Annotated in this window: 58 protein-coding genes and 1 other RNA gene (2 of these 59 running past the window's edge); 29 read left to right on the plus strand and 30 right to left on the minus strand. The window is 52.9% G+C overall.

Going from position 1 to position 56,316, the window contains the following annotated elements; genetic code table 11:
- The 3 genes from BCF53_RS00290 to BCF53_RS00300 all read right to left on the minus strand — a co-directional run.
- Positions 1-952, minus strand: the 5' portion of a protein-coding gene (locus tag BCF53_RS00290) for a hypothetical protein (RefSeq protein WP_132698696.1). 1,190 nt of this gene lie to the left of the window's left edge; 952 of the gene's 2,142 nt are visible here — the first part of the coding sequence; it begins with the start codon at positions 950-952; the stop codon falls past the left edge of the window.
- Between the two features lie 120 nt (positions 953-1,072).
- On the minus strand, positions 1,073-1,942 hold the full coding sequence (locus BCF53_RS00295; RefSeq protein WP_132698698.1) for a DMT family transporter: 870 nt from the start codon (positions 1,940-1,942) through the stop codon (positions 1,073-1,075).
- 36 nt (positions 1,943-1,978) lie between these two features.
- On the minus strand, positions 1,979-3,481 hold the full coding sequence (locus BCF53_RS00300; RefSeq protein ID WP_132698700.1) for a carboxypeptidase M32: 1,503 nt from the start codon (positions 3,479-3,481) through the stop codon (positions 1,979-1,981).
- A gap of 71 nt (positions 3,482-3,552) precedes the next feature.
- Between BCF53_RS00300 and modF the strand changes: the two genes are divergently transcribed.
- From modF to BCF53_RS00350, 9 genes are all read left to right on the plus strand, one after another.
- On the plus strand, positions 3,553-5,013 hold the full coding sequence (gene modF, locus BCF53_RS00305) for a molybdate ABC transporter ATP-binding protein ModF (RefSeq protein WP_165901764.1): 1,461 nt from the start codon (positions 3,553-3,555) through the stop codon (positions 5,011-5,013).
- Positions 5,014-5,405: 392 nt separating this feature from the next.
- On the plus strand, positions 5,406-5,597 hold the full coding sequence (locus tag BCF53_RS00315; RefSeq protein ID WP_132698704.1) for a hypothetical protein: 192 nt from the start codon (positions 5,406-5,408) through the stop codon (positions 5,595-5,597).
- 323 nt (positions 5,598-5,920) lie between these two features.
- Positions 5,921-6,565: a bactofilin family protein gene (locus BCF53_RS00320; protein WP_132698706.1), complete on the plus strand. Its 645-nt coding sequence runs from the start codon at positions 5,921-5,923 to the stop codon at positions 6,563-6,565.
- A 331-nt stretch (positions 6,566-6,896) separates the two neighbouring features.
- Entirely contained in the window at positions 6,897-7,859 is a 963-nt protein-coding gene (locus BCF53_RS00325; protein WP_132698708.1) for a TRAP transporter substrate-binding protein, read from the plus strand.
- A gap of 163 nt (positions 7,860-8,022) precedes the next feature.
- Positions 8,023-8,415 carry a TRAP transporter small permease gene (locus tag BCF53_RS00330; RefSeq protein ID WP_207902605.1) on the plus strand — a complete coding sequence of 131 codons (393 nt, stop codon included), beginning with the start codon at positions 8,023-8,025 and terminating at the stop codon, positions 8,413-8,415.
- A 34-nt stretch (positions 8,416-8,449) separates the two neighbouring features.
- Positions 8,450-9,757 carry a TRAP transporter large permease gene (locus BCF53_RS00335; protein WP_132698712.1) on the plus strand — a complete coding sequence of 436 codons (1,308 nt, stop codon included), beginning with the start codon at positions 8,450-8,452 and terminating at the stop codon, positions 9,755-9,757.
- Positions 9,758-9,865: 108 nt separating this feature from the next.
- A complete protein-coding gene (locus BCF53_RS00340) occupies positions 9,866-11,107 on the plus strand; it encodes a class I SAM-dependent methyltransferase (RefSeq protein WP_132698714.1) in 1,242 nt (413 codons plus the stop codon).
- A gap of 294 nt (positions 11,108-11,401) precedes the next feature.
- The gene (locus tag BCF53_RS00345) at positions 11,402-11,902 is read left to right on the plus strand and encodes a DUF4405 domain-containing protein (RefSeq protein WP_132698716.1); all 501 of its coding nucleotides are present in this window, start codon (positions 11,402-11,404) and stop codon (positions 11,900-11,902) included.
- Entirely contained in the window at positions 11,899-12,201 is a 303-nt protein-coding gene (locus tag BCF53_RS00350; protein ID WP_132698718.1) for a hypothetical protein, read from the plus strand. The genes BCF53_RS00345 and BCF53_RS00350 overlap by 4 nt, the downstream gene beginning before the upstream one ends.
- 38 nt (positions 12,202-12,239) lie before the next feature.
- On the opposite strand, the gene BCF53_RS00355 is transcribed toward BCF53_RS00350, so the two are convergent.
- On the minus strand, positions 12,240-13,379 hold the full coding sequence (locus BCF53_RS00355; RefSeq protein WP_132698720.1) for a Gfo/Idh/MocA family protein: 1,140 nt from the start codon (positions 13,377-13,379) through the stop codon (positions 12,240-12,242).
- A 226-nt stretch (positions 13,380-13,605) separates the two neighbouring features.
- Here BCF53_RS00355 and BCF53_RS00360 point away from each other — a divergent pair, with 226 nt between their 5' ends.
- A complete protein-coding gene (locus BCF53_RS00360) occupies positions 13,606-14,079 on the plus strand; it encodes a GNAT family N-acetyltransferase (RefSeq protein ID WP_243645741.1) in 474 nt (157 codons plus the stop codon).
- Positions 14,080-14,103: 24 nt separating this feature from the next.
- Here the strand turns inward: BCF53_RS00360 and BCF53_RS00365 are convergent, their stop codons facing one another.
- Positions 14,104-14,754, minus strand: a complete 651-nt coding sequence (locus BCF53_RS00365; protein ID WP_132698724.1) for an HAD family hydrolase — start codon at positions 14,752-14,754, stop codon at positions 14,104-14,106.
- Between the two features lie 184 nt (positions 14,755-14,938).
- Here BCF53_RS00365 and BCF53_RS00370 point away from each other — a divergent pair, with 184 nt between their 5' ends.
- Positions 14,939-16,315, plus strand: coding sequence for an MATE family efflux transporter (locus BCF53_RS00370; protein ID WP_132698726.1), 1,377 nt, complete (start codon positions 14,939-14,941; stop codon positions 16,313-16,315).
- A 14-nt stretch (positions 16,316-16,329) separates the two neighbouring features.
- Here BCF53_RS00370 and BCF53_RS00375 read toward each other — a convergent pair whose 3' ends face one another.
- From BCF53_RS00375 to BCF53_RS00395, 5 genes are all read right to left on the minus strand, one after another.
- Positions 16,330-17,919, minus strand: coding sequence for an ABC transporter ATP-binding protein (locus BCF53_RS00375; RefSeq protein WP_132698728.1), 1,590 nt, complete (start codon positions 17,917-17,919; stop codon positions 16,330-16,332).
- A 9-nt stretch (positions 17,920-17,928) separates the two neighbouring features.
- Entirely contained in the window at positions 17,929-18,951 is a 1,023-nt protein-coding gene (locus BCF53_RS00380; RefSeq protein ID WP_132698730.1) for an ABC transporter permease, read from the minus strand.
- A 1-nt stretch (position 18,952) separates the two neighbouring features.
- On the minus strand, positions 18,953-20,038 hold the full coding sequence (locus BCF53_RS00385; RefSeq protein WP_132698732.1) for a microcin C ABC transporter permease YejB: 1,086 nt from the start codon (positions 20,036-20,038) through the stop codon (positions 18,953-18,955).
- Positions 20,039-20,061: 23 nt separating this feature from the next.
- Positions 20,062-21,861 carry an extracellular solute-binding protein gene (locus BCF53_RS00390; RefSeq protein ID WP_132698734.1) on the minus strand — a complete coding sequence of 600 codons (1,800 nt, stop codon included), beginning with the start codon at positions 21,859-21,861 and terminating at the stop codon, positions 20,062-20,064.
- Positions 21,862-22,108: 247 nt separating this feature from the next.
- Entirely contained in the window at positions 22,109-22,594 is a 486-nt protein-coding gene (locus tag BCF53_RS00395; RefSeq protein ID WP_132698736.1) for a hypothetical protein, read from the minus strand.
- A 253-nt stretch (positions 22,595-22,847) separates the two neighbouring features.
- Between BCF53_RS00395 and BCF53_RS00400 the strand changes: the two genes are divergently transcribed.
- On the plus strand, positions 22,848-25,256 hold the full coding sequence (locus BCF53_RS00400) for a glycoside hydrolase family 94 protein (RefSeq protein WP_132698738.1): 2,409 nt from the start codon (positions 22,848-22,850) through the stop codon (positions 25,254-25,256).
- 40 nt (positions 25,257-25,296) lie between these two features.
- Here BCF53_RS00400 and pepP read toward each other — a convergent pair whose 3' ends face one another.
- Positions 25,297-26,634 (minus strand): Xaa-Pro aminopeptidase, encoded by a 1,338-nt coding sequence (gene pepP / locus BCF53_RS00405; RefSeq protein ID WP_132698740.1) that lies wholly within the window; start codon positions 26,632-26,634, stop codon positions 25,297-25,299.
- Positions 26,635-26,646: 12 nt separating this feature from the next.
- Entirely contained in the window at positions 26,647-27,237 is a 591-nt protein-coding gene (locus BCF53_RS00410) for a UPF0149 family protein (RefSeq protein WP_132698742.1), read from the minus strand.
- Between the two features lie 315 nt (positions 27,238-27,552).
- Here BCF53_RS00410 and BCF53_RS00415 point away from each other — a divergent pair, with 315 nt between their 5' ends.
- The 4 genes from BCF53_RS00415 (at position 27,553) to BCF53_RS00430 (ending at position 29,322) form a co-directional block, all read left to right on the plus strand.
- Positions 27,553-27,765 (plus strand): TIGR02449 family protein, encoded by a 213-nt coding sequence (locus BCF53_RS00415; RefSeq protein WP_132698744.1) that lies wholly within the window; start codon positions 27,553-27,555, stop codon positions 27,763-27,765.
- Complete coding sequence (locus BCF53_RS00420) at positions 27,758-28,096, plus strand: cell division protein ZapA (protein WP_132698746.1); 339 nt, start codon at positions 27,758-27,760, stop codon at positions 28,094-28,096. Before BCF53_RS00415 ends, BCF53_RS00420 begins: the two co-directional genes overlap by 8 nt.
- 372 nt (positions 28,097-28,468) lie before the next feature.
- Positions 28,469-28,648, plus strand: a non-coding RNA gene (gene ssrS, locus BCF53_RS00425) — 6S RNA.
- Between the two features lie 80 nt (positions 28,649-28,728).
- Positions 28,729-29,322: a 5-formyltetrahydrofolate cyclo-ligase gene (locus BCF53_RS00430; protein ID WP_132698748.1), complete on the plus strand. Its 594-nt coding sequence runs from the start codon at positions 28,729-28,731 to the stop codon at positions 29,320-29,322.
- Positions 29,323-29,376: 54 nt separating this feature from the next.
- Here BCF53_RS00430 and BCF53_RS19165 read toward each other — a convergent pair whose 3' ends face one another.
- Entirely contained in the window at positions 29,377-29,535 is a 159-nt protein-coding gene (locus BCF53_RS19165; protein WP_165901759.1) for a hypothetical protein, read from the minus strand.
- Between the two features lie 187 nt (positions 29,536-29,722).
- On the opposite strand from BCF53_RS19165, the gene BCF53_RS00435 reads away from it, so the two are divergent.
- Together BCF53_RS00435 and BCF53_RS00440 are read left to right on the plus strand one after the other, a co-directional pair.
- Positions 29,723-30,187: an EVE domain-containing protein gene (locus BCF53_RS00435; RefSeq protein ID WP_132698750.1), complete on the plus strand. Its 465-nt coding sequence runs from the start codon at positions 29,723-29,725 to the stop codon at positions 30,185-30,187.
- Between the two features lie 93 nt (positions 30,188-30,280).
- Positions 30,281-30,766 carry a Crp/Fnr family transcriptional regulator gene (locus BCF53_RS00440; protein WP_132698752.1) on the plus strand — a complete coding sequence of 162 codons (486 nt, stop codon included), beginning with the start codon at positions 30,281-30,283 and terminating at the stop codon, positions 30,764-30,766.
- Positions 30,767-30,783: 17 nt separating this feature from the next.
- Here BCF53_RS00440 and BCF53_RS00445 read toward each other — a convergent pair whose 3' ends face one another.
- On the minus strand, positions 30,784-31,245 hold the full coding sequence (locus BCF53_RS00445) for a copper chaperone PCu(A)C (RefSeq protein WP_165901765.1): 462 nt from the start codon (positions 31,243-31,245) through the stop codon (positions 30,784-30,786).
- 137 nt (positions 31,246-31,382) lie between these two features.
- On the opposite strand from BCF53_RS00445, the gene BCF53_RS00450 reads away from it, so the two are divergent.
- A complete protein-coding gene (locus tag BCF53_RS00450) occupies positions 31,383-31,826 on the plus strand; it encodes a YaiI/YqxD family protein (RefSeq protein ID WP_132698756.1) in 444 nt (147 codons plus the stop codon).
- Positions 31,827-31,837: 11 nt separating this feature from the next.
- On the opposite strand, the gene pfkA is transcribed toward BCF53_RS00450, so the two are convergent.
- From pfkA to BCF53_RS00465, 3 genes are all read right to left on the minus strand, one after another.
- On the minus strand, positions 31,838-32,800 hold the full coding sequence (gene pfkA, locus BCF53_RS00455; protein ID WP_132698758.1) for a 6-phosphofructokinase: 963 nt from the start codon (positions 32,798-32,800) through the stop codon (positions 31,838-31,840).
- Between the two features lie 63 nt (positions 32,801-32,863).
- Entirely contained in the window at positions 32,864-33,265 is a 402-nt protein-coding gene (locus BCF53_RS00460) for a GFA family protein (RefSeq protein ID WP_132698760.1), read from the minus strand.
- A 136-nt stretch (positions 33,266-33,401) separates the two neighbouring features.
- The gene (locus BCF53_RS00465; protein ID WP_132698762.1) at positions 33,402-34,226 is read right to left on the minus strand and encodes a 23S rRNA (adenine(2030)-N(6))-methyltransferase RlmJ; all 825 of its coding nucleotides are present in this window, start codon (positions 34,224-34,226) and stop codon (positions 33,402-33,404) included.
- 306 nt (positions 34,227-34,532) lie between these two features.
- Between BCF53_RS00465 and BCF53_RS00470 the strand changes: the two genes are divergently transcribed.
- Both BCF53_RS00470 and BCF53_RS00475 read left to right on the plus strand, forming a co-directional pair.
- Positions 34,533-35,738: a hypothetical protein gene (locus tag BCF53_RS00470; protein WP_132698764.1), complete on the plus strand. Its 1,206-nt coding sequence runs from the start codon at positions 34,533-34,535 to the stop codon at positions 35,736-35,738.
- 18 nt (positions 35,739-35,756) lie between these two features.
- On the plus strand, positions 35,757-36,782 hold the full coding sequence (locus tag BCF53_RS00475; protein ID WP_132698766.1) for a DUF6976 family protein: 1,026 nt from the start codon (positions 35,757-35,759) through the stop codon (positions 36,780-36,782).
- A 50-nt stretch (positions 36,783-36,832) separates the two neighbouring features.
- Here BCF53_RS00475 and BCF53_RS00480 read toward each other — a convergent pair whose 3' ends face one another.
- The 10 genes from BCF53_RS00480 to ubiE all read right to left on the minus strand — a co-directional run bounded on the left by BCF53_RS00480 (position 36,833) and on the right by ubiE (position 43,437).
- Positions 36,833-37,177: a HopJ type III effector protein gene (locus BCF53_RS00480; protein WP_132698768.1), complete on the minus strand. Its 345-nt coding sequence runs from the start codon at positions 37,175-37,177 to the stop codon at positions 36,833-36,835.
- A 25-nt stretch (positions 37,178-37,202) separates the two neighbouring features.
- Positions 37,203-38,015 (minus strand): shikimate dehydrogenase, encoded by an 813-nt coding sequence (gene aroE / locus BCF53_RS00485; RefSeq protein WP_132698770.1) that lies wholly within the window; start codon positions 38,013-38,015, stop codon positions 37,203-37,205.
- Between the two features lie 267 nt (positions 38,016-38,282).
- A complete protein-coding gene (gene tatC, locus BCF53_RS00490; RefSeq protein ID WP_243645742.1) occupies positions 38,283-39,053 on the minus strand; it encodes a twin-arginine translocase subunit TatC in 771 nt (256 codons plus the stop codon).
- Complete coding sequence (gene tatB, locus BCF53_RS00495; RefSeq protein ID WP_132698772.1) at positions 39,040-39,336, minus strand: Sec-independent protein translocase protein TatB; 297 nt, start codon at positions 39,334-39,336, stop codon at positions 39,040-39,042. Before tatB ends, tatC begins: the two co-directional genes overlap by 14 nt.
- A 33-nt stretch (positions 39,337-39,369) precedes the next feature.
- Positions 39,370-39,600: a twin-arginine translocase TatA/TatE family subunit gene (tatA, locus tag BCF53_RS00500; RefSeq protein ID WP_132698774.1), complete on the minus strand. Its 231-nt coding sequence runs from the start codon at positions 39,598-39,600 to the stop codon at positions 39,370-39,372.
- Between the two features lie 21 nt (positions 39,601-39,621).
- Positions 39,622-39,981, minus strand: coding sequence for a histidine triad nucleotide-binding protein (locus tag BCF53_RS00505; RefSeq protein ID WP_243645743.1), 360 nt, complete (start codon positions 39,979-39,981; stop codon positions 39,622-39,624).
- Between the two features lie 15 nt (positions 39,982-39,996).
- On the minus strand, positions 39,997-40,329 hold the full coding sequence (locus BCF53_RS00510; protein WP_132698776.1) for a phosphoribosyl-ATP diphosphatase: 333 nt from the start codon (positions 40,327-40,329) through the stop codon (positions 39,997-39,999).
- A gap of 116 nt (positions 40,330-40,445) precedes the next feature.
- Positions 40,446-42,062 carry a ubiquinone biosynthesis regulatory protein kinase UbiB gene (gene ubiB / locus BCF53_RS00515; RefSeq protein ID WP_132698778.1) on the minus strand — a complete coding sequence of 539 codons (1,617 nt, stop codon included), beginning with the start codon at positions 42,060-42,062 and terminating at the stop codon, positions 40,446-40,448.
- Positions 42,059-42,670 carry a ubiquinone biosynthesis accessory factor UbiJ gene (locus tag BCF53_RS00520; RefSeq protein ID WP_132698780.1) on the minus strand — a complete coding sequence of 204 codons (612 nt, stop codon included), beginning with the start codon at positions 42,668-42,670 and terminating at the stop codon, positions 42,059-42,061. Before BCF53_RS00520 ends, ubiB begins: the two co-directional genes overlap by 4 nt.
- Complete coding sequence (gene ubiE, locus BCF53_RS00525; RefSeq protein WP_132698782.1) at positions 42,667-43,437, minus strand: bifunctional demethylmenaquinone methyltransferase/2-methoxy-6-polyprenyl-1,4-benzoquinol methylase UbiE; 771 nt, start codon at positions 43,435-43,437, stop codon at positions 42,667-42,669. The genes BCF53_RS00520 and ubiE overlap by 4 nt, the downstream gene beginning before the upstream one ends.
- Positions 43,438-43,549: 112 nt before the next feature.
- On the opposite strand from ubiE, the gene hemB reads away from it, so the two are divergent.
- The 4 genes from hemB to BCF53_RS00545 all read left to right on the plus strand — a co-directional run bounded on the left by hemB (position 43,550) and on the right by BCF53_RS00545 (position 47,794).
- Entirely contained in the window at positions 43,550-44,551 is a 1,002-nt protein-coding gene (gene hemB, locus BCF53_RS00530) for a porphobilinogen synthase (protein WP_132698784.1), read from the plus strand.
- A 131-nt stretch (positions 44,552-44,682) separates the two neighbouring features.
- Positions 44,683-45,009, plus strand: a complete 327-nt coding sequence (gene trxA / locus BCF53_RS00535) for a thioredoxin TrxA (RefSeq protein WP_132698786.1) — start codon at positions 44,683-44,685, stop codon at positions 45,007-45,009.
- Between the two features lie 155 nt (positions 45,010-45,164).
- The gene (gene rho / locus BCF53_RS00540) at positions 45,165-46,421 is read left to right on the plus strand and encodes a transcription termination factor Rho (RefSeq protein WP_132698788.1); all 1,257 of its coding nucleotides are present in this window, start codon (positions 45,165-45,167) and stop codon (positions 46,419-46,421) included.
- 761 nt (positions 46,422-47,182) lie between these two features.
- Positions 47,183-47,794, plus strand: a complete 612-nt coding sequence (locus tag BCF53_RS00545) for a hypothetical protein (RefSeq protein WP_132698790.1) — start codon at positions 47,183-47,185, stop codon at positions 47,792-47,794.
- A gap of 306 nt (positions 47,795-48,100) precedes the next feature.
- Here the strand turns inward: BCF53_RS00545 and BCF53_RS00550 are convergent, their stop codons facing one another.
- Entirely contained in the window at positions 48,101-49,006 is a 906-nt protein-coding gene (locus BCF53_RS00550; RefSeq protein ID WP_132698792.1) for a hydrogen peroxide-inducible genes activator, read from the minus strand.
- A 168-nt stretch (positions 49,007-49,174) separates the two neighbouring features.
- On the opposite strand from BCF53_RS00550, the gene ahpC reads away from it, so the two are divergent.
- The 3 genes from ahpC (at position 49,175) to BCF53_RS00565 (ending at position 52,777) form a co-directional block, all read left to right on the plus strand.
- The gene (gene ahpC / locus BCF53_RS00555) at positions 49,175-49,738 is read left to right on the plus strand and encodes an alkyl hydroperoxide reductase subunit C (RefSeq protein ID WP_132698794.1); all 564 of its coding nucleotides are present in this window, start codon (positions 49,175-49,177) and stop codon (positions 49,736-49,738) included.
- A 167-nt stretch (positions 49,739-49,905) separates the two neighbouring features.
- Complete coding sequence (gene ahpF, locus BCF53_RS00560; RefSeq protein ID WP_132698796.1) at positions 49,906-51,462, plus strand: alkyl hydroperoxide reductase subunit F; 1,557 nt, start codon at positions 49,906-49,908, stop codon at positions 51,460-51,462.
- Between the two features lie 211 nt (positions 51,463-51,673).
- On the plus strand, positions 51,674-52,777 hold the full coding sequence (locus tag BCF53_RS00565; protein ID WP_132698798.1) for a phosphoribosylaminoimidazolesuccinocarboxamide synthase: 1,104 nt from the start codon (positions 51,674-51,676) through the stop codon (positions 52,775-52,777).
- A 21-nt stretch (positions 52,778-52,798) separates the two neighbouring features.
- Here BCF53_RS00565 and BCF53_RS00570 read toward each other — a convergent pair whose 3' ends face one another.
- Entirely contained in the window at positions 52,799-53,206 is a 408-nt protein-coding gene (locus tag BCF53_RS00570; RefSeq protein WP_132698800.1) for a hypothetical protein, read from the minus strand.
- A 3-nt stretch (positions 53,207-53,209) separates the two neighbouring features.
- Positions 53,210-54,058: an SDR family oxidoreductase gene (locus tag BCF53_RS00575; protein ID WP_132698802.1), complete on the minus strand. Its 849-nt coding sequence runs from the start codon at positions 54,056-54,058 to the stop codon at positions 53,210-53,212.
- Positions 54,059-54,194: 136 nt separating this feature from the next.
- Between BCF53_RS00575 and BCF53_RS00580 the strand changes: the two genes are divergently transcribed.
- Positions 54,195-56,316 carry the 5' portion of a winged helix-turn-helix domain-containing protein gene (locus BCF53_RS00580; RefSeq protein ID WP_132698804.1) on the plus strand. Its footprint extends 557 nt past the window's final position, so 2,122 of the gene's 2,679 nt are visible here — the first part of the coding sequence; the start codon lies at positions 54,195-54,197; the stop codon falls past the right edge of the window.

Genomic DNA, 56,316 nt, shown 5'->3' on the forward strand with positions numbered 1-56,316 from the left:
TGTTTTCAGCCAGGTTCATGTTTTCTGTACCAAAGACCATACGCGGCACCGAACTCAGCAGCGCTTTGGTTTCCTGGCGGCACTGCTCGGTAAAGGTCTGATCGTAATCACTCATATCCTCTTCACCGAGCAGGTTTTTAAAATCCATTCCGGCGGTGGAGGCCTCCATTTCCAGCAGCGCATTGCCAAACTCAACCATGCTGATAAAGCCGCTGTTGTTTCTGAAGCCGTACACCTCGTTCAGTGTCTTCATGGTCTTGGCGGCGGCCAGTGATGAGGCTTCTGCGCTGATGCCCAGCACACTGGCTTTGCGCTCTGCGCTCAAGGTACTGTTGATAAGTGCCAACGTCGCCAGATTATCGTTCACGGTATAGGCCAGCTGCAGGCTGCCGGCCTGGTCATCCACTTCGGTCAGTGGCCAGATGGTCACCGCCTGACCGGCAATGGTTTCAGTGCTCGGCTCACCGCCCACCTTTTCGCTGGTAGCGTTCACCTCGGCGCTGAGCTTTTCACCACTGTCGGACACTGCCACTTGCAGTACCGGGTAGATGCCATCGAAATAAAACGCCGTGGCCATATCCGCAGCCAGGCCATAGGTTTCAATAGCCGCGTCACTGCCCTGGCCGATGTTCTCGATATGCTGAATCAGCACGGTACGGATGTTTTCCGCCAGCGCTTCATCATCGCTGTCTGCAAAGCCGGATGCCATTATTTCACCCATGGCCAGTTCCAGCTGAATCAGTGTTTCAGTCGAGTTGAAGAATTGCAGCTGCTGGCCTTCAGGCAAGCGGTTTTCCACATACAGAATGGTATCTGCCGGCACCTGAGCCTGAATAAGCTCCAGCATGTTTACCTCTGCCTGTTTTTCCGTACAGGAAGCCATCAATACCGTACCGGCAAGCAAAGCCGGAGCAGCAAACAGACCAAAGGGTTGAGCCTTGAGTTTTAGCATCGAAAATCCTTATACACCGGCCCTTAATGTGAGCTTTCAGCACCGCCGGCTATTGATGTTTAGTAGGGTGAAAAACTGTTAGACGTTTATACCATAGTGCTCATTTCGATTCTGCGACAACTATTGCACTACGCGCAGGATGACAATGCCAGCCAGCGCCGCACTGATGCCGATAATCTCCACTCGGCGGAAGACATCCTTCAGCACCAGCCGGCTGTAAAGCAGCACGACCATGACGTTCATCGCGGCAATGGCCGAAACCAGCCCGGTCGGCCCGCCACTGCTGAAAGCCACCAGCATGGCAGCAACACCGGCGACATTGGTGACACCCACCGCCATACCGCCGAAAAAGGTTTTGCGCTGCGACCAGCACGGGGTTGAATCGCCAAGGTTGGTTTTGCTTCGGTTGCGCAGCCAGCTTAAGGCAAACAGCAGGCTGCCGGAGCCAAACATCAGTGTCAGCGTGCTGAACATTTCCATGTCGAGCCGGGTCGATTGCTTAGCCATCAGGTCGGTGAAGGTAAAGAACGCCGCAGCCAACAACCCCCAGTGCGCGCCCTGCAGGTTGGCAAAGGAGATCTCATTGGAATAACGGATCAGCAGTATGCCAGCAAAGATAATGCAGAAGCCGAACAGCTGCGCCGGGTTCAGGGCTTCCCCCCAGGCGAGAAACGCCACCAGCACCACAAACAGCGGCGGCAGGCCGGAGAGCACACTGACCACCGCCGCCTTGCCGACGGCGAAGCCCTTATACAGCGAGGCATTGGCCGAATACGAACCCACCCCCAGGCTAATGCCCACCAGCACCTGCGCCCACGAGCTCCAGCCCTGACCGAGTACAATCATGCCCGCAATGCCGGCAACAAAGCCGGTGCTGAACACCCCGCACAGCATCAGGTTGCGGTTCATATTGCGCTGCGACATCCACTGGTACAGCACCGCGCGCGTCCCGAACAGCATCGATGCTGTCAGGGCAAAGAGAATCCACATCAGTTAAACGTCTCCGATTCCGGCAAATTAAACCCTTCAGCCCAGATAGCGGCTGCGAATATGATTCAGGAAGAACTGCGAGTTCAGCGACTCGCCAGTCGCTTCCGTCAGCAACTGGTGATAACTCAGTGAACGGCCCTTCTGCCAGATGTTCTCGGAAAGCCAGTTGAAGACCGGCTGAAAGTTCAGCGCCGCAATCTGTTGCTGCACATCCGGTATGGCCTTGTTCATGGCAGCGAACAGCTGTGCCGCCGTCATCGCACCCAGAGTATAGGACGGGAAGTAACCGATCGCGCCCGACGGCCAGTGTACGTCCTGCATCGGGCCGTTTTTGTAATCGCCTTCGGTGTTCAAACCCAGATAGCCCTGCATGGCGGCATTCCAGCGCTCAGGAATATCGCTGACCTTCGCGTTGCCGAGAATCAAATCGCGCTCCAGCTCGTAGCGCAGAATGACATGTAGCGGGTAAGTCACTTCATCGGCGTACACACGGATCAGTCCCGGTTCCACCTTATTCACCAGCTTCAGAATGTTGTCGGCGGCGAATACCGGCTGCGGCGACAGGTGCTGTTCCAACATCGGCACCAGCGCCTCAACAAACGCCTGCGAGTGGCCAAGCTGCATTTCAAAGAACAGGCTCTGGCTTTCGTGCACGGTCATGCCCATGCTGTTGCCCACCGGCTTATAGCGCCATTCTTTGGGCAGGTTCATTTCGTAGCTGGCGTGGCCGGTTTCGTGAATCACCGCCATCAACCCGTTGATGACATTGGCTTCATCGTAGCGGGTGGTGATGCGGGAATCGTCCGGCACGCCACCGCTGAACGGGTGCGCGGCTTCATCCAGGCGACCACCGTTGAAATCGTAACCCAGCACCGCCATCAGCGCCTTTGCCAGTGGCTTCTGCTGTTCAGCGCTGATCGGCTGGCTTTGCATCAGCGCCGGTGTTGCTGTGTTCTGTTTTTCCAGTACCTGTTGCAGCAGGCCGGGCAATTCGCTTTTCAGCTCTCTGAACACCGGGTCGATGGTGCGCATGCGCGAACCCGGATCGAAGGTATCGAGCAGCGCATCGTATGGGTTGTCGTAGCCATTTTCTGCGCCGAGCTTTTCATACAGGGCCTGTGCCTTGGTGCGAGTAATGTCGAATACTTTCTGCAGCATGGGCTCAAAGCTCTGCCAGTCGTTTTCTGCGCGCAGGGTTCGCCAGGCATGTTCGCATTCGTTCAGCGTCATCGCTTCCTGCTCAATCAGCTCGGTCGGCAGAGCACTGGCGCGTTGCCAGGTGGTTTTCATTTCATGGAAGTTAGCCTGCTGCCACGGCTCAAGATTACTCAGCGCCTGCCCGGCTGCCGCGAACGAATCCGCCAGCTGCGGTGCCTGTAAAATTTCTGCTCTCATCACCGCCAGCTCGGCCAGCGCTTTGCCTCGGGCTTCATTGCCCTTGGCCGGCATCATCACCTGCTGATCCCAGCCTAGAATGGCGTTGGCATGTTCCAGTTGGGCAAGGCGATAAAAGGTTTCTTCCAGAGAGGCGTAACTCATGTTCAGGGCTCCCGCTTGAGGTCATGGGTAAAAATGGCGAGTATAAAGGTACAACTGCATCAAGACGAATTATGAAGCTAATCAACCTGAATCTGCGCCTGAACAAACAGACCATCCTCAATAACATCAACTGGCACATTCAGCCCGGCGAATGCTGGGCGCTATTGGGCACCAATGCCAGCGGAAAAACCTCGCTGGCGCAAATCATCAGCGGAGAACTGGCGCCAAGCAGCGGCGAAATAGCCGGGCGGCCGGTGCAGGTGGCCTGGGTTTCGCTGGAGGCTCAGCAGCACATTTACGAGCGCGAACTGTACCGCGACGATACCGACTTCATGGATCAGCTCGATGCCGGTACCACCGTCAAGGAACTCATGTGTGAAACAGCCCCCTGGTCTGACCGGCACCAGCAACTAGCGGCAGCACTGCAGCTAACGCCCCTGCTCGATCGCGGTTATCGCCTGCTGAGCAGTGGTGAAGGCCGCAAGCTGATGCTGGCCAATGCCCTGCTGAGCGAACCGGAGCTATTAATTCTGGATGAACCTTTCGAGGGTTTGGATGCGGCCAGCCGCAATGAACTGCACCAGGTCATCAACCAGCTGATCGCCAATGGCCAATGGCTGCTGTTAATGGTGAACCAGCAGGATGACATCTGCAGCGGCTTCAGCCAGCTGGCCCTGCTCGATAAAGGCGAACTGCGCTTCACCGGCGCCATGCCGAATGATCTCGCCGAGCAATGGCAGCACCTGCTAACGCTGCGCAACAAGCCCATGCCGTTACCCGCGCGCCAGTCTCAGTTTCAACTGGACGACTGGCCGGAAAACAAACCGCTGGTTCATATCGAGAACGGCTTTGTGCAATACGATGACACTTACCAGTTTCAGGGCCTCAACTGGCAGCTGCTGCCCGGCGTACACAGCCAAATTTCCGGGCCAAACGGCTGCGGCAAATCGACCCTGCTCGGGCTAATCACCGGCGACCACCCACAGTGCTATCGCAACCGCATGCAGGTTTTTGGCTATCAGCGCGGCCAGGGCGAAAGCATCTGGCAAATTAAAAAACACCTGGGCTATGTTTCCGGCAACCTGCACCGCGACTACCGCGTTGCCGGTAATGCATTAACCGCGGTGGTCTCCGGGCTAACCGACTCCATTGGCGTGTATAAGGCTATCGGCGAGAGTGAAAAACAACTGGCGCTGAGCTGGCTGGCGTTGATTGGCCTGCGTGAAAAATGGAACACCCCATTCCGGCAGCTATCTATGGGCGAGCAGCGGCTGGTACTGATGGCCCGAGCACTCATCAAGCAACCGCCACTGCTGATACTGGATGAACCCACGCAGGGGCTGGACGACTTTAACCGCTACTACGTACTCAACACGGTTGAGCGCATTATCGCGAACGGCCCTACGACGCTGCTGTTTGTTTCTCACCGGCAGGATGAAAGCCTGAAGATTATTAACCACAAGCTGCTATTCACGGAAAGCAAGGCGCCGGAGGTGTTATTCGATATTCAAACCACGCAGCCAAACGCGTAAAGGAAACGCTTATGAGGCCACCGATGGGTGGCCCCAGACTGCCGACAAAGTCACCACAGTCGTCAAGGCGACGAAAAGGTAGCTCCTAAATAGACGTCGAAAACATGGATGTTTTCGTCGAGCGTATCAGGACGATACTTGCAGCGGTCTATTTAGGAGCTACCTTTTCGTCGACGGGGTTTATCCACAACCTAGGGCCACCAATCGGTGGCCCTACCACAATACTCATGTTTTTATTCCAAACTAGAACACCATTTCACATACAAGCTTCATCCAACCTCAACAAAACTGACACACGCCACCCTTAGCCTGCCTTCGACAGAAGTGCCATTCACCATTCGAAATATTTGTCATACAATTCGCGCGCTGATTGAATTATTAAGGAAAAAATCATGAGCAAACCATCCGTGTTAACAACCTCCAGTGAAGGCTATGAGGTGTTTAATCACCCATTTGAGCTTTTAAACGAGAAAGATAAGCCCGGCTTCAATAAAGCTGAGCTGGCAGACAAAGACGCCAATATCCTTTCCGCCTTTATCGAGCCATTCGCCACCAACTGGAGCTCCATTGTCGCAGACGCCTGATCACAGCGGCGACTGACACGTGAACCAAACCTGAAAGCACTCCCCCGCTTTCTCGTTTCCCCGCAAGGCTTCGGGCAGCTAAGAATCTATAGCCCGAATGTTCGCCTTTCCCCCTTCAGGCCAACAACTTAGATTCAGTTCACAGTTCTCTGATTCCGTTTACAATAGGCGTCGGTTTACGTCGGCTTTTCCGGTTTCTGTCCCTATACTGGCTCGACCCCTGAAAGAAATACTCTGCACATCAGGTTCAGTTTAAACAGGGTTGTTAGCGGTCATGGATGACTCCGATTTTTCGCATAAGCAAAGCTGAAATGAGGTAATTCATGTCTGACAGAAACCACTCCACCGGAGACGCACGCAGTTTTTTAGGCGGCTTTAAACGTGAAGACACTACGATTGAAAGCACCGTTCCACCGGCCCCCAAGCCCAGCGTCACTGTAACTCAGGAAATCAAACCTGCCGCACCCGCCACAGCTGCAGAACCCGCTATCCGCTCGGTCATTGGCCACAACATTCAGTTCCGTGGTGAGCTGGTCGGCACTGAAGATCTGCTGATCGAAGGCAAGATTGAAGGCACCGTGCTAATGCAGGGGCAGAACCTGACCATCGGCTCCACCGGTGAGCTGCAGGCCAACATTCATGCCCAGAACATTGTCATTAACGGCAAGCTGACCGGCGATGTACTGGCCGATGAACTGATCGAAATAAAGAAAACTGCCGTGGTAAAAGGCAACCTGATTGCCCCGCGTATTCAACTGGAAGATGGCGGTAAATTCCGCGGCTCCATGGATATGGTCGATACCGACGCAGAACAGGCCGAACGCCGCGATGCCTTCAAAGAAAAGCTGGTTCACCCGGAGCTCCCGGTGCGTAAGGCAAAAGACAGCGCCGCAGATTCTAAGCCTGGCAAACCGGTAACCAATGACACCAAGCCTGCTGTAAACAAACAGGCAGACAAATCGAATTGAGCCGGGTGCCTGCAACCTGAATCAGTAAAACCGCAACGATCCCCGAGAGTAGCTCGCCGCTACTCTCCGTTTTAACTCACCACCCATCGCACACCCCCGCCATTACCGCAGCCTTCGCCTGCTTCAAGCCTTTGCCCTCGTCACTGACATCACCGGCTCACATCGACAGCTCACACCAACGGCTTACGCACAGGCCTGATTTACCCCTGTTCAATAAATGATCTGGCTCAATTTTGTCATATTATATTATTGTAGTATTCATTTTGACATTGTTATCAATATGGCAACCGTCATTCATAAAGCACTCTAACAAAAATAAAATGGTGAACACATGAAAAAACGTTATCTCGCAACTCTCGTTGCTGCATCTCTATTTGCAAGTGTCGGCGTAAGCGCAAAAACTTTAACACTGGGCCATGCCATGTCCCTGGAAAATGCAGCGCACAAAGGCATGGTGGTTTTTGCCGATAAAGTAAAAGAAAAATCCCACGGCGATTTAAAAATAAAGATTTTCCCAAATGCCCAATTAGGCTCTGAACGTGATCAGGCAGAACAGGTCGTGACCGGCGCGCTGGATATGGCGAAGATCAATGGCTCGTTAGCTGAATCGTTTGAACCAACATTTAAAACAATTTCAATTCCTTATCTGTTTAACAGCACCGATCACATGCGCAGCTTTATGCGCAGCGATGCCGCGCAAGAGCTTTTGGTTTCCAGCGCCGGTAAAGGCTTTATTGGTTTAACCTTTTTTGATTCCGGTTCACGCAGTTTTTACAGCAGCAAACCCTTCACAACACCGGAAGACTTAAAAGGAATGAAAATCCGCGTACCGGAATCACCGACCATGATGGAGATGATCAATCTTCTTGGTGCGAAAGCGACACCGATGCCGTTTACTGAAATCTACACAGGGCTGCAACAGGGCGTCATTGAAGGCGCTGAAAACAATGTATCCAGCCTGGTCGAAATGCGTCACACAGAAGTGGCAAAATACTACTCGATGGACCAGCACACCATGAGCCCGGATTTGATCATTATTTCTGAAGCGGCATGGGCACGCCTTACCGCTGAAGAGCAGAAGATAATCAAAGAAGCGGCGGCTGAAGCACTCGAAGAAGAAATTAAACTTTGGGATCAAATTGAAGGCAGCAACGTTGCGAAAGCGAAAGAACTTGGCGTTCAGTTTGTTGAAGTAGACAAAGAAAAATTCCGCGAAAAAGTTCAGCCCATGGTTAACGCAGCAATGGAAGACCCTAAGCTCGCGTACTTCATAGAAAAAATTAAAGCGCTTTAATACTTAGGCATTCTTCTGTGATTTCTGTAAGGGCTTTGCTTTTGCAGAAATCACTTCTTCAGAGGTTTTTTTAATGAAGAAATTCTGCACGATAACTCGAAAAATTTTAAATAACTCTATCCTTAGCCTTTGTGGTTTCGCGCTCATTCTTTTAGTGGTTACAGTGACATGGCAGGTGTTCAGCCGTTACATTCTCAATGACCCCAGTTCATTTACCGACGAGCTTTCCCGGTACACGATGATCTGGCTTGGCTTACTGGGTGCCAGCTATCTATTCGGTAAAAATGCGCACTTAGCCATTACTCTTTTACCGTCGCACTTACCTGAAAAAGCCAACACTGCGCTGCAAATTTTTATTCAAATACTCATCCTGACATTTGTCGTTTTAGCCATGATCAAAGGCGGTAGTGCCCTGGTCGGCCGAACCATGCAACAGCTATCACCGGCGCTGCAAATACCGATGGCTTACATCTATATGATTCTGCCAATCTCCGGAGTCGTCACGGTGATATACGTTGCGTTAAACATGATCGATACCGTTTGGAAAAAGAAATAACTGCTAAGCGCACGAATTTTTCAAAGGATAATTTATGGATATTTCAGTTGGTTTTTGGCTTTTATGCCTGTTTTTGCTGATGACTGCGATAAGCGTTCCAATCGCAATTGCAATCGCGATGTCATCGCTGGTGATTATGTTCACCATCCTTCCATTTGACGTTGCTGTTATGACTGCAGGACAAAAAATTGTGACCGGTGTGGACAGCTTCAGTCTGTTAGCCATCCCGTTTTTTATTCTGGCAGGTAACATTATGAATCGCGGAGGCATCGCCACACGGTTGGTAAACTTCGCAAAGCTACTTGTTGGCCGCATGCCGGGTTCACTCGCTCAGGTGAATATTCTTTCCAACATGATGTTTGGTGCAGTTTCTGGATCTGCCGTCGCTGCTGCTGCGGCAGTCGGTAAAACCCTGATGCCTCAACAACAGGAAGAAGGATACGATAAATCCTTTTCTACCGCAGTGAATGCGGCATCTTGCCCGGCGGGTCTGTTGATTCCACCCAGCAATTCACTGATTGTATTTTCAGTCGTCAGTGGCGGAACCTCAGTCGCAGCACTTTTTATCGCGGGCTACATTCCCGGCATTTTAATGGGCTTGAGCTGCATGGTTGTTGCCTATGTAATCGCCAAGAAAAAGGGCTACGGGGTTCAGCACACTGCACACACCAGTATGCGGGAAAAACTCATCACGGTTTGGCAGGCCTTACCCAGCCTTGGGCTAATCATTGTGGTCATCGGCGGTATTATCGGTGGTGTATTCACCGCAACCGAGGGTGCCTGTATAGCGGTACTTTATGCGCTGATACTCTCGCTCTGTTATCGTTCAATCAGCCTTGCCGATTGCAAAACCATTTGCATAGAAACGACAGAGATCACCGGCATTATGCTGTTCCTGATCGGGGCCTCTACGATAATGTCCTGGGCCATGGCCTTTACAGGGTTGCCGACAATGATCAGCGACTGGATGCTGTCGATCTCCGATAATCCGATCATTATCTTCATCATGATGAACGTGATTCTGCTGATCGTGGGTATGTTTATGGATTTAACCCCAGCGCTGTTGATATTCACACCCATCTTCATGCCGATCGCGGCCGATTTGGGAATGCATCAAATCCACTTCGCAATGATGATTATCTTCAACCTGTGTATTGGCATTGCCACACCACCGGTGGGTACCGCACTGTTCGTTGGTTGCAGTGTCAGTGAGGCTAAAATTGAGGATGTGATTAAATCAATACTGCCTTTCTGTGCGGTGTTGATGATTACCCTCATGCTGATCACCTTCATCCCGGCAATCAGTCTGTTCTTACCAAGGCTGTTTGGGCTTATCCAATAAACACTCATTTTACGCTGTCTGTGAACGGCAGCGTTTTTAAAGCCTCAGCTTAGTGTTAACCTGCAGCCCTTCCTCTTAAGCTATCGGAATCGCAACAGGCCAATCAATATGAAGACTCACGGCATGGCTAAGCCAAGCTACCACCGCGCAACCGGCCTGGAAAACCTGATGGAGAGTTTGGATTCCTCCGGCGGTACGGTTTTAGACCTCGGCCCTCTCACCAGTGGCACCACCCAGACCTTTCTCAACAGCGGCTATAAGTGTTTTGTTGAAGACATCGCTGAGGTTTTTCCTGCGTTAAATGCCGATCAAAGTAATTTTCAGTCGCTGATCGAAGATCATCTGATGCTGACCAACCGCAATCAGACATTCGATGTTGTGCTGTGTTGGGATGTATTGAACTACCTGACGCTGGAATCCATTGAAATTCTGTTCAACCTGCTCAGCCCCAACTTCAACGAGCATACCCGCCTGCATATGATGCAGTACACCGGTGCGAATATTCCGGCCACACCCATTCACTTCCGGTTACAGGAAAATTTCAGTTTCGAATTCAGTTACGATTCCGGCCGGCTGATTCCATCGCCGCGCCATACGCTGATTAAACTGCTAAAAAAAATGGGCGGCTTCAGTTTGCAGCATTCGCATATTAATCAGCAGGGTATGCACCAAAGCATAAAAGAGATGGTACTGGCATTTGGTAGCCACTTCAGCCAGCAGGAATACAAAGGCCAAACCCACGTTGAAAAGGTGGCCTACTTTTCTTCCGAGAACACAACCATCTCACTGCCAATTCTTTCAGAGGTACTGAGCCGCAAAGGCCAAATGCAGGAAATGACACTGCTTGACCTGGGTAAAAAAACCGGTCGCGAAACTCACTTCTTGAACCGCCATTCCGGTCAACTGTTTATTGAAGACCTTTTCTCAACGATGGCCTGGAAGAAAAAGCTGGCCGATGCAGAGAGCGAACGGATTAACCTGCATATTCTAAGAGCGCAGGAACCGGACGAGATTCATCTGGTACTGAGCTGGGATATTTTTAATTTCTGCAGCGAAGAACAGATTCGGACCCTGGGTGCGGCACTCAGCAAAAAAATGCCAGCCGGCTCACTGTTGCACGTGATTGGCTATGCCGAGCATCAGGTTCCGAAGCGGCCTGCGGTTTTCAGTGTGCAGGAGAACGGCACGCTCACGGTTTCCAACCGTTTAGCAGGCGAAAGCGACCGGCCGTTTGCTTCCACCGCGTCACTGATGAAACTGCTGCCGGATTTCACCGTCAGTGCCTTTCATTATGGCAATGATACCGGGCATGGTTTTCAGGAATATCTGCTCAGCCGCAAGCCGGGCTGACACGATGCTGCGTAACCCTTACCTGTGCTGACCTTACTCTTACATTCAGTTGTAATTGCATCCATATTTGATGCAACTTTCTAGCGTAGTATGTGTCTCACTTACTGAGGGCTGGTTACCCTTTTTCTAAATGCAGCAGTAAGTGTTTTTTCATTATAATCTCCTTGGCTCCGCACCTCTGGTGCGGGGTGTTTTTCTCACCATACCTCCCTCGCTAAACACATATTTAATATCCTTATTTTTTGCATATTCACCGGTTAGTCTTTCAGTACTCAACTAACTTACAGGTGGCTTATGTTTTCCTGGACCAAAAATATCAACAAAGCCAGATACGCAATTGACGCTCTGTTACTGCTGCTGATGCTCTGTGTCGCCGCTCAGAAAGCGACCGGCAACCTCATCCATGAATGGCTTGGACTCGCGTTGTTAGTGCCGTTCATTGTTCATCTGGTTCAGCACTGGGAGTGGATCACCAACATACCCAAGCGCTTCTTTGGCCGGTTAAACCTGCAAAGCCGGCTAAATGTAGTGCTCAATATGGCGCTCTATCTGGCCATGCTTTGGGTACTGATCAGCGGCCTGCTGACCTCGAAGGAAGCACTGCCAATGCTCGGTTTTGAAGTTGGCCGTGATGCCTTCTGGAAAGCCATGCATCACGATGCGGCAAACTTTCTGCTGGTCATGATCGGTGTTCATATGGCGCTGCACTGGAGCTGGGTGGTGAAAATGACGAAGAAGGTCTTTGCCCGCAAACCGATAACAAAAGCTCAGGCAGTCTCCGGAGGTGCGCAATGAAAGCAATCATGAACAACGGCTATGCTAAAGCGTTTATCATCAGCCTGATCAGCATTCTGGTTTGTGTGGGGTTCTACTATGTGGGCTTCAGCGACTGGTCTTACAGTTTCCGGGGTCAGGGTTCCGGAATGGGGATGGGGATGGGTAAAGGCGCAGGCGGTCATGCCCATGAAGAACTGCCTCGCACCTTTATCAACGTCAGCCTGCCCTTTCTTAAGGCTGCGCTGATGATCGGCATACCCATGACACTGGGCATACTGATCGGCAAGGGCTACAAGAGAGTTAAGAAAAGCAAATAAAAAACCGGCGGCGAAGGCCACCGGCTTGTAAAAGCGAGTTACAACGCTGAGGTATCCACCCAGTTATCGCTGTCGCGCACAATGTCGATCATACGCTGGTAGCGGTAACCGTCTTTAAAGCTCTGATAAGGCTCATCGGCAACGCCGCTCAGGTCGTTGATCAGCAGCTTGGCCAGGTACGTCCAGCTGCGCTGGGTATCGTCTTTGATATCCGGCAGACTATCGCTGATATCCTGCGGCAATGGCAACTCCTGCCATTCGTTAGTGTCTGCCCAGATATACAGCGGGCCAGCCCCATAGTGACCCTTAATGTAAATAGAGCCTTCACTGCCGTGGAAAACAATATGGTCTTCGTTAAAGCGCGGCACCAAACCACCATGCTTGAACAATACCGAAACCGGTTTTTCCGCCGGGTAGGTATCGGCCTTGACCTTGGCCATCACAGTGTACGACCACTCTACGTCTGACTCGCCCCACTCCAGGTTCGGGTCGTTCAGGTCTTCCGGAATGAAGTTGCGGCGCTCGGTAAAGTTATGCACCCCGGCCACTTTCGGCGCACGCGCCAGGTCTTTACGAATATCGCCACTGATCGCCAGAATGCTCTCACCAATGGTATAGGTCACAATAGACAAGAGGTGGGTGAAGTTGTTGTTCAGGCGGCCACCACCGGCATCGATGGTATGCGACCAGCCGAAGGGAATGTTTTTATCGAGGTTAAAGTGCGAAATCAGCTCTACTTCACGTGGCTCACCGATTTTACCCTGTTGAATGAGTCGGCGGGCGTGGATGATTTCCGGCATAAAGCGGAAGCTGGAGGCAAAGGCAGTTTTCAGACCTTTCTTTTCGGCCAGTTCCATCATCTCTTTGGCTTCATCGCCATTCGTCGCCAATGGCTTATCGCAGAACACATGGCAACCGGCATTCAGGGCCTGCAGAACCGGCTCGTAGTGCGCGCCGCCCGGCGTGGCGATAGAAACAACATCTGGCTTACAGGCATCCAGAGCCGCCTGCCAGTCGGTGCCCGAGTATGGAATGCCCATCTTTTCCGCTACTTCCGAAACCACGCTGGCTGTACGACCCACGATGCCGACAATTTCTGCACCCGCATCGATAAACGCCTTCGCATGGCCCTGACCGGCAAAACCAGTACCCAAAACAAGCACTTTTTTCTTGTTCATTTCTGATCCTTTTTATTGCACTGCTGTTCCCAGCAGTTGGTGAATTTCTGGAGTCTGTCGAGAAAGGTCTTTCTAGTTTTTGTATAACAATAATACAAAATAGCAGATTTGGTGTAATGACGTCTGTCAGAGCCGAGCCTCTATTGCCCTATTCATTCGCTCTGCGAAAGCGGTTTAGAATGCACACTGTATACCCCGCCACAGGCCATCCGGGAGTCACCGAATTTTGAATCAAATTAATATTCGAACCTACCAGAACAGCGATGCCAGCCCGCTTTGGCAGCTGAAGTTCAATACCATTCGCCGCATTAATAGCCGCGACTACCAGCCGGATCAGGTTCAGGCCTGGGCACCCGAGCATATTTCAGCAGAGCTCTGGCAAAAGCGCGCCGATGCCATGGCCCCCTTTATCGCTGAAATTAACGGAGAGATCGTAGGCTTTGCCGACCTGCAAGCCGATGGCTACATCGATCACTTCTTCTGCCATGCAGAGCATCAGGGCCAAGGTGTGGGTAAGGCGTTAATGGATCACATTTTTACAGCCGGCAAAGAAGCGGGCATTGCTCGCCTTTACGCCAACGTCAGCATCACTGCCCGACCTTTCTTTGAGCACTTTGGCTTTCGTGTTTTAAAACAGCAGCAGGCGGAGATAAATGGCAGGGTGCTGACGAATTTTTTGATGGAGCATCACATTGGCTAGCCCTGTTCACGGGTGGCTTCCGGCCTAACGACTCTTTTGCTGTACTCGTTTTAACAGTTCCGGTAGCTCTTGCAGCGCACTAATCTGATAATCCGACCGCGCCCGCTGGTGGGCAACAAACTCATTATGCACCCTGATGGTCTTAATACCCGCGGCTTCAGCCGCTGCCAGGCCGCGTTTAGAATCTTCCACCACAACAGCATTCTCTGGTGCAATGGCAAATTTTTTCAGTGCCGCCAGATAGGGTTCGGCATCGGGTTTTGCTTTTACATAATCCTCGCGGCACAACACAAACGTCATGCTGCCGAGCAGGTTTCGGTGCTGATGGATCAGACTGAAATCACTGCGGCGGGAAGTTGTCACCACAGCCATTTGGAAATGCCTGCTCAGCTTGTTTAGAACCTCAACGACACCGGGAATATCGATGTCCTCCTGTTGCAGATAGTGCTGATAGCGTTTATTACGCCAGGCCTTCGCCGCCTCTATTTCTTGCTCAAAAACACCGTTAGCCTGTGCCACTGCCCAGTTAGAATAGCCATTGACCAGGTGTTGTTTGTAGTCGTCGAAGGTCATCATAATGTTCAGCCTTAGCAGGGCTTCACGGGTCGCTTCGAAGAACCACTTTTCGGTATCGACAAGTACACCATCGTGATCAAATAAGATGTGGGTGATCATTGAAAATCCTTCTAATTGTTCAACTAAGAGCCAAACTACGAAACAGCGTAACGGTATATCTGATTTATACTAAAGGTTGACGGCCATTTCACAAATTAGCTTGCCCGGAGCGTTACCCTCTCCATCGCTGCTCACCTATACTGCACCGAAAAATAACCACACAACTCGACCCGGGAATTCACCGATGCACCCAACCCGCCTGCAGCAACTGATTCGGCTTGCCCTTCCTACCGCCCTGCAAAATATGCTGGTCAGCGTGCTGGGCATGTCGGATGTATTTATGGTCACCGCCCTGGGCGCGGCGGCCGTGGCAGCGATTGGCATCAGCGCCAAGCTGCACTTTGTGCTGATCATGATCATGGCCGGCTTGGGAACCGCTATTTCTATTCTGGTGGCGCAGCACCATGGCCGCGGCAACCACAAGGCGGCGCAGGGTATTTTGAGCCTGGGCGTGCTTTCCGGGCTGGCGTTGCTGGTGCCCTTTGCACTGGTGTTTCTGTTCGCCCCGGAACTGCTGCTGGGTTTACTGACCCAGGATGAAAACCTGATCCGCTACGCCAGCGGTTATCTGAGAATTACCATTCCATTGCTGTTTTTAACGCATGTCATCATCTGCTATGAAAGTGCACTGCGTGCGCGCAGCGAAACGGTTGCGCCACTGGTGCTGGCAACGGTCGCCATAGTGCTCAACATAGCGCTGAACTATCTGCTGATTTACGGCATTGGGCCGTTCCCGCAGCTCGGTGTAACGGGTGTTGCCGTGGCCAGTGTGATTGCCCGTACGGTCCAGCTGTTGCTGTTTCTGGTGTATCTGGCCATGCGCCGCCACCCGCTACGCCTGACCAGCCTGTACCAGACCCGACAACTGATGCGCCCTTACCTGAAAAGCTACCGAAGCGCGGCGGCGCCGCTCACCGTTAACTTCACCCTGTGGGGCTTTGGTACCTTTATTTATCACGGCATCGCTTCACATGTGGGCACCGAGGCGCTGGCTTCCTTGAGCTTAATCAGCCCGATCGAAGGCATGTATCACGCCCTGTTTTTTGGTTTTGTCACGGCCTGTTCGGTGCTGATTGGCCAGAATCTCGGCCGTAATAATTTCGACGAGGCCGAACTGCTCGCCCGGCGCTTTACGCTGTTTGCGCCCATAGCATCGGTGTTGTTTGGCCTGCTGCTGTTCCTGTTAAAGCCGGTGTATCTGCCGCTGTTACTCGACCCAACGGACAGCCTGTACCGGTTGTGTGAGCAGCTGCTGTTTGTGGTTTGTTTTACCAGCTGGATTAAAACCCTGAACATGGTGCTGATTATTGGCATTCTGCGCGCGGGCGGCGATAACAAATACGTGCTGGCTACCGATATGATCGCCATGTGGCTGCTCGGTATTCCGGCCAGCTTTGTCGCCGCCTTTGTCTTTGAGCTGGGCTATGTCTGGGTTTATGCCATGGTGCTGGTTGAGGAATTCGCCAAGGCGACGCTTTCATTCCGCCGAGCAAAAAAACGCATATGGCTGAGGAATTTAACCGAAGACGACGCCGCAGGCTTAGAGGCAGAAGCGGCCTAGAGCGTCACTGGTTGTCAGTAACTGAACGCCGTCTCGACCAAGCGCTTGGTGTAATCCTGCTGCGGCGCTTCAAATACCTGACTGCCCTGCTCGACGATTTCACCCTGTTTCATCACCACCACCTCATGGGCGATGGCTTTCACCACCTTTAAGTCGTGCGAGATAAAGATGTAGCTGATGTTTTTTTCGCGCTGCAGTTTTTTCAGCAGTTCAATAATCTGAAACTGTACGGTTCGGTCGAGCGATGAGGTCGGTTCATCCAGCACCACCAGTTCTGGCTCCAGAATCATCGCCCGGGCGATGGCAATGCGCTGGCGCTGGCCACCGGAAAACTCGTTTGGGTAGCGGTGGCGCATATCCGGGTTCAGGCCAACCTTGTGCATAATCTCGATCACGGCCTGCTCCCGGCTTTCGCGGCTGCCGATCTTATTCACCTCTAAGCCTTCGGCAATAATCTGCTCAACGGTCATGCGCGGGCTGAGGCTGCCATACGGATCCTGAAACACCACCTGCATCTTTTTGCGAAACGGTTGCCACTGCTGGTGGGTTAAGTTTTTCAGCGATTGCGATTCAAACTGAATGTCGCCCTCGCTTTTTTCCAAACCTAAAATGGCTTTTGCCAGGGTCGATTTGCCGGAGCCACTCTCACCGACAATACCCAGCGTTTGGCCGTGTTTAATCTCAATAGAAACATCGGTCACGGCTTTGATGTGATCGACCACGCGGCGCAAAATACCCTTTTGAATCGGGAACCAAACGCGCACCTGATCGACGGTTAATTGCGTGCTGTCCGCGCTCGTTGGCACCGGTTTGCCGCTCGGTTCTGCCGCCAGTAATTTCTGAGTGTACGGGTGCTGTGCGTTGGTAAAGATGGCTTCGGTGCTGCCCTGCTCGACCAGTATGCCGCTTTCCATCACCGCCACGCGGTCGGCCATGCGCCGCACCACGCCTAAATCGTGACTGATAAACAACACCGCCATGTTAAATTCGGCCTGCAGTTTTTTAATCAGCTCCAGAATTTGCGCCTGCACGGTCACATCGAGCGCGGTGGTCGGTTCATCGGCAATGAGCAGTTCCGGCTCGTTCAGCAGCGCCATGGCGATCATCACCCGTTGGCGTTCACCACCGGAGAGCTGGTGCGGGTAGGCCTTGAGTTTCTTTTCCGGTTCGCGCAGTTCCACATGCCGCAACCCTTCCAGAATGTGCTCGGTGGTTTGCTTCTGGTTCATCAGCCAGCCACGGTGCAGGTACAGCACTTCGGCCATTTGCTTTTCAATGGTCTGCAGCGGGTTGAGCGAGGTCATCGGCTCCTGAAAAATGCAACCAACCTTATTACCGCGCAACTGGCGCAGCTTTTTTTCATCGGCCTTGAGTACATCGGTGCCATCCAGATACAGCTCACTTTCGTCGCTGTAGCTTAAAACACTGGGCAGCAGCTGCATGATCGAAAGCGCGCTGATGGATTTACCGGAGCCGCTCTCACCCACCAGGCCGACAATCTCGCCTTTGTTGATGGCGAGATTCAGGTCTTTCACAATCGTCTGAAAACCGTCTTCCAGTTGCAGGCCGATGGATACATTTTTAAATTCAACCAGGGCAGTCATGACTGTTTCCTATTTCTGATGGCGCGGATCAAACGCATCACGCACACCTTCACCAACAAAGACCAGCAGTGCCATGAGCAGGCCCAACACCACAAACGCAGAAAGCCCCAGCCAGGGCGCCTGAATATTGGCCTTACCCTGCGCCAAAAGTTCACCGAGGGACGGCGAGCCGGGCGGCAAACCAAAGCCGAGAAAATCGAGCGAGGTCAGCGTGGTGACCGAACCACTGAGCACGAACGGCATCATGGTCAGCGTTGCCACCATGGCGTTGGGCAACACATGGCGGAACATGATGCGGTTGTTGCTCATGCCCAGCGCGCGTGCGGCCTGTACGTATTCAAAATTACGGGTGCGCAGAAACTCGGCGCGCACCACACCGACAAAACCCATCCAGCTGAACAGCAGCAGAATGCCCATCAGCATCCAGAAGCTCGGCTGAATCACCGAGGCCAGAATAATCAGGATGAACAGCGTCGGCATACTGCCCCACACCTCAATAAAGCGCTGAAAGTACAGGTCGATACGGCCGCCGTAAAAGCCCTGCACCGCACCGGCGGAAACCCCAATCACTGTAGAAATGGCGGTGAGAATAAAACCGAACAAACAGGAAATACGGAAGCCGTAGAGAATCCGCGCCAGCACATCGCGGCCGTTATCATCGGTGCCGAGCCAGTTGACGGCATCCGGTGGCGACGGCGCCGGTGTTGGCAGGTCGTAATTGATGGTGCTGTAGTGGAACGGAACTAGCGGCCAGAGTATCCAGCCCTTTTCCTCAATCAATTCGGTGACGAACGGATCTTTGTAATCGGCCTCGGTTTCAAAATCGCCGCCGAATTCGGTTTCGCTGTAGGCGACCAGAAACGGCACATAGAAGTCGCCGTCGTAACGCACCAGAATGGGTTTATCGTTGGCGATCAGTTCGGAAAACAACGACACAAAAAACAGAAAGCCGAACAGCCATAAGGAAATGACCGCGCGTTTGTTTTTCTTAAACAGGCTGAGGCGCTTTTGCGCTAACGGATTTAACTGCATATCAGCGCGCCTCGAAATCGATGCGTGGGTCGACCACGGTGTACATCAAATCGCCGAGCAGGCCTAACAGCAAACCCAGCAGTGTAAACATATAAAGCGTGCCAAACATAATGGGATAATCGCGCTGCCCCATGGCTTCAAAGCCGAGCAGGCCCAGGCCTTCCAGCGAAAAGATCACTTCAATCAGCACCGAGCCAGTAAAGAACAGGCTGATAAAGGTGGCCGGGAAGCCGGCAATAATAATCAGCATGGCATTGCGGAACACGTGCTTGTACAGAATGCGGTTTTCGGTGTTGCCCTTGGCGCGGGCAGTAATGACATACTGCTTGGCAATCTCGTCCAGAAACGAATTCTTGGTGAGCATGGTCAGCACGGTAAAGCCCCCGACGACGGTGGCGATGATCGGCAGCGTCATATGCCAGAAGTAGTCGATAATCTTGCCGAACCAGGAAAGCTCGGCCCAGTTGTTCGAGGTGAGCCCGCGAATCGGGAACCAATCAAAGTAGTTACCACCGGCAAACAAAATCACCAGCAATACCGCAAACAGAAAGCCGGGGATGGCACTGAGCGCAATCAGCAGGGTGGTCGAAGAAATATCAAACTGGCTGTTGTGGCGAATCGCCTTTTTTATACCCAGCGGAATGGAGACAAAATAGATGATCAGCGTGCTCCACAAGCCGAGGGAGATCGACACCGGCATACGCTCGATAATCAGGCCAATCACCGAGCCAGATTTAAACAGCGAATCGCCAAAATCAAAGCGCAGGTAGTCGCCCAGCATTTTGAAATAGCGGACGTAAATCGGTTTATCGAAGCCATAGCGCTTTTCGATTTCGGCGATGATTTCCGGGTCGAGGCCCTGCGAGCCGCGATAGCTCGATTGCCCCTCCCCGTTGTTTTCGGACACCTCCGATTGGTTGGCATTGGTGACACGATCGAGCATGGTGCCTTCAATGCCCTGTGCGGCCGCCAGCGCCTGATCAACCGGGCCGCCGGGGGCCAACTGCACAATGAAAAAGTTGATGGTGATGATTGCCCACAGGGTCGGAATCATCAACAGCAAGCGGCGAACAATATATGCGCCCAATGAACTCTCCTAGCTTTGCTCAGTTACTGGGTCAGTGCCGCTTCTTTTTCAGGGTCGATCCACCAGGTATCGAAGCCCAGGCTGTATTTCGGACGCACATCCGGCCGGCTGAATTTATCGTAATAGGCGATGCGGAATTTGTTGTAGTGCCATTGCGGTATCAGGTAGTGGTTCCAAAGCAGAACACGATCCAACGCCCGGCCCCAGTGCAGCAGTGCGTCGTCATCGGATTGATGCTCGGCAATACCATCGACCAGGTAATCGACAGCCTGGTCGGTCACATTGGCCTGGTTGTAGGAGGAGTCGATAAAGTTGGAATGCCAGACAATCCTTAAGCTGGATGACGGATGCGGGTTCGCCGAATAGCGCTGCGACACCATATCAAAATCATGCTCGTGCCAGCGGTTAACAAACTGGGAGGTATCGACCTGGCGGATGGACATATCAATGCCCAGTTTTTTCAGGTTTTCCTGGAACGGAATAGCGATTCGCTCGGTCACCGGGCTGTAGGTCATCAGTTCAAACTCGAACAGTTCACCGGTTGCCACACTGGTCAGCTTCTTGTCTTTCACCTCCCAGCCGGCTTCTTTCAGCAGGCGAAGAGCGGTGCGCAGGGAGCCGCGAATATTACCGCTGCCATCGTTCACCGGCGGGTTATACACCTCGGTGAAGACACGCGGGTCTACCTTGTCTTTGATGGGTGCCAGAATGGCCAGCTCTTCCTCGCTGGGGAGTTCACGCGCCATGTACTGGGTGTTCTGGAAGTAGCTGTTGGTGCGAATGTAAGAATCGTAAAACAGGTTCTTGTTCATCCACTCAAAATCCATGGCGTAGGCCAGGGCTTCACGCACCCGCGGGTCAGAGAAAATCTTACGCTTGGTGTTAAAGATAAAGCCTGTGGTGTTTTGTGGAATTTCGTGGGCAATCTCTTCTTTGATCATGCGGCCATCTTTGATCGCCGGAATGTTATAGCCGGTCGCCCAGTCTTTGGCCGTGGAGCGATCCCAGAAATCGATGTCTCCAGCCTTGAAGGCTTCGAAGGCAACGGTTTGGTCACGGTAATAGTCGTAACGGTACTCATCGAAGTTTACCTGCCCCTTCATCACCGGCAGGTCTTTGGCCCAGTAGTCTTTATTTCGTTCGTACACGATGTACTGGCCAAATTTAAAATCTTTGATCAACAGCGGGCCACTGACCACCGGCACCACCTTCAGCGGCTCACTCAGGTTGTGGTCTTTCCAGAAGTGCTCCGGAAATACCGGCAGATCGATCAGCGACAGGAATTTTTCCCGGTCCGCGCCTTCCATGTAGAAGGTCACTTCCAAATCACCCTTCACCTCTACGTTCTTAATAAACTCGTAATACTTGGCGAACTGCGGCACACCCTCGGCTTTAAACTTTTCAAAGGTGAACAGCACATCGCTGGCGGTGATCTGCTTGCCATCGCTGTAGCGGGCCGCCGGGTTGAGAATAAAGGTTAGGAAGGAGTAGTCATCGGCATAGCGAATACGCTCGGCAATCAGCGGGTAGTACACGTCCAGCTCATCACTGGAGCTTACCATCAGCGTATCGAACAGAGCATCGGCGCCAACGACTGAATCGCCACGCTGGCCATAACGGTTGAAGGAATCAAAGGTGCCGATGGCTTCGTTTCTGAGCACCCCGCCCTTGGGCGCATCCGGATTTACGTAATCGAAATGCGTAAAGTCATCCGCATACTTGGGCTCGCCGCGCAGGGCGATCGATTGCGCTTCAATGACATTGACTTCGGCGGCAGAAAGTAACGGCATCAACAGCAGGCCGGCGAACAGAAGCGTTTTCATAACTACGTCTCTCTTTTCTGGGTGATATCAGTGTTTTTAGGGCTGATCTTATCGTTTGGATCAATTTAGGCGTATCGGGTGCACATGCGTCAAGAGCACTTGCACAATTTAAACCCTTTGCAGGCAGCTTAGATGCAATACCGGGCCGGTGAGTTCCACTGCAAACGGTATAGGCACAAAAAAGCCAACTGAATAAATCAGTTGGCTCCTGTAAAACCGTTCCCTTATGTCAGGACGGGGCAAGCGATTAAATCTGCTCAATCGTGTTCTTAGTAGCGTTGAACACCTTCTGTTCTTTTTCATTGAGCTTGCCGCCAATCTCTTCGGCAATGGCCCAGTACTTCTTGAAGTTACGCTTTTTACCCATCACTGAGTAAGCATTGGCGACCATCAGGTTACAGAATGCCTGTATCCACGGCTCGCCCTTGCCGTCAAAGAAGTTGAGTGCCTTTTCGGCGTATTCCAGCGCCAGCTCGCCCGCGCCATTAATCGCCAGCGCCCGGGCAACAATCACATAAGCCATATAGACGTTGGCCGGCTTGCCCACCTTGCGCCAGTGGTACAGTGAGGTGAAGGCCTGTGCCAGAATGGCTTCTTTTTCCAGCTCGGTAGAGGCGTTCTCGGAAAGACGCCAGGCCTCGTTGTTGGTGGTGATTGCATAATACTTGCCGTGGTTAGCCAGGCTTTCTTTGGTCAGTTGAATCTTTTTTTCTGCTGCCTTCTTCTTTTGCATACCGTCTCTTTCTTAGCCGTTCGCGGCTTTTTAATGGAAGTTCAGTGGCGCATGTTACCAGATGCCGGACGACTGTGGATAACCGTTACACGGAATCTGTGAATACTGTCGATTTTCCGTCATTGTCAACACAACCCACCAAAATGACACGTATTTTTTACATATAATTCCACACGCGCCCTAATTCAACCCTTACCTATTATTCCAAGCTAGAATAAAATACCCAAATTAATAAATCGCGCAGGAGGCAATTGTGGCCAGCTTCGGTTATTTCGATGACACCGCCAGGGAATACGTTATCACCAATCCAAAGACGCCGGTAAAGTGGTGCAACTATGTGGGTACGCTCGATTTCGGCGGCCTGATCGACACCACCGGTGGGGCATTAATCTGCCGCAAAGACCCGGCTCTGAACCGCATTACCAAGTACATTGCGCAGATGCCACAATCCGATTTCAAGGGCTCTACCATTTACCTTAAGGTGACCGGCGCGGGCGGCAGCACCATCTTTTCGCCCTTCTTAACGCCCACCCTATTGCCGCTGGATTCCTTCGAATGCCGGGTGGGCCTGGGCTACACCCGTTGGGTTGTCGAGGCTTATGGCGTGCGCGCCTGCATTACGGCCTTTGTACCGGCGGGCTCGGAAGTGCTGTTACAGGACATACAGATCACCAACATCAGCGATGAAACGCTGACTGTTGAGGTGATCCCTGTTTATGAATTCTCACACTTCGATGCCCTAAAGCAACTGGTGAATGCCGACTGGGTGCCGCAGACCATGTCAGTGAAGGCTCACTATGAAGCCAACGGCCGCATTACGCTGGCTCAGTACGCCTTTATGAAGAAAGATACTGAAGTGAACTACGTTACCTGTGACCGGGCCGTGGCCGCCTTTGATGGTGACCGCCGGGTATTTCTGGGCGAAAACGAGTTTGGCTCGTGGGCATCGCCGAAATCACTGCACGGATACCTGCTCAATAACTCTGAAAGTGCCCGTGGCGATAACATCGCTGCATTGCAGATTCAGCTGGGCGATCTGCGGCCGGGGCAGAGCGAGCGTACCATCACCCAGCTGGGCCAAAAGTCATCACTGGAAGCCGCCGCGGAACAGATTGACACCTACCGCGATGCGGCCAATGTGGATGCGGCCTTTCAGCAGCAAGCCAGCTTCTGGGACGATTACCTTTCGGCTCTGGTGGTGAATACACCGGATGCAGCGCTCAATTCGATGCTCAATATCCACAACCCAAGGCAGTGCCATACCACCAAGAACTGGTCGCGTTATCTGTCGCTGTATCAGCTTGGCTACGGTGCACGCGGTATTGGCTTCCGCGATTCCTCGCAGGATCTGATCGGCGTGATGTCACACATGCCGGAGCAGGCGCGTGAGTTTCTGGAACGGCTGCTTACCGTGCAAAACCCGGATGGTTCCGCCATGCATCAGTATTTCCCTTTGACCATGGAAGCCAATGAAGGCGACAGCCGGGAAGAGCCGGGCCACGCCAGCTTCTATGGCGATGATCACCTGTGGGCGGTGTTAACCTGCACACAATATCTGAAGGAAACCGGTGATGTGGCCTTTCTGGAAAAGCCTCTGCCCTACTACAGCAAGCATCTGAAGCCTGAAAACCGCGAACAGGGCAGCGTTCTCGACCACCTGATGCGCGCTCTGAATTTCACCTTCACCAACACCGGCAAGCATCAGCTGCCGCTGCTCGGGTTTGCCGACTGGAACGATACCGTCAATCTGCCGGAGGGCGCCGAAAGCCTGTTCGTTGCCAACCTGTTTGGCAGAGCCGTACTGGAGCTGCGTGAAATCGCAGCGTTTATTAACGATACTCAGCTGACCACTACGCTGGATCATTACTATCAGTCGATGAAAGCCCGTGTGAACGAAGCGGCGTGGGACGGTGCCTGGTGGGTCCGCTACTTTACCGCAGAGGGTGAGCCCATTGGCTCACACCTGAACCAGCACGGCAGCATCTATACCAACGGGCAAAGCTGGCCGGTTATTTCCGGCTTTGCCGAGGGCGAGCGTGCAACGGGTGCGCTGCAGCAGGTCTATCAGAAACTGAACACCCAATACGGCATCAAGCTGGCCGGGCCGGGTTACAACGGCTACGACCCGAAACTCGGTGGCGTTTCCACCTACCCGCCCGGTGCGAAAGAAAACGGCGGTATCTTCCTGCATTCCAACCCCTGGGTAATGATCGCCGAAACTCTCACCGGTAATGGCGAGCGGGCCTACGAGTACTACAACCAGATAAACCCGGCCTACCACAACGACAATATCGAGGTGTTTGAATCTGAGCCTTACTGCTACCCGCAGAACATACTCGGTGATGAGCACAAGCAGTTTGGGCTGGCGCGTAACGCCTGGCTTTCCGGCACTGCGGCGTGGACCTACGTTGCCGGTACCCAATACATACTGGGCATTCGCCCAACCATTGGTGGTCTGATGATCGACCCGTGCATTCCATCTGACTGGGGCAATTATCAGGTCACCCGGAAATTCCGTGGTGCTACCTACAATATTGAGGTTCTAAACCCGAATGAAAAAAATAAGGGGGTTTCGGAGGTGAAGGTCGATGGCGAGGTGATTCAGGGCAATGTGCTGCCGGTGTTTGACCAGGGTACGCATGAGGTCGTCGTAACCCTGTAAAGAAATGCAGAGGCGGCACTGCCGCCTCTGGAAGTTCAACTTAAAACAGAGCCTGCTGAACTTCGCCGGTCATCAGGGCTTCAATATCGGCCGCCTCTTTGACCACGTCTTTGGTTAATACCTCGCAACCGGTCTTGGTGACGACCACATCATCTTCAATGCGCACACCAATACCCCGCCATTTTGGATCAACCTGATCGTTATCTGGCGAGATGTACAGACCCGGCTCAATGGTCAGTACCATGCCGGATTCCAGCACGCGCCACTGGCCGCCCACTTTGTAATCGCCTACGTCGTGTACATCCATACCAATCCAGTGACCGGTACGGTGCATGTAGAACTCTTTATAGCTTTCATCCTCGATCAGCTGATCGACATCGCCTTTCAACAGGCCTAATTCCACCAGCCCTTCGGTTAACACACGAACGGTCACTTCATGGGGCTCATTCCAGTGCGCGCCATCCTTTACGGCAGCAATGGCGGCGTACTGGGATTTCAGCACCAGATCGTAGATCGCACGTTGCGGCGCAGTAAAGCGGCCATTAACCGGGAAGGTTCGGGTGATGTCTGAGGCGTAATACTGCAATTCGCAACCGGCGTCGATCAACACCAGATCACCGTCGTTCAGCTTCTGGTTATTCTCAACATAGTGCAGCACGCAGGCGTTCTTGCCACCGCCAACAATGGCGCTGTAGGCCGGGCGAAGGCTGCCTTCCATCATGCAGGTGTGTTCAATTTCGGCCTGCAGCTGATACTCGTACATGCCCGGCTTGCAAATCTGCATGGCGCGGGTATGGGCCTTGGCACTGAGCTGGGCGGCATCGGCCATGATGGCGATTTCCTGACGGGATTTTTTCAGCCGCATATCGTGCAGGATGTGGGCAATATCGGAAAACTCTTCCGGCGGAACCGAACCCTGGCGAACCTTGCTGCGAATCTGATTCACCCAGGCCATCAGCTGGTGGTCAAAACCAGGATCCACACCCATATGGGCATACACGCGGCTTTTGCCTTCCATCAGGCCGGGCAGGATGTCGTCGATGTCATCAACCGGGAAAGCATCGTCGGCACCGAATTCTTCAACGGCGCCATCCGGGCCGGCACGGTAGCCATCCCAGATTTCGCGCTCTTTGTCTTTGTCGCGTACAAACAGTACGTATTCCGCCTGTTCACGGCCAGGCATCAGTACACAGAGGGCATCCGGCTCGTCAAAGCCGGTCAGGTACATAAAGTCGCTGTTCTGCCGGAACGGGTAATGCACGTCGTTATTGCGGATAACTTCTGTGGATGACGGGATGATGGCAATGCTGCCTTCATCCATACGCTCCATTAAATGGATGCGTCGCTCTCTAAATTCATTCTTGCTGATTGTTTTCATCGCAACTCTCTCTTAATGGACGGTGTCTTCGCTGTCGCTCTGCTTGGGCGGCTCGTTGTATTCCAGAAACACTGTGATCGCGCTCAGGCGAACGTGTTCCGCAATGGCCAGAAAATCCTCTTCGGCCCCGTCAAAGTCGATGTCCTGCTCGGCATCCACCTGGGCAATCTCGGACAGATCTTCGAGAATTTCCTGCAGCGTTGCCGGTAAATCACTCATCTCCTTAACTACGCCGGTGGCACCAAAGCCACCTAGGAAACTGCCGGCCCATTCACTGAGCAGCAGCAGTCGGTCGGAGATCGGGCCGTCATCACCGGCGATCATCAGCGTGAAGACCATGCCTTCGTCCTGAAGCTCGGCAATGGTTTTCAAATACAGGCCCTTGAGAATGGTGACGTGGACTTCTTCAACTTCCACCGTCGGCGCGATCAGGTCGAGCGCCCAATCCAGCCAATCATCTATATTCATGCGCTTGCCGGATGCGACAACGCCGGTCAGTGAGCCGTGCAGATATGCAGGTGTGAGACTGGAACCCATTTTCACAAACAGTTCCGCTAAATCGTCGTAGTGCAGGCTAATTGCTGCGCTGTTGGTATCCGTCATGGATGCTCCGTTGTGCTGTTTCCTGTCGATTTAACGACAGTTTTTCTGAGAGATAAAACGCCGCCATCCTATCATGCTGCCTGTTATGCACCAGACCTATAAGCGCAATTTACGGTACTGCTGCTGTAAAGCTGTTTGAGCTGGCGAATTGATGTTTACATAATGCTGCTCAGATTTGTGCGTATCCCGAGAAATTACAGCCAGTTAACGGCGAAAGGTGACATTTACCTTGAGTTTTCCCACAATGGTGACCAGAATCGATGGCTAACACACGTTACCTATCTGCTTATACAGAAATTAAGGTTTCCTAATTAAATGTCGAACCCGAACTTACTCACGCTTGAAGTAAAAATAGACGAGCTGCTTAAAGAATTTAAGCGGTTAGAGCAGGAAAAAAAGTTATTGCAGGCCGAACGCGAAGCCTGGAAAACCGAGCGCGCCAAGCTTATCAAGCAAAACGAGCTGGCTCGCTCGCGGGTCGAAGCCATGATAGAACGACTGAAGAGCATGGAGCAGCCTGATGTCTGAGAAACAGAAAACACTGACCGTTACTATTCTGGATCGCGAATACCGTGTTGCCTGCCCAACGGGCCAGGAACATCAGCTCAGAAACGCCGCCAACACCCTGAACGACAAAATGCAGGAAATCCGCGATACCGGCAAGGTGTTCGGCATCGAGCGCATTGCCGTTATGGCCGCACTCAACCTGACCCACGAGTTGCTGCAGTCACGCCCGGATAACGACGGAGACCTGCAAACACTGCAACGGCTGACCGCCAAGATCGACAGTGCTCTGCCCACAGCCCCAGAAACCCAGGCCGAGCCGGAATTCCAGCTGAGTGACGACAAACCCTTCTAGCACCTACCTGCGCAACGGCCGGGTGCGCTGCGCGGCGGTTCAATAATCTGACTCAGCGGCGGCCATGGCCCCTTCACTGTTGTTTTTCGTTATTCATTCAGAATAAAAAATGCTTTAAAAGCGCCTTATAAAAACTAAAAAATCTATTGTGTCTCCGGCCTCAGCCAAACCCGAGCCAACCCGAATAAGATTTATAAAATCTTTTTAAATCAATTAGTTACGATCAAAAAATACGCAATCAACGGGTAGAACATTTCCCACTGAATACCAGTTTTTAACGAGAAATCGGTCAGTTAACTGACCTGAGCGAATTTCTTTTTCGAAACCGGAAAGTCAAGACTGTCTTTTCGATTATTTTCCTTATAATCAATTACAACCCTGGGCTATTTGCCAGCCGCGAAAAGTCCTCGAGCCTATTTTACGAATTTAGGGGGCGCCTAGTTGATGTTGTGCGCATGTCTGCTCCGGCAGAAAGCCTAATACATTGCGGGGGTCACCGCCTTGGACTGCTTGGTTCAAGGTCTTCCGTAGCAGCGGTAGTCTGGGGCTAACCTTTCTTATCCTTCTCCTGTTCCATTAAACCCCTGTTCTATTAAACTTAGCTACCCACTCTCTGAACCGGGCCATCCGTTATGGATATTGCCAGCCAAAAATCACAGATGCGTACCTTTTTGCGGCGTACACGCAGAAACCTGAGCCCCGAGCAGCAACAGGATGCGGCCTACCGGCTCAGCCAGGTTATCCGCCAACATGTCGGCCAGCAGCGAAACGTGAAGATTGCGCTCTACCATGCCAACGATGGTGAGATCGATCTTTCCTTCTTCATAGAGCAATGCCATAAGCGCGATTTTGAACTGTACATGCCGGTTATTCACAGCTTTAAGCCAACACTCTGGTTTGCGCGCTATTCACCGGGCTCTGCTATGTACAGCAACCGCTTTGGCATTCCCGAACCCCTGCACGGTGAACCCATCGCCCCCTGGCAACTGAACCTGGTACTGCTACCGCTGGTAGGTTTTGATACGGCAGGCGGACGCCTCGGCATGGGCGGTGGTTTTTACGACCGCACCTTTGCGCATCAGCGGCGCTGGCCAAAGAAGCCTAAATTGTTTGGGGTTGCGCATGAATGCCAGAAGGTCGAGTCGATTCCGGTTGAGGCCTGGGATATTCCGCTGGCAGGTGTATTCACCGACAAACAGGCCTACCTGAGTCGCCAGAAGCCATAAAAAAACGCCTGAGGTTCTGCACCTCAGGCGTTTCTGATTTCTTCTTGCCCTGACTTATCGCGTCTGGTTAAGAATGATTCCTGAAGCCTGCATTTCTGCTTTACTTAATGGCTGACGGCTTTCGCTTTGTGTCATACCAGAAAGAGTTACCCCTAAGCCCAGAATCAATACCAGTAGCACGATAATATCCGGCTTGCTCCGCTTCTTAATCATTTTTTGATTCTTCTATTTTTTTAAGTGACTACCCGATTTACCCTTTGTTTAGTCAAAATCCTTTTTAATTGGGCAAATTGTGACGACCTTTATAGCGTAATTCTGTGCTGAGGTTCAAATAATGTTGTGCTTTTACGGCACAAATACACTTTAATTGTGCTCTAACTCAAATACTCGGAGTGAGTTTATGGCCGCATCCATCTGGCTGCTGAAAAGCGAACCCAATGAATTCTCGATTGATGACCTGCAGGCGCGCGGCAAACAGGGCGAGCCCTGGAACGGCATCCGCAACTTTCAGGCACGCAACTTTATGCGTGAAATGTCCATCGGTGACATCGCGCTGATTTACCACTCCGCCTGTAAAACACCGGCGATTGTGGGCTACGGTACCGTTATTCAAACGGCCTACCCGGATGCCGATGCCCTGAACCCGCAAAGCAAATACTATGACGAAAAGAGCTCGGCTGGGAACAACCGCTGGAGCCTGGTGGATATTCAGTTTTCAGAGAAGTGGTCCAAGCCGGTGACCCTCAAGCAGCTAAAGACCCACCCGATACTCTCCGAAATGAAGCTCATAAAGCAGTCGCGTCTGAGCATCTCACCGGTAACGGCGGCTGAATTCGACGAAATACTGGCGCTAAAAGACAGTTAGCAGGTTGTTTTTCTGTCTGTCTCACAATTACGTTGCCTGACCGTTGATTCTCTGACTACCATTTGTTTAACCCTGAGAACTGCCTGAAGCGCCATGGAAAAACTGAAACCAATTAACTATTCCTCCCGCACCCTTGCGGAACTGATCGACCAAACCAATTGGGCCAATGAGTTCAGTTGGGGGGAAATGCTGGTGATGGGTCGATACTTCACGGCGTATGAAGCTAAAAAGGGCCAGATCATCTTTTATGAAGGCGCCAAGGCTGACTACATGGGCCTGATCGTGAAAGGTGCTATTCGCATCAGCAAGACTGGGTCCAATAATCAGGTACAGCCACTGATCGTACTGAAAGACTCGCAGACCTTTGGCGAGCAATCGCTCATTGATGGCTCCCCACGTTCGGGGCTGGCCGAGGCCATACAAGACACCAGCTTTGTCATTACCTCAAAGCGGCAGATGATGAAGATGTCTACCGAGGAGCCGAGGCTGGCCTTCAAGCTGCTATGGAAGATCTCCGAGATCCTTTCCAACCGCTTGCGCCATACCAGCATTAAATTGCTGGATACCCCGGCGCGTTAAAGTCTGTTAACGCTGATTCAGTGTTTCATCGCCGGCATATCGGTCATTTCCTGCACCGGCAACGCCAGCTCTACGGAACCGGCCTGCTCAAACTGCAGCGTTACCCGGTAAACCTCTCCGGCAACAAACGGCTTGGCAAGCCCCATAAACATCAGGTGATAGCTGCCGGGCTTGAACAGCACCTCGCCGCCGGCGGGAATGACGATGCCTTCCTTCTGCTCGGTCATTTTCATGACGCCATCTTCCATGTGTGATAGATGCAGCTCCAGCCTGGCGGCAAAGTCACCGGAAACGGACAGCAGTACATCATCGCTGCTGCCGTGATTCTGCACCAGCATAAAGCCAGCAGAGGGCGCTCCCGGCGGGCTGACCCGCGCCCAGGGCTGGTGTATTTCAATCTGACTGACGGCATCCGCAAAAGCCGTAACCGATAGCGCCATGCTGATCAGCAGCAACCAATATTTGAGTAGAATTTTCACAAGCACCCCCTTCATTCGGGTCATCTATTTTTATTCAATTAATCAGCTATTTAAAATATAGATATTTATTAGCCGTTAGCGAATAGTATCTTTGTTATATGATGCTGTGACCGAGACATTAGTACAGGAATAGAGATTTGAAAATCTGGGTCGATGCCGACGCCTGCCCGGTCGCCATCAAAGATATTATTTTCCGCGCTGCACAGCGCACACAGCTGACCACGACCTTCGTGGCGAACCACACACTGCGCGTACCTGCATCGCCGTATCTGCATTTTGTGCAGGTGGAACAAGGCTTCGATGTGGCCGATAACCTGATCGTCGTGCGCGCCGATGCCGGCGATCTGGTGATCACGCAGGATATTCCGCTGGCCGCCGAGGTCATCGAAAAGGGATGCCATGCGATAAATCCGCGAGGCGAGCGCTGGACCAAAGAAAACATCGGTGCCCGGCTGAACATCCGCGATTTCATGGAAACCATGCGTTCATCCGGCGTGCAAACCGGTGGCCCGCCAGCCCTGAACCAGCGCGATAAAATGGCGTTTGCCAATGCGCTGGACAGGATTCTGGCGAAAGCCTGAGCGGCTGCGGATCAGAACATTGAGAACGACAGATCCCACAGTTCATCACTGAACGGGCGCTTCATGTTGTTGATGCAGTCGATGATGTCGTGATGCACCATTTGCGAGTTCATCAGGCCAACACAGCGCCCGCCTTCACCCTGCAGCAACAGCTTCACGGCGTAGGAGCCCATACGCGTCGCGATAATACGGTCTTGCGGCGTAGGTGCACCACCGCGCTGTACGTGACCCAATACCGTCGCCCGGGTTTCCCGGCCGGTGACTTCCTCGACCTTCTTCGCCAGTGAACTGATGTTGGTCATGTGTTCACAGACGGCCACCAGCATGTGTGTTTTACCTTTGGTGATACCCGCCTGAATCTCGTTGATGAGCGCTTCATCGCTGTATTCCATCTCCGGCACGGCGACGAATTCCATACCACCGGCTACCGCAGCGCCGAGCGTTAAATCGCCACAATAGCGGCCCATAATCTCAACAATAGAGATGCGCTTGTGCGAGGCAGAGGTATCACGCAGACGGTCAACCGCCTCAACAACCGTGGTCAGTGCGGTATCAAAGCCGATGGTGTAGGTGGTTCCGGGAATGTCGTTATCGATGGTCCCCGGGATACCGATGCACGGATAACCCATTTCGGTCAGCTTGGAGGCCCCCATGTAGGAGCCGTCACCGCCGATCACCACCAGCGCATCAATACCATGCTCGTTCAGGTTCTTGATTGCTTCGCGACGAACAGACTCTTCCTTGAATTCCGGGAATCGTGCCGAACCTAAAAAGGTCCCGCCATGATTGATGACATCGGAGACAGAGTCCCGTTCGAGTTTTTTGATGTTGTTGGCGTGCAGGCCGGCATAGCCATCGTAAATGCCATACACCTCCAAGCCGTTATGTAAGCCTTCACGAACAACCGCACGAATGGCCGCATTCATACCCGGGGCATCGCCGCCGCTGGTCAGTACACCGATTTTTTTTATCATTCTTATCTCCAATAAGCTGGGTGACCGGGCATGACTGCCCGGCAAAGTAACAGGGATCTTGAACTAAGGCTCCGTACCATACTGACGATGGCCATCCTGTATCTCAAACCAGGATGCTTTGTCATCAGTGTAGTAGTGCTGCCAATCTTGTGGTTTAAATTCGGTATCCAGGGTGCCCAGGGCAAAACAGCTGTAGGTTTTTCCGTAATTTCCGCAATGCTGCCAGAAGAGTGTTGAGCCGCAATTTCGGCAGAATTTTCGCTCTGCGTTTTCGCTGGCGCAATAGCTTTGCAGAGAATCTGCACCACTAATTTGAAGAGCGGTATGTTTTACGCTGCCAAAGGCCATAAATGCGCTGCCAGATTGCTTTTTGCACTGCGAGCAATGGCAATAGATGACATCCGTAATGGGGCCGGATATTTGATAGCGGACAGCGCCGCACAGGCATTTACCGAAGTGGTGCATTTTCGCTCCCTGAAGAGAATAAACGTCTTAACCAACCAACAGGCTGTTTTTACGCTGCCCTGCGCAGAGCCACAAGGTTGATTTAGACGCCAGGCTGCGAACGCTGAAAACCGATCAGGGGGCGCGGTGCCGTCGACTATTCAGCTCTCAGTTGCCGGTGGCGGAAGCGCTCCTGACCATCTGACGAAAGCTGCCGTGACAGCTCCGGCATCAGTGAGTTAAAGCGCTCGGCCAGAGTCCAGGGCGGGTTTACCGCGACAATGCCGGAGCCCGTCATGCCCGCAGCCTGATCATCAGCTACCGACATTTCAAACAGATGAACGTTTTTCAGCCGGCTGGCGACGAACTGTTTTTCAAAGCGGTTGATACGCGCCCTGTCGACCACCGGGTACCAGATCAGGATGGTGGCCTGATGCATCTTCTGCCAGGCGGCCTCGGTTACCTGAAACACCTTCTGGTAGTCCTCTTTCAGCTCGTAGGACGGGTCGATCAGCACCAGTGCCCGGTGGCTCTTCACCGGCAACAATGCCTTGAGGCCGATAAAACCATCTTCCTTGCGTACATAGGTTTGCCGCTTGCGGGCGCAGCTCTGTTCCAGCTCGCGATGCGTTTGAGGGTGCAACTCAAACAGGTGTGCATGATCACCGTCGCGCAGCAGCGAGTTAACGATCGCGGGGGAACCGGGGTAACGGCCGCGATCCACCTGCGGCCGGATGAGATCAAGCAGTGGCTGCAGCTCCGCCAGTGAGGAATGAATGACCCGGCCCATGCCCTGCTCATACTCACCGGTCTTTTGCGCTTCAGCGGCCTTCAGCTGATACATGCCGGCACCGGCATGGGTATCGATGTAATCGAATGGCGCTGGTTTCTTTTGCAGGTGTCGCAGCGATTCCAGCAGCACCCAGTGCTTTAAAACATCGGCATGGTTGCCGGCATGGTAATGGTGTTGATAACTCAGCACTGTGTACTCCAGATGAGATGTTCAGAAGAATTGGGGCGCATTGTACCCCTTATACCGGCAAGAAAAACCAACCGGTAAATGCCCAGGCTCAGTAACGTAAAGTGATAACGGCCGCTAAAAAAACAGCAACGCCCTAAGCTGATTCTAACAACCGGCTAAATATGTCATATTATCAACCCCATTCAGGGACTGATCCGGGTATTCGCCAAGTTAAAATTATCCGCTATTTTTAGTGTCAGTCTGGAATGTATAACGCCGGCCTTCGGCAGCCTTGTACAGCCAATAAAAAAATTAACAGGTAACTCAATGGACGGCTTAAAAACGGACGATCTTGGCAGAATTCTCGGGCTGTTCAGCCCCTGGACAGTCAAAAGCACTGAGTTCGACGAGCGCTCGAACAGCCTGGTTATAGAGCTGACCAAAAGTGAAGACCGCAAGCGCTTTGGCCTGATTCAGCCGAAGCCGGCTGCCGAACGGATCTGCAAGCGCTGGCATCATGTGCCACTGGGTCGTTGTCGCTGTCAGATAGAGGTAAACCTGCCCGCCAGCGAGTTGGCTGAGCTGCGTAATGGCCTGCCACCGGCGTTCCTCGGCACCGCCAGTCAATACGTTACCCGTGAGCTGGCTGATCGCATCCGGCTGGCACATTCCGCCGGGCTGCATGCCGGGCTCATCAGCGAACTGCTCGGTCTGAGTACAGAAATGGCGGAGGCTGAAATCCGTCTGCTTGAAGCCGCGCAGGCAATACAGCCGAGCACGGCCCTGCTGCCGCTGGAATCCAGCAGTATCTGGCTCAACATTCTAACCGACACCCAACCACTATCGACCACGATGCTGCCACTGAAGCTGCTGCTGTCGCGGCTGAAGCTGGATGTGGCCAAAGACCCGGGCCGGGCCCTGCACAAATCGGTACTGGAGCTGCGAACCTTTTTTGTACTGAACAGCCATCAATTGACTGCCGAACTCAATCAGCTCGGTGTTTACCCGGCTAAGCACACCCAGGCCGGGCAACAGAAACAAAAACTGAAGCTGATTTTACCCGGCAGCGGCAGCCACCTCTGGCATCAGCTGCTGACCGGTGAACGCACGCTGAAAACCGAGAGCATGCCGTTGAAGCTTTGTCTGGCTCAGCAAAAGCGCGCTTACCGCAGCGGCCCGGGCGATGCTGAACGGGCCGAAGCCATCCGCAACCTGCAGCAGTTCTTCCGGCATAACGCTCAAAGCCTGGTTTCAGAACTGAAAACACTGACCGGCTGGGCCCGGCAACAGCCAAGCAGCCCGATTCTGCTGCCCGCTATTGAACATCAGGTCTGGCAGAGCATTCTGCTCGATGACCAATTGCTGGCGTCAGAAAAGATCAACTACCGACTGCTGGTTTCCCGGTTAAAGAACAAATACCGCAGAACCGGCGACCGTGACTGCCTGTTGCAGTTACGCGACTTTTTCAACCAGAATGCGAGCACCATGGCAGCAGAGATTCAAACCATTAACCGTCTGGCTGACGGCCAATAAACGATTCAGGATTAGATCATGCCTACGAACAACCGAGTCTCCATAGAAAGCCAGATGATGGATCTGAATGCGGTGAAAGCCCTGATCCGCGCCGGAAATTTCTTAATGATCGCGGCGGATGAAAGCATTCTCTGTCAGCTTCCTGCCGGCAACTGGATTGGCGGTACCATCCCCTACTTTATGGACGAAAGCGGCGGTCTGGTAAGCCGAGAAAAGATTTTTGTGCACACCATTCATGGCTGCCAGAGCAACAACCCGCCGCGCATTACCATCTATGACAACCACTCGATCAGCCGCATTGCCACCGATGCCCCGGCCCATGGTTTTACCATTACCATTATTCCGGCGCTGTCGGATGTGCACCTGAACTATGCGCAAAACGCACCGGAGTTCCCGAGCATGTTTTACACGCCGCTGGTCGGCTGGATTTCCGGCTATCACCTGGAAGACGAAAACCCAGTTGCCAAGGTCGGCTTTGGCCCGGGTGGCAGTATGCTGATGGATAAACAGGCCGTCGCCATGCATGTGCCGCTGCCGGAAAACCAGGTAGCCACGGTGAATATAATTAATCTGTTTGAAGAAGGTACCGGCCCGGCGCTGGCGTTTTCTTCCACCGGATTAACCACCAGCGAATGCACCATCGATGGCGTGCCCGGCAACTTCGCCGAGTTCATCACCGACAATAACATCGACATCCGCTCGCCACTGGTAGCCGACTATTCTGGCATTAAGGTGAACGTCAGCATTCAGAATGTAGATCCGGAAAAGCGTCAGGTGCGCCTGTATGCGCCGGTCTTTGAAGGCGTCACCTATCACTTTGCCAAACCCATTCAGGACTTTGTCACCACCTACCACAACCACCTGGAACGCTCCGGTACCGATATTGAAAACATCGCGTTCTCCTGCAACTGCATGCTTAATTTCATGTACTCGCAGCTGGAGGGCAAAAAGGTGGGGCAGATTATTGGTCCGACTTGCTTCGGGGAGATTGCTTACCAGCTGCTGAATCAGACGCTGGTGTATCTGTCGTTGACGGAGGTTTAAGCGGAGTTCGCGGTCAGATGAGCGACCGACAGTCGTAAAAAAGAGCCGCTTCAGGCTCTTTTTACTAAGGCTTTCCCGGAAAAGCTGACACCCTTCCAGCCATGTGCCATAAACTGGCGGATGTTCTGGTGATCGCTGCCATCGGGGCTGGCCAGCACACTGCGATAGTGCTCGGCAAACAACTGCAGGGTGTGCGCTTCACTGAGTCCGGCCTGGTGCGCAAAGCTCAGTACCTTGCAGCTGCCCTGGTTTTCTGTTTCGCTGTTGTTCACTGTACCGTTTGAAAAGGCCGCGGGCGTAAACTCAAATTCCGCATCGATTGCCGCCAGCACCTGTTGAAATTCGAGGCTTTCAGGCGCTGAGTAAACCGCGGCCAGTAGTTCGTTTAATGTCATGTTGTTTCCGTTCTTAGTGCGCTGATCAGGTGCTTAAGGTTTCGCGAAGCTTTTCGATGACCGGCTTCATCTGCGGCCGGACATTACGCCAGATGTAAAAGCTTTCCGCCGCCTGACCCACCAGCATACCCAGGCCATCGGAACATTCGATCACACCCTGAGCTTTCGCCCACACCAGAAAAGCGGTCGGCTTTTTGCCGTAGGCCATATCGTAGCATTTGGTGCCGGCATTAATCAGACCCTCGGGCAATGGCGGAATCTGACCGGATAAACTGGCCGAGGTGCCATTGATCACCAGGTCGAACTGGCCATGCAGTTCATCGAAGGTTGACGGTGTCAGCGCCGGGTAATCGTCGGCCAACTCTTCGGCTTTCTGCAGGGTACGGTTGGCAACCACCAGACTGTTTGGGTTCTCGGCCAGCAGCGGCTCAAGGACACCTCGAACCGCGCCACCGGCACCCAGAATGAGAATATTGGCGCCGTTCAGCGACCAGCCCAGGTTTTCCGTCAGATCGGTCAGCAGGCCATAACCATCGGTGGTATCACCAAAGATGCGACCGTCTTCCAGCTTCTTCATGGTATTCACGGCGCGCGCCTGTTCTGCACGTGGACTCATCTCATCGACAAAATCGAACGCGTCACCCTTAAATGGGGCGGTCACGTTAAAGCCGCTGTAGCCATCCTTAAACAACTGCCAGATGCGCGTTTCAAAACTGGTAACCGGCAGCTCAATGCCTTCGTATTCAATCTTTTCGCCGGTTTGCTCAGCAAACATACGATGAATTGCAGGTGACAAACTATGCGTGATGGGATGCCCTACAACTGCATAACGATCCATAAATAGCCCTTAAAATCTTATTCGAATCGAACGATAAATGGCTTCATTTCTTTTGTCTACGCTTAAGTGTAGTCGCTGTTGGTAACTGCGGTCAGGGCTGAACCTATTGGCGCAGGCTGGTCAGGGCCGGGTTTCGCCTGTGGCAGCAGCGCCAGTGTTAAAACGTCCAATGTCGATCACTTTTATAGAACACATTAAGTCGCTATAAATCTAGTGACTCAAAATAAATCATTCATCGAATTATTTATCTGCTGCCGGGGCTGGGCGTCAGTCGAGCGCCTCTTCCTTTTCTTTCTCTTTTGCCGCTACCGGCAGGAAGCGGGACATCAGCAACCCGAGCTCGAATAATGCATACATAGGAACCGCCAGAATACTTTGTGACAGTACATCCGGCGGCGTCAGCAGCATGCCGAAGACAAAGCAACTCAGGAAGATATAGGGGCGTACGCTGCCCAGTGTTTTCGCCGAAACCAGCCCGGTTCGAATCAACAGGAAGGTGGCAATCGGTATCTCAAAGGCGATGCCGAACGAGAAGAACATCTTCAGGCAGAAATCCAGAACGTTGGAGATATCCGGCATAATTTGGATGCCGTCCGGAGCGACATTAGTAAAGAAGCCAAACACCAGCGGCAGCACCACAAAGTAAACGAAGGCCACGCCGGCATAAAACAGAATGACGCTGGAAATAAACAGCGGAATGGCCAGCAAACGCTCGTGCTTATAGAGCGCCGGTGCAATAAAGCCCCACAGCTGGTGCAGCAGGTAGGGCATGGCCACCAGCACCGACATCACAAACGCCAGTTTCAGCGGCACCAGGAATGGCGAAGCCACGCCGGTCGCAATCAGAGCGCCATTGCCATCTTCCGGCAGCAGGGCATTGAGCGGCTCAACGAGGATCAGATACATTTCACCGGAAAAGAAATACAGACCGATAAAAATAACCAGTATGACCAGAATCGAGCGGATCAACCGGTCGCGCAGCTCGCGCAGATGGTCCACCAGGGGCATTGAATTGTCGTTTGGATTAATTGCGCTCATTTGACTCTTCAGTTTTTTCTGCGGCTGGCACCGCCGGAGTTTCCGCTGTGGCACCGTTATCGTTGGGGAACTCTTTCCCTTTGGTATCTTCCATGATCTTTCGGTTCAGCTCTTCAATTTTCACTTCCTGCTCAAGCTGACGCTGCAACCCGGCAGCAAAACGACGCGCTTCACCCACCATTTTACCGAGGGTACGGGCAACGGTCGGCAATCGTTCCGGGCCAATAACCACCACCCCGATCACCGCCAACAGCAGCAGTTCTGTAAAACCTACATCGAACATCTATAAACTCCGGCCAGACACGCAATGCGCGCCTTATTCCTGCTTTTCTTTATCTTTCATTTCAGAGAAGTTGGCGTCTGCTTCTTTCTTTTCCAGAGTCTCTGGTTCTGCCTTCTTCTCATCTTCATTCATGGCGGTCTTGAAGCTTTTAATTGCACCACCCACATCACCACCCAGAGATTTCAGACGCTTGGTTCCGAAAATCAGAATGACGATGGCCAGTACAATCAATAATTGCCAAATAGAAACTCCACCTAAACCCATTTTACTGCCCTCAGTTCGCTGTTATTCATCTTCACCCGGGAAGCCAGTGTCCCCGGTATCGTTAAACTTACCTAAAATGTGAAAGTGCATGTGATGTACGGTTTGTCCGCATGCTTCGCCGGTATTTGCAATCAGGCGAAAACCCTCGGCCAAACCCAATTCTCTGGCAATTTCCGGTGCCTTGCTGATCATAGCATGGGCATAAGGTGTGCTGACCTCATCCAACTCATACAGACTGGCAACATGTACCTTGGGAATAACCAGAACATGAACCGGTGCTTTCGGTGCTATGTCGTGAAAGGCCAGAACCTGATCATCTTCATAGACCTTATTGCAGGGAATATCTCCGGTTAACATTTTACAGAATATGCAGTCGCTCACGATGCGCTCCTTTCTTTATTGCGTCCGGTTGGCCTTTTCAACCAGGCCGGACAAACCTTCACGGCGAGCCAGCTCGTTGATAATTTCATCCGGTCCGATATTTAACGTCGCCAGCATGACCAAAGAATGAAACCACAAATCGGCCGTCTCATAAATTAGTGCCTCCCGCCCGGTGCCATCTGCCCCGACGTTCTTGGCAGCAAGAACGGTTTCGAACGCCTCTTCACCGACCTTTTCCAGAATCTTGTCGAGCCCTTTGGCATACAGTGACGCCACATAGGAACTGTCCGGTTCAGCAGTTTTACGCGCTTCGAGCGTTTCTGCCAGCTTGTTTAATACTTCACTCATTATGACTCCCGTTAAATGAGTTTAAATGTTTTGATCTGTCTATTTGCCGTTTACTTTCGCTAAGCTCAAATTGTTCTCACAATGCGGTCACTGTTAGACCCACAAAAACACCCCAGCTAGGGCCACAAAAACACCACGGCAGCCACGGCAAGGACCAGCCACTGACCGGTTTCCAGGCTAGCGGCGGCCAGCGGTGATGCCAATGCCACCACCGCCAGGACCAGTGCCAGGCCACGGCGGCGCTGACGCTTAGCAGACAGGGCATGCTGCTCATTCAAACGCCGCAGCTCCAGCTGAATGGATTTATCGGCAACCGAGCCGGCTCGCATCTGTGTCAGTGCATCGTGTACTAAGTCGGGCATTTGCGGCGCTTTCGCCAGCCAGGTTGGGCCGTGTGCCTTGAGCGAATCGAGAAAACGCTTGGGGCCAACCTGAACCTTAACCCAGTTCTCCAGAAACGGCTTGGCGGTTTTCCACAGATCCAGCTCTGGATACAGCTGCCGGCCCAGACCTTCAATATTCAGCAGGGTTTTCTGCAGCAGGACCAGCTGCGGCTGTACCGTCATATCAAACCGGCGTGCGGTCTGAAACAGGCGGATCAGCAACATGCCAAAGGATATCTCTGAGATCGGCTTTTCAAAGATAGGTTCGCAGACACTGCGAATGGCGGCTTCAAATTCGTTAATCCGGGTTTCAGGTGGCACCCAGCCGGATTCCACATGCAGCTCGGCCACACGGTAATAGTCGCGGTTAAAGAACGCCAATAGGTTTTGCGCCAGATAGCTCTGATCTTCCGGCGACAGCGAGCCGACAATCCCGCAATCGATGCCAATATAAGTCGGTGACGCCGGGTTGGAGACATCAACAAAGACATTGCCCGGGTGCATATCGGCATGAAAGAACGAATCTTTGAACACCTGCGAAAAGAAGATTTCCACCCCACGCTCGCCGAGCACCTTAAAATCAATGCCGGCGGCGTTCAGAGCATCCAGATCAGAAACCGGCGTGCCGTAGATTCGCTCCAGCACCAGCACACTTTTGCGGGTGAACTCCCAGTAAACGACCGGAACATACAGCTTACCCTCGGCAATGGTATTACGCCGCAGCGTCGCGGCATTAGCGCCTTCGCGCAGCAGATCGAGCTCATCGAAGATGGTTTTTTCGTAATCCTCAACCACTTCCACCGGCCGAACGCGGCGGCCATCCGGGAACTTATTCAGCAGCCGGGCCATCAGCTTCATCAGCGCAATATCTTTGGCGATGGTTTTCTCGATCCCCGGGCGAATGACCTTAACGACAACCTCTTCGCCCGTATGCAGGCGGGCGGCGTGCACCTGAGCAATGGATGCCGATGCCAGCGGCGTCATGTCAAATTCTGCGAACAGCTCTGCAATTGGCTTGGCCAGTTGTGACTCAATAATCTGCCGGGCGGTTTCACTGGCAAAGGGTGCCACTCTATCTTGCAGAAACGCCAGCTCTTCGGCCATTTCATCGGGCAACAGATCGCGCCGGGTGGATAGAATCTGGCCAAACTTAATAAACACCGGGCCCAGGTGCTCCAGCGCCAGGCGCACGCGGCGGCCTTCGTTCTCTGTGACCTTAAACAACCAGCGGGTCGGCAGCACAGCCAGCAACAGCCGCGCATACCAGGGTAAGGCGGCACTGTTGATCAGGGTATCCAGACGGTAACGGCCAAGTACCCAGAAAATTTTAACCGAGCGCGTCAGGCTCATTGACGCCCTCCGGACGGCTTATGCGACTGCACCTTGCCAAAGACAAACTCCAGATCGGACTTTGCCTTGTCTGCGAGCCGGCCGGAGAGTGTTTTTACAAACTCTGGCGAACCAAAGGCAATGCCTTCATCTTTCATGTACTTGCGGGTTCGCTCCAGCGAGTCGATCTGGTTTTTTGCGACGCCGAACATAAAGCGGGCACCATCGGCGACAACGTGCGCCGGCAAATCACCGATCTTATCGCCCAACGCCATTTCCCAGTCGACATCCAAATGCGCCAGCACATCCTGAATACCAAAGAAGGTGCGGGTATCGCCTTCAATGTTGATCGGGTGCTCGATCATCGCCTCGGTGCGGTCTTCGGCCCGCAACACGGCGAACAGGTCTTTGGCCTTGCCAGACACCCGGGCGCTGTATGGCGCTACTGCGCCGGGTTCAACCATAACAAAGCCATCACTCTCAATGACCAGGCTAACCGACAACGACGGTTCGTTCACCGCCAACACCAATACGCACTCCCCCAATGACGCCAGCTTCTGCTGCGCCGGTGCATCGTATTTTAAAGCGCGGTTGACCAGCATCTGCACGGGTAATAGAACTTCATTCATGCCTTGGTACCCCGGTGCAACGCGACAATGCCCCCTGTGAGGTTATGGTAGGTGGTTTGCCTGAAACCGGCGGTCTGCATCATGCCTTTCAGTGTTTCCTGGTCCGGATGTTTACGGATCGACTCTGCCAGATAGCGGTAGCTTTCGGAATCATTGGTCACTAGCTTGCCCATGACCGGCAGGGCCGTGAACGAGTACAGATCATAGGCTTTGGAAAGAAATTCAAACTTGGGCTTGGAAAACTCCAGCACCAGCAACCGGCCACCCGGCTTCAGCACCCGGTAGAACTCGGCCAATGCCTGTTCTTTGTGGGTTACATTGCGCAAACCAAAGGCCATGGTAATGACATCAAATTCGTTATCGGCAAAGGGCAGATGTTCGGCGTTGGCCTGCACGACCTCAAGATTGCCGGATACACCACGGTCGGCGAGCTTATCGCGCCCCACCTTCAGCATTGAGTCGTTGATATCGGCCAGCACCACGCGGCCCTGATCACCCACGCGTTTCGAAAACGCATAGGTTAAGTCACCCGAGCCACCGGCAATATCCAGCACACTGTGACCACGGCGCACGCCGGAAAGCTCAACAGTATATTTCTTCCAAACCCGGTGTACGCCGAAGGACATAAGGTCGTTCATCAGGTCGTACTTGGCCGCTACAGAATGAAATACCTCTGCAACCAGCTTTTCTTTTTCGGATTCTTTAACTGTCTTATAACCAAAGTGCGTGGTGGTTTCAGGCGTGCCGGAATTACTTGATGTGGTCATTGGTGTACTCAAACGTTAATTCGCTGCGCATTGTAGCCTTTTTGGTAAACCTTTGCGCTTTTTCGTACAGCTGGTTAGTCTTGCGGCCTGAATTTCTGGCCGGAGACATGCTATGCGAAGCTTCCCTTCATCCCGTATGCGTCGCCTGCGCGCAAAAGACTTTTCCCGTCGGCTGGCACGCGAAAACACCCTGACTACAGCAGACCTGATCTACCCGATATTTGTACTGCCGGGCGAAAACCAGCGCGAAGCGGTTGAATCCATGCCCGGTGTGGAGCGTCTGTCTGTCGATCTGCTGCTCGAAGCCGCAGAACACTGGGTTGCACTGGGCATTCCCATGCTGGCGCTGTTCCCGGTTACGCCGCTGGAATTAAAGAGCGAAATGGCGGAAGAAGCCTACAACCCGAATGGCCTGGCACAGGTTGCTGTGCGTGCGCTGAAAGCGAAGTTCCCGCAACTGGGCATCATGACGGATGTCGCACTCGACCCGTTCACCACCCACGGCCAGGACGGCATCATTGATGACAACGGCTATGTAATGAACGATGTCACCAAAGAGATTCTGGTGAAACAGGCGCTTTCACACGCTGAAGCCGGTGCCGATGTGGTGGCCCCCAGCGATATGATGGACGGGCGCATTGGTGCCATCCGCGAAGCGCTGGAGGCGCATGACTTTATCAACACCATAATCATGGCTTACTCAGCGAAATACGCCTCTGCCTTTTACGGCCCGTTCCGGGATGCGGTCGGCTCCTCCGGCAACCTCGGTAAAAGCAGTAAGGAAACCTACCAGATGGACCCGGCCAACAGTAACGAGGCGCTGCACGAGGTGGAGCTGGATATCAGCGAAGGCGCCGATATGGTGATGGTCAAGCCGGGCATGCCGTATCTGGATGTATTGTGGCGGGTGAAACAGACCTTCGGGGTGCCGACCTATGCTTACCAGGTCAGTGGTGAATACGCCATGCAGAAAGCCGCTTCACAAAATGGCTGGATTGACGGTGAAAAGGTGATGATGGAAAGCCTGCTTGCCTTTAAGCGCGCCGGTGCCGATGGCATTCTCACCTATTTTGCCGTCGATGCCGCCCGGCTGCTGAAAAACTCCACACTTTAAAGGCAGGCCGGCAACTGTGGATTTTTTGCGATCCATTACTCGCTCATTTGTATTATTTTTTGTCGAAAATATAGACACACCCCACTGAGCGAGTAAACTGACCCCCTCAATCCCTGACGAATATATGAGAAATGAGCGAAAACATTCTTAACGTAACTGACGATGGCTTTGAAAGCGATGTATTACGCAGTGAACACCCTGTACTGGTCGACTACTGGGCAGAATGGTGTGGCCCATGCAAAATGATCGCTCCGGTGCTGGAAGAAGTTGCCGATGAATACGCTGGAAAGATGGTTGTTGCCAAACTGAACATTGATGACAATCCAAACACTCCGCCAAAATATGGTATTCGTGGCATTCCAACGTTGATGATTTTTAAGAATGGTGAAGTTGCTGCCACTAAAGTGGGTGCTTTATCTAAATCTCAGCTGTTAGATTTTATTCAAAGCAATATCTAACTGAGTTGAATGGGCGGCTCCTTTGAGGCGCCTTAAATAAATTCTGGACAGCCCTACTCTGTAAGCCTATATTGTTTGCTCAGCGAACAATAATTCAAAACCTCAACTAAACCTATCGAGCTTCTTCGCTCCTGCCACTTCAAGCCAAAACATCTATGAATCTTAGCGACTTAAAAACCAAAGCAGTTCCCGAGCTGTTAGACATTGCAAAAAGCATGGGTCTGGACAACATCAACAGAACCCGTAAACAAGACCTCATCTTCACTATTCTGAAGCGTCACGCCAAAAGCGGTGAAGACATTTACGGTGATGGTGTTCTGGAAATTCTGCAGGATGGCTTCGGCTTCTTGCGTTCTGCCGCCGCTTCTTACCTGGCTGGCCCGGATGACATCTATGTATCACCCAGTCAGATCCGACGCTTTAACCTGCGTACCGGCGACACCATTGCCGGCAAGATCCGTCCACCGAAGGATGGCGAGCGCTACTTTGCATTGCTCAAGGTTGACACCATCAACTACGCGCCGTTGGAAGAAGCTAAAAACAAGATTCTGTTTGAAAACCTGACACCCCTGTTCCCGGATGAGCGCTTAACGCTCGAAGCCGGTAACGGTTCTACCGAAGACATGGCCGGCCGAATTCTGGACCTGGCATCTCCGGTCGGTAAAGGTCAGCGTGGTCTAATTGTTTCACCGCCGAAAGCCGGTAAAACCATTATGCTACAGAATGTTGCGGCAGCGATTACCCGCGACGCACCCGATGCCGATCTGATCGTGCTGCTGATCGACGAACGCCCGGAAGAAGTAACTGAAATGCAGCGCTCGGTGCGCGGCGAAGTTATCGCGTCAACCTTCGATGAGCCACCAGCCCGTCACGTTCAGGTTGCAGAAATGGTTATCGAAAAGGCCAAGCGCCTGGTTGAACACAAGCGTGATGTCATTATTCTGCTCGACTCCATTACCCGTCTGGCCCGTGCCTATAACACCATTGTACCGAGCTCCGGCAAAGTACTGACCGGTGGTGTCGATGCCAACGCTCTGGAACGTCCGAAACGCTTCTTTGGTGCTGCCCGAAACATTGAAGAAGGCGGCTCACTGACCATCATCGCGACCGCGCTGATCGACACCGGCTCGAAGATGGACGAAGTAATCTACGAAGAGTTTAAAGGCACCGGTAACATGGAAGTGCATCTGGATCGCAAGATTGCAGAGAAACGTATCTTCCCGGCCATTAACATTCGCCGCTCCGGTACCCGTCGTGAAGACAAGCTAACCACCGCACCAGAATTGCAGCGTATGTGGATTCTGCGCAAACTGCTGGCTGAAATGGAAGACGTCGCGGCTATTGAGTTCCTGATGGGCAAACTCAAGCAAACCAAAACCAACGACGAATTCTTCAAGAGCATGAAGGGATAAATTTGCGGTTTGAGCTTCGCTCAAAAACTGAATGGCTAATGCCATTCAGTTAGCAAATTTATGGCTGAGCCTCTGGCTCAGACCGGGCAAGAACGCCACCGGCTTTAGCTTAATCACAACATATTCATAGTTTTACGATGTCAGCTGTGCTGACAGCCGGGCAGGATTTCCCTCATTTTTACGCTCAATGGCTAATGCCATTCAATAAGGGAAATTACGGACAGCCTTCCGGGCTGGACCGGGCCGGTATTCCACTGGCCTTTCGTTTAAACGCAGTATTTCTATCGTTTTACGATGTCAGCTGTGCTGACCTCCAGGCAGAATTAACGCTTCACATCAGTTCGTTGTCGGGCTAAAGCCCGACAGGTAAGCCCCGAATGATGAATGGAGCCATGCCGTGTTGGCCTGAAGACCAACCTACAACAGCGGTTCATTTGTAGGTCGGGCTTCAGCCCGACAAGTAAGCCTCAAATGATGAACAGTGGCATGCAGCGTTGGCCTGAAGACCAACCTACAACAGTGGCTCATCTGTAGGTCGGGCTTCAGCCCGACAAAGTCAGCCTAAGATATAAAAGCAACCCTGTTGGCCTATAGACCAACGCGCCTTATGTTCCAATATGGACAGAGGTCCGTCCTCCCAACCTAACCAAATACCGTTCAAAAACAACAGGCAGCCAGCCTGATCTTGTTCTATATTTCCTTTACGAGATAAAGACACACTCAGCTCTTCAAATGAATTCTGACTCAAACGGATACTCTGCATGAAAACCCTCCGAATAGTTGTTTCGGCCACACTCACCGCTGCCCTGTTGAGCAGTTGCTCATCCCCATTTATTTACGAGGAAAACCTGCAGGTTGAAGAAACCGCTTCCGGCTACCTTTGCGATATTGCTGAGTCCATCAGCACTGAGCACAACGGTAAAGAATACAAGATGGTCAATCAGGTGAACCGTTTGGTTGAAACCAAACGCGAATGCCAGCTGGAGAATCTCGCCGGCGATATCAACACCCGCAGCGTTTATGTGCACGAACAGAATGACCAGTGGCAATACGACAGCCAGCTGACCTTTGTTAAGGGTGCGGAAGGGTTTCCGTTTTTAAAGGAGTGGGTATTGCTGAAGCAGAATAAGAAAGACCACGTCGACCTGGTCTTCATCAACTCTCTGGAAGCATTGCCATACGCCTTTGACCGGGTAACCGAGATGAAGTCGGCCGGCACCAGCTACTGGCTTAAAAGCAGGGTAAATACCCTGAAGGGTGAGGAATCCCGCATGCAGAGCTTCAAGGGTGGCTATCGCTACACCGAAGAGAATACTCAGGGAATTCTTTTGGAACAATGCAGCCAAAATGGCCTGCAGTGGTTTGATTGTTAATTAGCAACCTGATGGATCAGGTTACCCGGTGGGCTAAGTCACCTTAGCCTTTACCGGATGCGTAAGCACTAAATACTAAATACATAGTCTCAGTCATTAGCTTTTTCCTCCATTGCATACACAGTCACCGTAGTAGTCGTTTGAGTAATTGCACTCGCCTGAACTTTGTCGCGGCTTCTGTACTGTTTTCTTCTGTGGGTTCGTTTGCTTAGTCATTGCCTGTCCCCTTACCTGTGATGCCAGTATCGGAGACCAGGCGTTGAAAGGCTATCAACTAATCCAGAAGTCAATGTTCGGAAAAACAGATCAGGTTTGAGAGTTAAGCGCTAACTGACCGATGAATAGTTTTTTCAGCAGCTCAATGCTGGCCAGACCGGCATAGTTAGGCCGAACGATAAAGGCCAGCCGGCGGTGCGGACCGGGTTCATCCAGTTTCAATGCGCTGAGTTCGGGGTTTTGCGGCAACAGGAAGGGCAGCGCCATCTCCGGCACCAGTGTAGTCCCCATGCGCCCGGCCACCATCTGCACCAATGTATAAAGGCTGGTACCGGCAAGCCCTTTTTCATTTTGTGGTCTCGGCATCTGACACACCGATAAGGCATGATCGGTCAGGCAGTGGCCTTCTTTTAACAGCAGCAACTTACTTTGCTGCAGCTGCTCACGGGTGATCACGCCGACATTTTCCGGCTGCAGATCGCGGTGGCTCAACGCGTAAAAATCTTCCTTCCAGAACTCAAAACACAGCAGCCCGTCGGTGTCGTAAGGCAGTGCCAGGACGGCGGTATCGAGCTCGCCACGCTTTACCTTATCTACAAGAACGGATGATTGCTCTTCTGCTATGGTCAACTCTAAATCCGGATAAGCATTGCGCAATGCCGGTAGAACCTGCGGCAATAAATAGGGACCAATCGTTGGGATGGCACCCAGGCTCATCGGCTGGCTCAGTGGTTTGGAATGGCTTTTAGCCAGCTGCTCGATGTCATCAATCTGTGTCATCACCTGCTGGGCACGTTCCAGTATCTGTTCACCCAGCGTGGTCACCAGTACCTTTTTATTGTCGCGCTCAAAAATCTGTACATCCAGTTGAGATTCCAGCTCTGAAATCGCAGAACTAAGCGCCGACTGAGAGACATTACATAATTGTGAAGCTTTTCTGAAATGCCGGGTTTGTGATACGGCTAACGCATAGTGAAGCTGTTTTAGAGAGATCATTAAGGGCTTTCCGAACCAACAGAGAAGCCGTATTTATACATTCGGAAAAACCGAACATCAACTTCAAATAAATCTGATTTTAGGAATACCTGTTTAACCCTATTATGAGTCCATCGCTGAACGACACGAATTCAGCAAATAACTGACTAACCTAAACGGAGCTACAAGATGTCTATTATCAATAAAGAAATCCCAGAATTTTCAGTAGAAGCTTTCCACAACGGTGAATTCAAAACCATCACCTCTGAAGATGTAAAAGGTAAGTGGTCTATCTTCCTATTCTACCCTGCGGATTTCACTTTCGTATGCCCAACAGAACTTGAAGACATGGCAAAAATCCATGAAGAGCTGAAAGCTCTGGATGTTGAAGTTTACGGTGTATCTACTGACTCTCACTTCGTTCACGCTGCATGGCATGAGCACAGTGAAGCAATCAGCAAGGTTACTTACCCAATGCTGGGCGACACCACCGGTAAAATCACCCGCGGTTTCGACATCATGATTGAAGAAGCGGGTCAGGCACTGCGCGGTACTTTCCTGGCAAACCCGGATGGCATCGTAAAAGTTGCTGAAATCCACGACCTGGGTATCGGCCGCTCTGCAAAAGACATGCTGCGTAAAGTAAAAGCGGCTCAGTATGTACAGAACCACGACGGCGAAGTTTGCCCGGCAGCGTGGGAAGAAGGCGAAGCGACTCTGACTCCTAGCCTGGACCTGGTTGGCAAGATCTAAGATCAGCCACAGCGTATCCTGAAGGGCGGCTCTGCCGCCCTTTTTTAACCTGCCGATCAAGCCGGTATCTAATCTTCGGGCAGCCCAGTACGGAAATTAGATACACGCTTAGTCAACACCTGTACCGAACAACAAGTTTCTCTATTTTAAGTTTTAAGGAAAGCACCATGTTATCCAACGATATTTTAAATGCTTTGAAAGGCTACACCGCTAACATGACCCGCAAGGTGAGCCTGGTATTGAACACCGGCGAACACCCAAAACGTGCCGAGCTGGTTGAATTCCTGGAAGGCTTCACGTCGGTTTCCGATAAGCTGGCTTTCGAACAGAACGATATCAGCCGTGTTGCCCGCAGCCCCATTACCTTCCAGGTAGAAGTCGATGGCCAGTCGACTGGCATTCAGTTCTCCGGTATTCCCGGTGGCCACGAGTTCAACTCACTGGTCCTGGCCGTGTTGCACGCCGACAGCGAGCCGCAGAAGCTGGACGAAAGCATTAAGAATTTGGTCAAAGGCATTGATCAGCCGCTGAAGTTTGAAGTCTTCGTCAGCCTGTCGTGCCACAACTGCCCGGAAGTGGTACAGACGCTGAACCAGTTCGCGGTACTGAACCCGAATATTCAAACCGAAATGATCGATGGTGGTCTGTACAAAGAATTGATCGAAGAGCGCAACATCCAGGGCGTACCTTCGGTTTACCTGAACGGAGAAGCGTTTGCCAACGGTAAGATCGACACCGCTCAGATTATTGAGAAGTTGATTGCCAAGTATCCGCAAATCGCACAGGCAAGCGCTCCAGCTGAACAGCTGCCACTGCAAGATGCGGTTGTGATCGGCGGCGGCCCGGCAGGTGCATCATCGGCTATTTATTTGGCCCGTAAAGGCCTGGCCGTAACGATTGTGGCCGATCGCTTTGGTGGTCAGGTTCAGGATACGCAAGGCATTGAAAACCTGATCTCGGTTTCTAAAACCACCGGGCCAGAGCTTTCCAACAACCTGATGAACCACATGAACGACTACAACATCACCAAGCGCGAGCACTTCCGTGTTGAGTCGATCGAAAAAGGCGACATCAAGAAGATTACCCTGTCTTCCGGTGAAGTTATTGAAACCAAGTCGATCATCGTGGCGACTGGTGCCAAATGGCGTGAGCTGGGCGTACCGGGCGAGAAAGAAAACATCGGTCAGGGCGTGGCTTACTGCCCTCACTGTGACGGTCCGTTCTTCAAGGGTAAAGATGTTGCGGTCATCGGTGGCGGTAACTCTGGTGTTGAAGCGGCACTGGATTTGGCCGGCATTGTAAAATCGGTCACCGTGTTCGAGTTCCTGCCCGAGCTGAAGGCCGACAAAGTACTGATCGACCAGATTGAAAAGCGTGACAACATCAAAGTAATTAAGAACGCGGCCACCAAGCAGGTGATCGCCGACAACGGCAAGGTTGTGGCTCTGGAATATCAGGACCGCGCCACCGACGAAATACGCCGTGCCGAGCTGTCTGGTGTATTCGTACAGATCGGTCTGGTGCCGAACAGTGCTTTCCTGGAAGGTGTCGTTGAACGTACGCCTTACGGTGAAGTTATCATTAATGAAAAGGGTGAAACCAGCGAGCCGGGCATCTATGCCGCAGGTGACGTCACAACGGTACCGTACAAGCAGATCGTCATCGCCATGGGCGAAGGTGCGAAGGCGGCACTGGCCGCATACGACTACCTGTTGCGAGGTTAATCGACCCCCTTTACATAGCAGCAATCCTGTAGCAAACCTTGGGCTTGAACGTGGACCTCCCCCTTTTCCACAACAAGCCTTTTTTTATGCCTGTTTAAAAGCTAACCGTGGCATTTGAACTGGCGAATGCTTTTGGTTCTGGTATCTTTCGCCCTGCAGTTTTTATCCACACGTCGCCTCCGTGCCGCATGCGAAATTACAGGATTGCCGAATGAGCCTTGCCGACCAAGTTCTTGCCGTTAATGATGATCTTCCCATCCGTACCCACCTGCCCGTTCACAGCGGCAAGGTGCGCTCCGTTTACTGGCTGACCGAGGCCGACAGCCAGCGGCTGATTCAGCAAAAGGGCTACGATGTGGCGCCCGATGCGCAACTGGCCGTGATGGTGATCAGCGACCGGCTTTCAGCCTTTGATTGCATCTGGCATGCCGAAGGCGGCTTGAAGGGTGTGCCGGGTAAAGGCGCGGCGCTGAATGCCATTTCCAACCACTGGTTCCGCCTGTTCAAAGAAAACGGCCTGGCCGACAGCCATATTCTGGATATTCCGCACCCCTTCGTGTGGATTGTGCAAAAAGCCAAACCCGTGATGATCGAGGCGATTTGCCGCAAATACATCACCGGCTCCATGTGGCGCGCCTATGAAAAGGGCGAGCGTGAATTCTGCGGCATTCAGCTGCCGGAGGGTTTGGGCAAAGATAAAGAACTGCCGGAACTGCTGATGACACCTTCCACCAAGGGCATTCTGAAAGGCATTGCGGGCGTGCCGGAAGCCGATGACGTCAACATCACCAAGGCCGATATTGAAAACAACTTCGCCGCCTTTAACTTCCGCCGTAAAGAAGACATCAGCCACTATGAAACCCTGCTGGCCGAAGGCTTCGGGGTCATCAGCAAGGCGCTGGCGGAAATCGGCCAGATCTTTGTCGATACCAAATTTGAATTCGGTTACGTCACCGACGCCAGCGGCAGCGAAAAACTGATCTACATGGATGAGGTGGGCACGCCAGATTCATCACGCATCTGGGATGCAGCCGCCTACCAGCGCGGCGAGATTGTGGAAAACTCCAAAGAGGGCTTCCGCCAGTTTCTGCTCAATCACTTCCCAGACCCGGACATTCTGCTCAACAAAGAGCGGATGCCTGAACGCAGCGCACTGGCACGCGATAACGCCCTGCCGGCGGAGGCAATGATGGCGGTCTCGCGAACTTACATCGCCATTGCCGAGAAGATCACCGGCCAACCGATCACATTAAGTGAGAACCCCAAGCAGGAAATCATCGACGTACTGCGCGAGCACTATGGCTTAGTGGATTAACCGACGTACTGTTGAAGGAGCTCAATTGGGTTCCTTCTTTGCCAACCGCAGGGCAAGCAATGCGCAAGCTGCCGTCACCGGAGTAAATACAACGGCCTCGATCAGGCTGAGTGAAAACAGGTTACCCACCGTATTCAGTGCAAACAGCAACACCATCAGCCACAGCAAAGCACTGACGACCCTTGCCGGCAACGGTACGGCTAGCCAACCTAGCCGTATCAAAACAACCATCAACATGGCCACATTCAGCAGCAGAGAGAACGCCTCAAAGCGATACATCTGCTCAACCGAGGCCAGGCGTCCTCCCCAAACAAACTGATACGGAACCACGCCAGTGAGGATCAGCAGGTGGTACACACACAGGCACACCAGGATGCCGGCCAAGAGTCTGCCAGCCTGATGCTGTTCAATTCTGGTTAAGAGCTTCATGGCTTACTCCTGAGAAAAATAGTCTTCCAAACGGCGGCGGCCGTAGGGCTTGCCAACCATGTTGTGCCCCATGGCGGTCATAAAAAACTGAACCGGGCCATAAAGCTTTTGTGGCGTCACCTTTGGTAAGAGAAACAGCACAAACCGGCGCAGCACATCCGGCAGACGGGTTATCCTTTCCGGCTTGCCGGCTACCTTCAGCGCCAGTTGCGCCAGCTCTGAATGGCTGAAAACCTCCGGCCCGCCCACATCCAGCCAGGCCAATTGCTGTTCAGCGGCGCTGTAGACGGCATCGGCCAGGTCGGCACCGTGGATCGGGTTCAGCTGCAAATCGCCCTTACCGAACAGCCAAACCCGCCCGGCTCTGGCCATATCGAGAAAGTCGTTCATATCTGAAAAATAGCCCGAGGGCGCAATCACCGTTGAGGCAATCTGCGCCGCCTGCAGCCGTTCAACAAAGGCCTGCTTGGCCTCGATCAGGTCAACACCCCGCATCTTATCTGCGCCCAGCACATGCACATAAACAAAGCGCGGCACCTTTGCCGCCAATGCTTCGTGAAGCAGATTCATATTGGCCTGATAGTCGACATCCCGATAGCGCAGGCCGTCTTTCTGCCGGGTAATACCCACGCACGAGATCACCAGATTTGCGCCCTGAAACCTGCCCTTCAGAGAATCCGGCTGCGTTACCTGTGCTTCAATAAGCTCAGCCTGAATGCCCTTTTGCCGGGCACGCTCGGCACTGCGTACCAGAGCCTTCACATGCCAGCCTTTCCGGGAATAGTGTTCCACCAAAAACCGGCCCAGATAACCGGTCGCCCCGGCGATAACAACGCTGCGTTCAGTATGCATAACAACTCCCTGATGATCGTTAACCCGAGTGTAGGCCCTGCACCGCCACCGCGAATCACATCATCAGGTGAATTCGTGGAGTTTCATGCGCCTCCGCTTCACGCTAAACTGCCGGAAAAGCCAATGGTGACTGCTGATGAGCGCTGCCCTGCTGCCAAACACCAAGTTTTTTGCCCCGCTGATCCGCACGGATGCGGTCAGCCGCCCGCGCCTGTACGAGCGCATCATCAAAGGCACCCCGGGTAAACTGACGCTCATCGCCGCACCCGCCGGCCACGGCAAAACCACGCTCATCTGTCAGGCGCTGCAACAGCTCGACAGCAAACGGGTTTGGGTTTCTCTGGAGGCCAAAGACAACTCATTGCGCGCCTTTATCAACGCATTAATCCAGGGCATTCAACAGCTACAGCCGGGCTTTGCCGAGGCGGCCCAGCTCCTGCTGGCCAGTGACAGCAGCCATGATGCGCTGCTTACGACCCTGATGAATGATTTCGCCCGGCTCAGTCAACCGCTGATACTGGTGCTAGATGATTACCATGAGGTCGACTGCCACGAGGTCGACGAGGCGCTGGCGCTGCTGCTCGATCAACCACTGCCGATGCTGCATCTTGTGATCACCACACGTGAGGACCCGAACCTGCCACTGGCAAAGCTGCGGGCACGCGGACAGATGACCGAGATCCGCGCCGCCGACCTGATGTTCGCCGAAGATGAAGCCCGTCAGTTTTTTCAGGCCACACTCGATAGCGTGACACTGCAACAGCAACAGGTAGAGGCGATTCGAGAGCGCACCGAGGGCTGGGCGGCCGGCATGCAACTGGCGGCGCTGTCGCTCAACCAGAACGACAACATTGAGCAGTTCATTGCCGATTTCACCGGCAGCCATCATTACATTGCCGACTACCTGACCGATGAGGTGCTGGCGCGGCAAAGCCCGGATTCTCGCCTGGTCCTGCTCCGGCTCTGCCTCCTGAACCGCTTCAATTCCAGCCTGTGCAATGCCGTGTGCGACAGTAAAAACGCCGCCGCCGAGCTTGCAAAGCTGGCGCAGCAGAATTGCTTTTTGGTTCCGCTCGATCAGCAACGCAACTGGTTTCGCTTTCACCATCTGTTCCGCGACGTTCTGCGCGCCCGCCTGAGCAAAAACCATATTGACGAACAGCCGCTGCATCATCGGGCCGCACTCTGGTTTGAACAACAGCAACAGTGGCAGGACGCCATTGAGCACTATCTGGCAGCACAGCAGCCTGCCGAAGCGGCCCGGCTGATTGAGCAGATTTGGCCGAGCATCCGCAAGAGCGCTCCGGAAAGCCTGTTTATGGACTGGATGACGCAGCTGCCTGACAGCCTGATTGAGCAGCAGCCGGTGCTGTCAGCCTATTTCGGTCTGGCGCTGATGTCGGGTAATCCGGATCAGGGCAATGCATGGATCAATGTGGCTGAAACCGCGTTGACGGCCCCGAATGGCTACCGTCTGCACAACACCGAGGCCTTCAAACTGGTGCCCGGGCTGATCGATATCGGCCGCGCCTATCGTGCCGGCGCACTCGGAGATGTCGATCGCATTGTTCGGCACGCACAACAAGCCATGCAGCAACTGCCCGCCGATGCCTACACCTGGCAGGGTTCAGCCGCGGTCTTGCTGGCACTGGCGCACTGGCACTGCGGCGAGCTGGAACCGGCCAAACTGGCCATGCAGCGGGGCGCCAAAGCCATGGAGCAGGACGGTGAATTCAGTGGCGCAATCAGCACCCTGAACCTGCTGGCCGGGATTTACCTGATGAATGGCGAGCACGCCGCCGCCGAATCCACCTGCCGGCAGGCGATCAAGCTGATCAACCGCAGCCCGGTAGCTCCCCAGGGCAGTGCCGATATCTACGTGAGCCTTGCCAACATCTGCCTGCTCAGAAACGAGCTGGACGAGGCGGAAACCTATCTGCAACGGGCCAATGCACTAGGGCCGCAGGCAAAACTGCTCGAGTCGGCGCATCTGTGGTTTGTTGCACAGGCCACACTGGAAGCCTCACGCAATCAGTTCGAAAACCTGGAAGACCTGCTCGATGAAGCCGTGGATATTCAAATCCCCAGCCCAACGCCCGATAGCCAGCCCATTGAAGCCTGCCGGACCCGGCTGCAGCTGCTCAGTGGTAACTTCAGCCGAGTGGAACAGCAGCTGGCGCGGGCCACTCAGCTCGACCAGCTCAGCGCCAACAGCCCACAGCACTTTGAAATCACCAGTCAGTTGCGCGCGTTGATTG

This window comes from Reinekea marinisedimentorum (genome assembly GCF_004341165.1).
GTDB classification, from domain to species: Bacteria; Pseudomonadota; Gammaproteobacteria; order Pseudomonadales; family Natronospirillaceae; genus Reinekea; species Reinekea marinisedimentorum.

Excerpts from the sequence above, each read along its gene's own strand:
- BCF53_RS00295 (WP_132698698.1), bottom strand. The coding sequence starts at position 1,942 with ATGTGGATTCTCTTTGCCCTGACAGCATCGATGCTGTTCGGGACGCGC.
- BCF53_RS00300 (WP_132698700.1), bottom strand. The coding sequence starts at position 3,481 with ATGAGTTACGCCTCTCTGGAAGAAACCTTTTATCGCCTTGCCCAACTG.
- modF (WP_165901764.1), top strand. The coding sequence starts at position 3,553 with ATGAAGCTAATCAACCTGAATCTGCGCCTGAACAAACAGACCATCCTC.
- BCF53_RS00315 (WP_132698704.1), top strand. The coding sequence starts at position 5,406 with ATGAGCAAACCATCCGTGTTAACAACCTCCAGTGAAGGCTATGAGGTG.
- BCF53_RS00320 (WP_132698706.1), top strand. The coding sequence starts at position 5,921 with ATGTCTGACAGAAACCACTCCACCGGAGACGCACGCAGTTTTTTAGGC.
- BCF53_RS00325 (WP_132698708.1), top strand. The coding sequence starts at position 6,897 with ATGAAAAAACGTTATCTCGCAACTCTCGTTGCTGCATCTCTATTTGCA.
- BCF53_RS00335 (WP_132698712.1), top strand. The coding sequence starts at position 8,450 with ATGGATATTTCAGTTGGTTTTTGGCTTTTATGCCTGTTTTTGCTGATG.
- BCF53_RS00340 (WP_132698714.1), top strand. The coding sequence starts at position 9,866 with ATGAAGACTCACGGCATGGCTAAGCCAAGCTACCACCGCGCAACCGGC.
- BCF53_RS00345 (WP_132698716.1), top strand. The coding sequence starts at position 11,402 with ATGTTTTCCTGGACCAAAAATATCAACAAAGCCAGATACGCAATTGAC.
- BCF53_RS00350 (WP_132698718.1), top strand. The coding sequence starts at position 11,899 with ATGAAAGCAATCATGAACAACGGCTATGCTAAAGCGTTTATCATCAGC.
- BCF53_RS00355 (WP_132698720.1), bottom strand. The coding sequence starts at position 13,379 with ATGAACAAGAAAAAAGTGCTTGTTTTGGGTACTGGTTTTGCCGGTCAG.
- BCF53_RS00365 (WP_132698724.1), bottom strand. The coding sequence starts at position 14,754 with ATGATCACCCACATCTTATTTGATCACGATGGTGTACTTGTCGATACC.
- BCF53_RS00370 (WP_132698726.1), top strand. The coding sequence starts at position 14,939 with ATGCACCCAACCCGCCTGCAGCAACTGATTCGGCTTGCCCTTCCTACC.
- BCF53_RS00375 (WP_132698728.1), bottom strand. The coding sequence starts at position 17,919 with ATGACTGCCCTGGTTGAATTTAAAAATGTATCCATCGGCCTGCAACTG.
- BCF53_RS00380 (WP_132698730.1), bottom strand. The coding sequence starts at position 18,951 with ATGCAGTTAAATCCGTTAGCGCAAAAGCGCCTCAGCCTGTTTAAGAAA.
- BCF53_RS00390 (WP_132698734.1), bottom strand. The coding sequence starts at position 21,861 with ATGAAAACGCTTCTGTTCGCCGGCCTGCTGTTGATGCCGTTACTTTCT.
- BCF53_RS00395 (WP_132698736.1), bottom strand. The coding sequence starts at position 22,594 with ATGCAAAAGAAGAAGGCAGCAGAAAAAAAGATTCAACTGACCAAAGAA.
- pepP (WP_132698740.1), bottom strand. The coding sequence starts at position 26,634 with ATGAAAACAATCAGCAAGAATGAATTTAGAGAGCGACGCATCCATTTA.
- BCF53_RS00410 (WP_132698742.1), bottom strand. The coding sequence starts at position 27,237 with ATGACGGATACCAACAGCGCAGCAATTAGCCTGCACTACGACGATTTA.
- BCF53_RS00415 (WP_132698744.1), top strand. The coding sequence starts at position 27,553 with ATGTCGAACCCGAACTTACTCACGCTTGAAGTAAAAATAGACGAGCTG.
- BCF53_RS00420 (WP_132698746.1), top strand. The coding sequence starts at position 27,758 with ATGTCTGAGAAACAGAAAACACTGACCGTTACTATTCTGGATCGCGAA.
- BCF53_RS00430 (WP_132698748.1), top strand. The coding sequence starts at position 28,729 with ATGGATATTGCCAGCCAAAAATCACAGATGCGTACCTTTTTGCGGCGT.
- BCF53_RS19165 (WP_165901759.1), bottom strand. The coding sequence starts at position 29,535 with ATGATTAAGAAGCGGAGCAAGCCGGATATTATCGTGCTACTGGTATTG.
- BCF53_RS00435 (WP_132698750.1), top strand. The coding sequence starts at position 29,723 with ATGGCCGCATCCATCTGGCTGCTGAAAAGCGAACCCAATGAATTCTCG.
- BCF53_RS00440 (WP_132698752.1), top strand. The coding sequence starts at position 30,281 with ATGGAAAAACTGAAACCAATTAACTATTCCTCCCGCACCCTTGCGGAA.
- pfkA (WP_132698758.1), bottom strand. The coding sequence starts at position 32,800 with ATGATAAAAAAAATCGGTGTACTGACCAGCGGCGGCGATGCCCCGGGT.
- BCF53_RS00460 (WP_132698760.1), bottom strand. The coding sequence starts at position 33,265 with ATGCACCACTTCGGTAAATGCCTGTGCGGCGCTGTCCGCTATCAAATA.
- BCF53_RS00470 (WP_132698764.1), top strand. The coding sequence starts at position 34,533 with ATGGACGGCTTAAAAACGGACGATCTTGGCAGAATTCTCGGGCTGTTC.
- BCF53_RS00475 (WP_132698766.1), top strand. The coding sequence starts at position 35,757 with ATGCCTACGAACAACCGAGTCTCCATAGAAAGCCAGATGATGGATCTG.
- BCF53_RS00480 (WP_132698768.1), bottom strand. The coding sequence starts at position 37,177 with ATGACATTAAACGAACTACTGGCCGCGGTTTACTCAGCGCCTGAAAGC.
- aroE (WP_132698770.1), bottom strand. The coding sequence starts at position 38,015 with ATGGATCGTTATGCAGTTGTAGGGCATCCCATCACGCATAGTTTGTCA.
- tatC (WP_243645742.1), bottom strand. The coding sequence starts at position 39,053 with ATGAGCGCAATTAATCCAAACGACAATTCAATGCCCCTGGTGGACCAT.
- tatB (WP_132698772.1), bottom strand. The coding sequence starts at position 39,336 with ATGTTCGATGTAGGTTTTACAGAACTGCTGCTGTTGGCGGTGATCGGG.
- tatA (WP_132698774.1), bottom strand. The coding sequence starts at position 39,600 with ATGGGTTTAGGTGGAGTTTCTATTTGGCAATTATTGATTGTACTGGCC.
- BCF53_RS00510 (WP_132698776.1), bottom strand. The coding sequence starts at position 40,329 with ATGAGTGAAGTATTAAACAAGCTGGCAGAAACGCTCGAAGCGCGTAAA.
- ubiB (WP_132698778.1), bottom strand. The coding sequence starts at position 42,062 with ATGAGCCTGACGCGCTCGGTTAAAATTTTCTGGGTACTTGGCCGTTAC.
- BCF53_RS00520 (WP_132698780.1), bottom strand. The coding sequence starts at position 42,670 with ATGAATGAAGTTCTATTACCCGTGCAGATGCTGGTCAACCGCGCTTTA.
- ubiE (WP_132698782.1), bottom strand. The coding sequence starts at position 43,437 with ATGACCACATCAAGTAATTCCGGCACGCCTGAAACCACCACGCACTTT.
- hemB (WP_132698784.1), top strand. The coding sequence starts at position 43,550 with ATGCGAAGCTTCCCTTCATCCCGTATGCGTCGCCTGCGCGCAAAAGAC.
- trxA (WP_132698786.1), top strand. The coding sequence starts at position 44,683 with ATGAGCGAAAACATTCTTAACGTAACTGACGATGGCTTTGAAAGCGAT.
- rho (WP_132698788.1), top strand. The coding sequence starts at position 45,165 with ATGAATCTTAGCGACTTAAAAACCAAAGCAGTTCCCGAGCTGTTAGAC.
- BCF53_RS00545 (WP_132698790.1), top strand. The coding sequence starts at position 47,183 with ATGAAAACCCTCCGAATAGTTGTTTCGGCCACACTCACCGCTGCCCTG.
- BCF53_RS00550 (WP_132698792.1), bottom strand. The coding sequence starts at position 49,006 with ATGATCTCTCTAAAACAGCTTCACTATGCGTTAGCCGTATCACAAACC.
- ahpC (WP_132698794.1), top strand. The coding sequence starts at position 49,175 with ATGTCTATTATCAATAAAGAAATCCCAGAATTTTCAGTAGAAGCTTTC.
- ahpF (WP_132698796.1), top strand. The coding sequence starts at position 49,906 with ATGTTATCCAACGATATTTTAAATGCTTTGAAAGGCTACACCGCTAAC.
- BCF53_RS00565 (WP_132698798.1), top strand. The coding sequence starts at position 51,674 with ATGAGCCTTGCCGACCAAGTTCTTGCCGTTAATGATGATCTTCCCATC.
- BCF53_RS00570 (WP_132698800.1), bottom strand. The coding sequence starts at position 53,206 with ATGAAGCTCTTAACCAGAATTGAACAGCATCAGGCTGGCAGACTCTTG.
- BCF53_RS00575 (WP_132698802.1), bottom strand. The coding sequence starts at position 54,058 with ATGCATACTGAACGCAGCGTTGTTATCGCCGGGGCGACCGGTTATCTG.